Origin of the sequence: Pseudomonas sp. 21LCFQ010 (assembly GCF_024129905.1) — a bacterium.
Lineage (GTDB): Bacteria > Pseudomonadota > Gammaproteobacteria > Pseudomonadales > Pseudomonadaceae > Aquipseudomonas.
The window spans coordinates 1-55,910 of the sequence record NZ_JAMYDZ010000027.1 but is presented as its reverse complement, the minus strand read 5'-3'; the positions used below and the strand labels follow the sequence as shown (position 1 = coordinate 55,910).

General features: G+C 59.3%; 54 protein-coding genes and 1 pseudogene (1 of these 55 running past the window's edge). 33 read left to right on the top strand and 22 right to left on the bottom strand.

Translation table 11 applies throughout. From position 1 onward, the window contains the following. The 3 genes in view from NJC38_RS24015 to NJC38_RS24005 are tightly spaced (at most 50 nt apart) and all read left to right on the top strand, a layout consistent with a single transcriptional unit that may run on beyond the window. Positions 1 to 695, top strand: the 3' portion of a protein-coding gene (locus NJC38_RS24015; protein WP_253117369.1) for a Gfo/Idh/MocA family oxidoreductase. The gene continues 478 nt to the left of window position 1, outside the view; the window shows 695 of its 1,173 coding nt (coding positions 479-1,173); the start codon falls outside the window, past its left edge; it ends in the stop codon at positions 693 to 695. After that, complete coding sequence (locus NJC38_RS24010; RefSeq protein ID WP_253117368.1) at positions 692 to 1,774, top strand: sugar phosphate isomerase/epimerase; 1,083 nt, start codon at positions 692 to 694, stop codon at positions 1,772 to 1,774. The genes NJC38_RS24015 and NJC38_RS24010 overlap by 4 nt, the downstream gene beginning before the upstream one ends. A gap of 50 nt (positions 1,775 to 1,824) precedes the next feature. Beyond that, entirely contained in the window at positions 1,825 to 3,075 is a 1,251-nt protein-coding gene (locus tag NJC38_RS24005; protein ID WP_253117367.1) for an MFS transporter, read from the top strand. A 4-nt stretch (positions 3,076 to 3,079) separates the two neighbouring features. Here the strand turns inward: NJC38_RS24005 and NJC38_RS24000 are convergent, their stop codons facing one another. Beyond that, positions 3,080 to 4,822: a sigma-54-dependent Fis family transcriptional regulator gene (locus tag NJC38_RS24000; protein ID WP_253117366.1), complete on the bottom strand. Its 1,743-nt coding sequence runs from the start codon at positions 4,820 to 4,822 to the stop codon at positions 3,080 to 3,082. A 259-nt stretch (positions 4,823 to 5,081) separates the two neighbouring features. Between NJC38_RS24000 and NJC38_RS23995 the strand changes: the two genes are divergently transcribed. The 3 genes from NJC38_RS23995 (at position 5,082) to NJC38_RS23985 (ending at position 8,391) form a co-directional block, all read left to right on the top strand. Further along, on the top strand, positions 5,082 to 6,557 hold the full coding sequence (locus NJC38_RS23995; RefSeq protein ID WP_253117365.1) for a benzaldehyde dehydrogenase: 1,476 nt from the start codon (positions 5,082 to 5,084) through the stop codon (positions 6,555 to 6,557). A gap of 49 nt (positions 6,558 to 6,606) precedes the next feature. After that, on the top strand, positions 6,607 to 7,374 hold the full coding sequence (locus NJC38_RS23990; RefSeq protein ID WP_253117364.1) for a coniferyl-alcohol dehydrogenase: 768 nt from the start codon (positions 6,607 to 6,609) through the stop codon (positions 7,372 to 7,374). A 69-nt stretch (positions 7,375 to 7,443) separates the two neighbouring features. Further along, positions 7,444 to 8,391, top strand: a complete 948-nt coding sequence (locus NJC38_RS23985; RefSeq protein WP_253117363.1) for a transporter — start codon at positions 7,444 to 7,446, stop codon at positions 8,389 to 8,391. Positions 8,392 to 8,414: 23 nt separating this feature from the next. Here NJC38_RS23985 and NJC38_RS23980 read toward each other — a convergent pair whose 3' ends face one another. The 3 genes from NJC38_RS23980 to NJC38_RS23970 form a co-directional block, all read right to left on the bottom strand. After that, positions 8,415 to 10,817, bottom strand: a complete 2,403-nt coding sequence (locus NJC38_RS23980) for a TonB-dependent siderophore receptor (RefSeq protein WP_253117362.1) — start codon at positions 10,815 to 10,817, stop codon at positions 8,415 to 8,417. 86 nt (positions 10,818 to 10,903) lie between these two features. Further along, on the bottom strand, positions 10,904 to 11,842 hold the full coding sequence (locus tag NJC38_RS23975; RefSeq protein ID WP_045491599.1) for a FecR family protein: 939 nt from the start codon (positions 11,840 to 11,842) through the stop codon (positions 10,904 to 10,906). After that, positions 11,839 to 12,369: a sigma-70 family RNA polymerase sigma factor gene (locus NJC38_RS23970; protein ID WP_045491596.1), complete on the bottom strand. Its 531-nt coding sequence runs from the start codon at positions 12,367 to 12,369 to the stop codon at positions 11,839 to 11,841. Before NJC38_RS23970 ends, NJC38_RS23975 begins: the two co-directional genes overlap by 4 nt. Before the next feature lie 243 nt (positions 12,370 to 12,612). On the opposite strand from NJC38_RS23970, the gene NJC38_RS23965 reads away from it, so the two are divergent. The 3 genes from NJC38_RS23965 to NJC38_RS23955 are packed head-to-tail and all read left to right on the top strand — an operon-like array spanning position 12,613 to position 14,341. Then, positions 12,613 to 13,293, top strand: a complete 681-nt coding sequence (locus NJC38_RS23965) for a hypothetical protein (protein WP_253117361.1) — start codon at positions 12,613 to 12,615, stop codon at positions 13,291 to 13,293. Next, on the top strand, positions 13,290 to 13,814 hold the full coding sequence (locus tag NJC38_RS23960) for a hypothetical protein (RefSeq protein ID WP_253117360.1): 525 nt from the start codon (positions 13,290 to 13,292) through the stop codon (positions 13,812 to 13,814). Before NJC38_RS23965 ends, NJC38_RS23960 begins: the two co-directional genes overlap by 4 nt. Further along, positions 13,811 to 14,341 (top strand): hypothetical protein, encoded by a 531-nt coding sequence (locus NJC38_RS23955; protein WP_253117359.1) that lies wholly within the window; start codon positions 13,811 to 13,813, stop codon positions 14,339 to 14,341. The genes NJC38_RS23960 and NJC38_RS23955 overlap by 4 nt, the downstream gene beginning before the upstream one ends. Positions 14,342 to 14,468: 127 nt before the next feature. On the opposite strand, the gene NJC38_RS23950 is transcribed toward NJC38_RS23955, so the two are convergent. After that, positions 14,469 to 16,322: an ABC transporter ATP-binding protein gene (locus tag NJC38_RS23950; protein ID WP_253117358.1), complete on the bottom strand. Its 1,854-nt coding sequence runs from the start codon at positions 16,320 to 16,322 to the stop codon at positions 14,469 to 14,471. A gap of 262 nt (positions 16,323 to 16,584) precedes the next feature. Between NJC38_RS23950 and NJC38_RS23945 the strand changes: the two genes are divergently transcribed. After that, positions 16,585 to 17,799, top strand: coding sequence for an aldose 1-epimerase family protein (locus NJC38_RS23945; protein WP_045491585.1), 1,215 nt, complete (start codon positions 16,585 to 16,587; stop codon positions 17,797 to 17,799). Between the two features lie 375 nt (positions 17,800 to 18,174). On the opposite strand, the gene NJC38_RS23940 is transcribed toward NJC38_RS23945, so the two are convergent. Further along, positions 18,175 to 19,173: an NAD(P)-dependent alcohol dehydrogenase gene (locus tag NJC38_RS23940; protein ID WP_253117357.1), complete on the bottom strand. Its 999-nt coding sequence runs from the start codon at positions 19,171 to 19,173 to the stop codon at positions 18,175 to 18,177. Between the two features lie 44 nt (positions 19,174 to 19,217). Here NJC38_RS23940 and NJC38_RS23935 point away from each other — a divergent pair, with 44 nt between their 5' ends. Continuing rightward, positions 19,218 to 20,231: an AraC family transcriptional regulator gene (locus NJC38_RS23935; RefSeq protein ID WP_197540959.1), complete on the top strand. Its 1,014-nt coding sequence runs from the start codon at positions 19,218 to 19,220 to the stop codon at positions 20,229 to 20,231. On the opposite strand, the gene NJC38_RS23930 is transcribed toward NJC38_RS23935, so the two are convergent. Continuing rightward, on the bottom strand, positions 20,223 to 20,663 hold the full coding sequence (locus NJC38_RS23930) for a hotdog fold domain-containing protein (RefSeq protein ID WP_045491581.1): 441 nt from the start codon (positions 20,661 to 20,663) through the stop codon (positions 20,223 to 20,225). The two genes, NJC38_RS23935 and NJC38_RS23930, sit on opposite strands and share 9 nt — an antisense overlap. Before the next feature lie 134 nt (positions 20,664 to 20,797). Between NJC38_RS23930 and NJC38_RS23925 the strand changes: the two genes are divergently transcribed. Further along, on the top strand, positions 20,798 to 21,424 hold the full coding sequence (locus NJC38_RS23925) for a TetR/AcrR family transcriptional regulator (protein ID WP_253117356.1): 627 nt from the start codon (positions 20,798 to 20,800) through the stop codon (positions 21,422 to 21,424). 104 nt (positions 21,425 to 21,528) lie between these two features. Here the strand turns inward: NJC38_RS23925 and NJC38_RS23920 are convergent, their stop codons facing one another. Further along, positions 21,529 to 23,154 carry a methyl-accepting chemotaxis protein gene (locus NJC38_RS23920; RefSeq protein ID WP_253117355.1) on the bottom strand — a complete coding sequence of 542 codons (1,626 nt, stop codon included), beginning with the start codon at positions 23,152 to 23,154 and terminating at the stop codon, positions 21,529 to 21,531. 385 nt (positions 23,155 to 23,539) lie between these two features. Then, entirely contained in the window at positions 23,540 to 24,544 is a 1,005-nt protein-coding gene (locus NJC38_RS23915; RefSeq protein WP_253117377.1) for an AraC family transcriptional regulator, read from the bottom strand. 102 nt (positions 24,545 to 24,646) lie between these two features. On the opposite strand from NJC38_RS23915, the gene NJC38_RS23910 reads away from it, so the two are divergent. The 5 genes from NJC38_RS23910 to ggt all read left to right on the top strand — a co-directional run bounded on the left by NJC38_RS23910 (position 24,647) and on the right by ggt (position 30,631). Further along, a complete protein-coding gene (locus tag NJC38_RS23910; RefSeq protein WP_253117354.1) occupies positions 24,647 to 25,897 on the top strand; it encodes an MFS transporter in 1,251 nt (416 codons plus the stop codon). A 649-nt stretch (positions 25,898 to 26,546) separates the two neighbouring features. Then, positions 26,547 to 26,756 (top strand): hypothetical protein, encoded by a 210-nt coding sequence (locus tag NJC38_RS23905; RefSeq protein WP_029612650.1) that lies wholly within the window; start codon positions 26,547 to 26,549, stop codon positions 26,754 to 26,756. Positions 26,757 to 26,919: 163 nt separating this feature from the next. Then, positions 26,920 to 27,345 carry a VOC family protein gene (locus NJC38_RS23900; protein ID WP_010656575.1) on the top strand — a complete coding sequence of 142 codons (426 nt, stop codon included), beginning with the start codon at positions 26,920 to 26,922 and terminating at the stop codon, positions 27,343 to 27,345. A 112-nt stretch (positions 27,346 to 27,457) separates the two neighbouring features. Next, positions 27,458 to 28,717: a cation:dicarboxylase symporter family transporter gene (locus NJC38_RS23895; RefSeq protein WP_253117353.1), complete on the top strand. Its 1,260-nt coding sequence runs from the start codon at positions 27,458 to 27,460 to the stop codon at positions 28,715 to 28,717. Positions 28,718 to 28,966: 249 nt separating this feature from the next. Then, the gene (gene ggt, locus NJC38_RS23890; RefSeq protein ID WP_253117376.1) at positions 28,967 to 30,631 is read left to right on the top strand and encodes a gamma-glutamyltransferase; all 1,665 of its coding nucleotides are present in this window, start codon (positions 28,967 to 28,969) and stop codon (positions 30,629 to 30,631) included. 155 nt (positions 30,632 to 30,786) lie between these two features. Here the strand turns inward: ggt and NJC38_RS23885 are convergent, their stop codons facing one another. After that, positions 30,787 to 31,176: a helix-turn-helix domain-containing protein gene (locus tag NJC38_RS23885; protein WP_046036265.1), complete on the bottom strand. Its 390-nt coding sequence runs from the start codon at positions 31,174 to 31,176 to the stop codon at positions 30,787 to 30,789. A 112-nt stretch (positions 31,177 to 31,288) separates the two neighbouring features. On the opposite strand from NJC38_RS23885, the gene namA reads away from it, so the two are divergent. From namA to NJC38_RS23865, 4 genes are all read left to right on the top strand, one after another. After that, on the top strand, positions 31,289 to 32,329 hold the full coding sequence (gene namA, locus NJC38_RS23880; protein ID WP_046036266.1) for an NADPH dehydrogenase NamA: 1,041 nt from the start codon (positions 31,289 to 31,291) through the stop codon (positions 32,327 to 32,329). 68 nt (positions 32,330 to 32,397) lie between these two features. Then, on the top strand, positions 32,398 to 32,781 hold the full coding sequence (locus tag NJC38_RS23875; protein WP_010656571.1) for a nuclear transport factor 2 family protein: 384 nt from the start codon (positions 32,398 to 32,400) through the stop codon (positions 32,779 to 32,781). 69 nt (positions 32,782 to 32,850) lie between these two features. Next, a complete protein-coding gene (locus NJC38_RS23870; RefSeq protein WP_102060561.1) occupies positions 32,851 to 33,870 on the top strand; it encodes an alpha/beta hydrolase in 1,020 nt (339 codons plus the stop codon). 231 nt (positions 33,871 to 34,101) lie between these two features. Next, on the top strand, positions 34,102 to 34,539 hold the full coding sequence (locus tag NJC38_RS23865) for a nuclear transport factor 2 family protein (RefSeq protein ID WP_046036384.1): 438 nt from the start codon (positions 34,102 to 34,104) through the stop codon (positions 34,537 to 34,539). Between the two features lie 72 nt (positions 34,540 to 34,611). Here NJC38_RS23865 and NJC38_RS23860 read toward each other — a convergent pair whose 3' ends face one another. Further along, a complete protein-coding gene (locus NJC38_RS23860; RefSeq protein WP_046036268.1) occupies positions 34,612 to 35,487 on the bottom strand; it encodes a LysR family transcriptional regulator in 876 nt (291 codons plus the stop codon). 153 nt (positions 35,488 to 35,640) lie between these two features. Between NJC38_RS23860 and NJC38_RS23855 the strand changes: the two genes are divergently transcribed. Beyond that, entirely contained in the window at positions 35,641 to 36,222 is a 582-nt protein-coding gene (locus NJC38_RS23855; protein WP_253117352.1) for a TetR/AcrR family transcriptional regulator, read from the top strand. On the opposite strand, the gene NJC38_RS23850 is transcribed toward NJC38_RS23855, so the two are convergent. Next, positions 36,219 to 36,884 carry an NAD-dependent epimerase/dehydratase family protein gene (locus tag NJC38_RS23850; RefSeq protein ID WP_253117351.1) on the bottom strand — a complete coding sequence of 222 codons (666 nt, stop codon included), beginning with the start codon at positions 36,882 to 36,884 and terminating at the stop codon, positions 36,219 to 36,221. The two genes, NJC38_RS23855 and NJC38_RS23850, sit on opposite strands and share 4 nt — an antisense overlap. After that, on the bottom strand, positions 36,881 to 37,552 hold the full coding sequence (locus NJC38_RS23845) for an NAD(P)-binding oxidoreductase (protein WP_010656565.1): 672 nt from the start codon (positions 37,550 to 37,552) through the stop codon (positions 36,881 to 36,883). The genes NJC38_RS23850 and NJC38_RS23845 overlap by 4 nt, the downstream gene beginning before the upstream one ends. A gap of 295 nt (positions 37,553 to 37,847) precedes the next feature. On the opposite strand from NJC38_RS23845, the gene NJC38_RS23840 reads away from it, so the two are divergent. Continuing rightward, a complete protein-coding gene (locus tag NJC38_RS23840) occupies positions 37,848 to 39,050 on the top strand; it encodes a pyridoxal phosphate-dependent aminotransferase (protein ID WP_012724343.1) in 1,203 nt (400 codons plus the stop codon). Positions 39,051 to 39,083: 33 nt separating this feature from the next. Here NJC38_RS23840 and NJC38_RS23835 read toward each other — a convergent pair whose 3' ends face one another. Then, a complete protein-coding gene (locus tag NJC38_RS23835; protein WP_010656563.1) occupies positions 39,084 to 39,716 on the bottom strand; it encodes a TetR/AcrR family transcriptional regulator in 633 nt (210 codons plus the stop codon). A gap of 109 nt (positions 39,717 to 39,825) precedes the next feature. After that, on the bottom strand, positions 39,826 to 40,161 hold the full coding sequence (locus NJC38_RS23830; protein ID WP_099491999.1) for a LysR family transcriptional regulator: 336 nt from the start codon (positions 40,159 to 40,161) through the stop codon (positions 39,826 to 39,828). Between the two features lie 106 nt (positions 40,162 to 40,267). Between NJC38_RS23830 and NJC38_RS23825 the strand changes: the two genes are divergently transcribed. The 4 genes and pseudogenes from NJC38_RS23825 to NJC38_RS23810 form a co-directional block, all read left to right on the top strand. Then, complete coding sequence (locus tag NJC38_RS23825; RefSeq protein WP_253117350.1) at positions 40,268 to 40,849, top strand: TetR/AcrR family transcriptional regulator; 582 nt, start codon at positions 40,268 to 40,270, stop codon at positions 40,847 to 40,849. 51 nt (positions 40,850 to 40,900) lie between these two features. Continuing rightward, positions 40,901 to 42,004, top strand: a complete 1,104-nt coding sequence (locus tag NJC38_RS23820) for an alkene reductase (protein ID WP_253117349.1) — start codon at positions 40,901 to 40,903, stop codon at positions 42,002 to 42,004. 68 nt (positions 42,005 to 42,072) lie between these two features. Continuing rightward, positions 42,073 to 42,816, top strand: coding sequence for an SDR family oxidoreductase (locus tag NJC38_RS23815; RefSeq protein WP_010656559.1), 744 nt, complete (start codon positions 42,073 to 42,075; stop codon positions 42,814 to 42,816). Positions 42,817 to 42,978: 162 nt separating this feature from the next. Continuing rightward, positions 42,979 to 43,128, top strand: a pseudogene (locus tag NJC38_RS23810) (FAD-dependent oxidoreductase); the annotation flags it as partial. Here the strand turns inward: NJC38_RS23810 and NJC38_RS23805 are convergent. From NJC38_RS23805 to NJC38_RS23785, 5 genes are read right to left on the bottom strand one after another with little or no spacing between them, the layout of a single operon-like run. Continuing rightward, entirely contained in the window at positions 43,125 to 43,703 is a 579-nt protein-coding gene (locus tag NJC38_RS23805; protein WP_046036273.1) for a flavin reductase family protein, read from the bottom strand. The pseudogene NJC38_RS23810 and the gene NJC38_RS23805 overlap by 4 nt on opposite strands. Positions 43,704 to 43,759: 56 nt before the next feature. Continuing rightward, complete coding sequence (locus NJC38_RS23800) at positions 43,760 to 44,209, bottom strand: SRPBCC family protein (protein WP_010656557.1); 450 nt, start codon at positions 44,207 to 44,209, stop codon at positions 43,760 to 43,762. Positions 44,210 to 44,253: 44 nt separating this feature from the next. After that, positions 44,254 to 44,640 (bottom strand): nuclear transport factor 2 family protein, encoded by a 387-nt coding sequence (locus NJC38_RS23795; RefSeq protein WP_032885487.1) that lies wholly within the window; start codon positions 44,638 to 44,640, stop codon positions 44,254 to 44,256. Positions 44,641 to 44,696: 56 nt separating this feature from the next. Next, positions 44,697 to 45,080, bottom strand: a complete 384-nt coding sequence (locus NJC38_RS23790) for a nuclear transport factor 2 family protein (protein ID WP_010656555.1) — start codon at positions 45,078 to 45,080, stop codon at positions 44,697 to 44,699. Between the two features lie 10 nt (positions 45,081 to 45,090). Further along, positions 45,091 to 45,729, bottom strand: coding sequence for a VTT domain-containing protein (locus tag NJC38_RS23785; protein WP_099492270.1), 639 nt, complete (start codon positions 45,727 to 45,729; stop codon positions 45,091 to 45,093). A 566-nt stretch (positions 45,730 to 46,295) separates the two neighbouring features. On the opposite strand from NJC38_RS23785, the gene NJC38_RS23780 reads away from it, so the two are divergent. Together NJC38_RS23780 and NJC38_RS23775 are read left to right on the top strand one after the other, a co-directional pair. Continuing rightward, complete coding sequence (locus NJC38_RS23780; protein ID WP_253117348.1) at positions 46,296 to 46,442, top strand: hypothetical protein; 147 nt, start codon at positions 46,296 to 46,298, stop codon at positions 46,440 to 46,442. 207 nt (positions 46,443 to 46,649) lie between these two features. Then, entirely contained in the window at positions 46,650 to 46,766 is a 117-nt protein-coding gene (locus NJC38_RS23775) for a hypothetical protein (RefSeq protein ID WP_366856411.1), read from the top strand. Between the two features lie 343 nt (positions 46,767 to 47,109). Here the strand turns inward: NJC38_RS23775 and NJC38_RS23770 are convergent, their stop codons facing one another. After that, entirely contained in the window at positions 47,110 to 48,024 is a 915-nt protein-coding gene (locus NJC38_RS23770) for a LysR family transcriptional regulator (protein ID WP_253117347.1), read from the bottom strand. Between the two features lie 316 nt (positions 48,025 to 48,340). On the opposite strand from NJC38_RS23770, the gene NJC38_RS23765 reads away from it, so the two are divergent. The 3 genes from NJC38_RS23765 (at position 48,341) to NJC38_RS23755 (ending at position 52,724) form a co-directional block, all read left to right on the top strand. Then, the gene (locus NJC38_RS23765) at positions 48,341 to 49,363 is read left to right on the top strand and encodes a zinc-dependent alcohol dehydrogenase family protein (RefSeq protein WP_045491558.1); all 1,023 of its coding nucleotides are present in this window, start codon (positions 48,341 to 48,343) and stop codon (positions 49,361 to 49,363) included. A 493-nt stretch (positions 49,364 to 49,856) separates the two neighbouring features. Further along, positions 49,857 to 51,302 carry a hypothetical protein gene (locus tag NJC38_RS23760; RefSeq protein ID WP_253117346.1) on the top strand — a complete coding sequence of 482 codons (1,446 nt, stop codon included), beginning with the start codon at positions 49,857 to 49,859 and terminating at the stop codon, positions 51,300 to 51,302. 27 nt (positions 51,303 to 51,329) lie between these two features. Beyond that, on the top strand, positions 51,330 to 52,724 hold the full coding sequence (locus tag NJC38_RS23755; protein ID WP_253117345.1) for a PLP-dependent aminotransferase family protein: 1,395 nt from the start codon (positions 51,330 to 51,332) through the stop codon (positions 52,722 to 52,724). Positions 52,725 to 52,742: 18 nt separating this feature from the next. On the opposite strand, the gene NJC38_RS23750 is transcribed toward NJC38_RS23755, so the two are convergent. Next, a complete protein-coding gene (locus tag NJC38_RS23750) occupies positions 52,743 to 53,522 on the bottom strand; it encodes a helix-turn-helix transcriptional regulator (RefSeq protein ID WP_253117344.1) in 780 nt (259 codons plus the stop codon). Positions 53,523 to 53,961: 439 nt separating this feature from the next. Between NJC38_RS23750 and NJC38_RS23745 the strand changes: the two genes are divergently transcribed. Further along, on the top strand, positions 53,962 to 55,910 hold a 1,949-nt coding region (locus tag NJC38_RS23745; protein WP_253117343.1), incomplete at its 3' end, for a condensation domain-containing protein.

Here is a 55,910-nt window from a genome sequence, read left to right as displayed (position 1 = left end):
TCGGTAAAGTCCGCAAGGTGCTGGTCGAGTACCCGCAAGGCTGGCTCAGTCAGGATGTGGCCGGGCAGGGTAACAAGCAGGCGGCCTGGCGCGACCAGCCGGAGCACTCCGGGCTGGGCGGCTGCATTGGCGACATCGGCACCCACGCTTTTGCGCTGGCCGAGTTTGTTGCTGACCAGCCAATCCGTCAGTTGAGCGCGATGCTCGGCACCCACATTGAAGGCCGGCAACTGGACGATGACGCCGCGATGCTGTTTCGCATGGCCGATGGCGCCAGCGGCGTGTTGATCGCCAGCCAAGTCTGCGCCGGCGAAGAGAACCCGCTGAAAATCCGCGTCTACGGCGAGCTGGGCGGTCTGGAGTGGCAGCAGGAAAACCCGGCCAGCCTGATTCACCGCTCGCTGGACCAACCCATGCGCATTCTGCGCGCCGGCCTTGGCCAGCCATGGTTGTGCGCCGCGGCGCTACAGCGCATGCGCCTGCCGGCCGGGCACCCGGAAGGTTATCTGGAAGCCATGGCCAATTTGTACGGCGCCTTCGCCACTGCCATTCGTGGCCAACTGGGCGGCCATCAGGTGCCCGGTGTGCCGGGTATCGAGGTCGGCCTGCGCGGCATGGCCTTTATCGAGACCGCTATCGCCAACCATCACGGCACGGCCAAGTGGAGCGAGCTGCCGCAACGGAGCACACCATGACTGATTCACTCAAAACCTCTGACGGCCTGCGTGGGCCAGGAATTTTTCTTGCGCAGTTCATCGCCGATCAAGCGCCGTTCGACAACCTGGCCAATATCGCGCAGTGGGCGGCTTCACTGGGCTACAAGGCGATTCAGTTGCCGACCCTGGATGCGCGTTTCATCGACCTGCAGCGCGCTGCCGAAAGCCAGGCCTATTGCGATGAACTCAAGGCGGTGTGTGCCGAGGCTGGTGTCGAGATCAGCGAGTTGTCGACTCACTTGCAGGGCCAACTGGTGGCGGTGCATCCGGCCTTCGATGAGTTGTTTGATGACTTTGCCCCGGCCCATTTGCGCGGCAAACCGGCCGAGCGCACGGCCTGGGCCATTGACCAACTGAAACTGGCCGCCCGCGCCAGCCAGCGCCTGGGCCTGACCGCTCACGCGACATTTTCCGGGGCATTGGTCTGGCCGTTTGTTTACCCCTGGCCGCAACGCCCGGCCGGGCTGGTCGAGCTGGGCTTTGCCGAACTGGCCAAACGCTGGCTGCCGATCCTCGACTGTTTCGAGCAGGCCGGGGTCGATTTGTGCTACGAGATTCACCCCGGCGAAGACCTGCACGACGGCGCGTCATTTGAGCGCTTTCTGGAGGCGGTCAATCACCACCCGCGGGCGGCGATCCTCTATGACCCCAGCCACTTGCTGCTGCAGCAGATGGACTACCTGGGCTTTATCGACCGTTACCACCCGCGGATTCGCATGTTCCACGTCAAGGATGCCGAGTTCCGCCCCGATGCCTGCTCCGGGGTGTATGGCGGCTATCAGGACTGGGTGCAGCGGCCGGGGCGGTTTCGGTCACTGGGCGATGGGCAGATCGACTTCAAATCGATCTTCAGCAAACTGACTCAGTACGGCTACAACGGCTGGGCGGTGCTGGAGTGGGAGTGCTGCCTGAAGGACGCCCGCCAGGGCGCTGCCGAGGGGGTGGCCTTCATCGAGCGGCACATGATTGAAAAGACCCGCAAGGCATTCGACGACTTTGCCGGCGTGTCGGCTGATGCGGCGTCCAATCGGCGCCTGCTGGGCTTGCCCGAGGCCTGAGGCCGGCACGCTGGTTGGCAAACCTACAACAACAATAAGGCGGTACTGTCATGACCAGAATGAATGCGCGACTGAGCGCAATGATGTTCTTGCAGTTCTTTATCTGGGGCGCCTGGTTCGTCACCCTGGGCACCTTTTTGGGCAGCAGCCTCGGCGCCTCGGGCGGGCAGATCGGCATGGCGTTTGCCACCCAGTCCTGGGGCGCGATCATCGCGCCCTTTGTGATCGGCCTGATCGCCGACCGGTTGTTCAATGCCGAACGGATCCTTGCAGTGCTGCATCTGCTTGGCGCGGTGCTGCTGTTGCAGCTCTACCGGGCCGAGGACTTCAGCGGCTTCTACCCGTATGTGCTGGCCTACATGATGGTCTATATGCCGACCCTGACGCTGGTCAACTCGGTTGCCTTGCGCCAGATGCGCGACCCGGCGCTGGAGTTCTCGCGCATTCGGGTATGGGGCACGGTCGGCTGGATCGTGGCCGGTCTGCTGATCAGCTTTGTGTTCGCCTGGGACGCGCAGAGCGCGATTGCGTCCGGCGCGCTGCGCAACACCTTCCTGATGTCGGCACTCGCCTCGCTGTTGCTGGGCCTGTACAGCCTGAGTTTGCCGAGCACGCCGCCGATGCAGGCCACGGCAGGCAATGCCGGCGTGCGGCAGAACCTGGGGCTGGATGCCTTGAGCCTGCTCAAGGACCGCAATTACCTGGTGTTCTTCATCGCCTCGATTCTGATCTGCATTCCGCTGGCGTTCTATTACCAGAACGCCAACCCGTTCCTGGCCCAGACCGGCATGGCCAACCCGACCGCGAAGATGGCGATCGGGCAGGTCTCGGAAGTGCTGTTCATGCTGTTGCTGCCGTTGTTCATCCAGCGCTTCGGGATCAAGCTCGCGCTACTGGTGGGCATGCTGGCCTGGTCGTTGCGCTACTTATTATTCGCTTATGGCAATAACGGTGAGCTGGCCTTCATGCTGTTCATCGGCATCGCCTTGCACGGCATCTGCTACGACTTCTTCTTTGTTTGCGGGCAGATCTACACCGACGCCAAAGCACCGCAGCGGTTCAGAAGCTCCGCCCAAGGACTGATTACGATGGCCACCTATGGATTCGGCATGCTGATCGGCTTCTGGGTCGCCGGGCGAGTGACCGATCACTACGCCACCGGCGCTGGCAGCCATGACTGGCAGGGCATCTGGCTGTTCCCGGCGGCCTTTGCGACGCTGGTGCTGGTGTGCTTTTTGCTGGTATTCAAGGGCCGTGAGCCTGGCAGCCCTGAAGCCAACAGCGCGCGAGCAACACGCTGAGCGCTCAATCAGCCGCTGGCTGATGCTTTTTCAAGCGATAGGCAAACTGCGCCCGGCTCAGGCCCAATTGCCTGGCCGCTGCCGCCAGATTGCCTGCACTGCGCTGCAAGGCCTCGTTGATCAGCCGTGATTCGAGGCCGTGCAGGGTAAAAGCCGGGTCCAGTTGGCCAAGGGTTTCCAGCAGCGGCGGGGCAGCTGCTGCTGTTGGGGCAGGTGGCATGCTGTTGGACAGGCTGCCGTGATCATCCACCCCATACGGGTCGCCGGGCAGCGGCTCATTGCGAAACAGATGCACCAGATCAATGGGCTGCCCCTCATCGCTGGCAATCAGGCCGCGCTCGATGAGGTTTTGCAGCTCTCGCACATTGCCGGGAAAGTCGTAGCGCAGCAGGACCTTGAGGGCACGCATGGTCAGCCCCGCCGGGGTGCGCTCATAGTCCCGGCAGAAGCGGGTCAGGAAGGCGTCGATCAGCAGCGCAATGTCATCGCGGCGCTCGCGTAATGGCGGCAACGCGATCGGGTAGACGTTCAATCGGTAGAACAGGTCTTCACGAAAGCTGCCGTCAGCCACAGCCTGACGCAGATCGATATTGGTCGCGGCAACGACGCGCACATCGACCCGGATGCCGTGCACGCCACCGACTCGTTCGATCTCCCGCTCTTGCAGGGCGCGCAGCAGCTTGCTCTGGCCGGCCAGGCTCAGGCAGGTGATTTCATCGAGAAACAACGTGCCGCCGGCGGCCCGTTCAAAGCGTCCGGGTCTTGAATGGGTGGCGCCGGTGTAGGCGCCGCGTTCGACACCAAACAGCTCGGCTTCGATCAGGTTATCCGGAATCGCTGCGCAGTTCAGCGCCACGAACGGGCCGTTGCGACGCTGGCTGAGTTGGTGCAACTGACGGGCGAACAACTCCTTGCCCACCCCCGACTCACCGCTGATCAGCACACTGGCCGGGGTTTTGGCGACCCGCTGCAGAGCCTGGGTGGCAGCATTGAAGGCCGCGCTGGCGCCGATCAGCGGCGGGTGCGGGCCGACCGCGGCGTGTGGCACAGGCGCGGGGGCCGGATCAGGATGGCTCAAGCTCGACGAGACATTCAGGTAGCTGAGGTCTTGCCCGGCATCGTTCCACTGCGCAGCGGTCTTGCCGACCACCCGGCAGCTGGCGTGGCCCATGCCGCGGCACTGCACCTCGCGGAAAATCACCATTTGCCCGAACAAGCCACTGACAAAACCCATGGCGTAGCCGGTTTCAGTCCAGCACACCGGATCCTGGGCGACACCGTGCACAGCCAGGTGTTCATCGGCTTCGCAGCAGTGGTGCCAAAGAAACTCGCCTTCGTAGAAACCCGATTCGGCGTCGAATTTGAAATACAGCGGTTCGACCTTGGTCATGCCTTCCAGGGTGTGCAGGTGGGTGCCGGCACGGAACACCGCAGCGGCATCGGCCTGTGGCCAGCGCTCGCGGATCAACCGGGCATCGCGCAGGCCCGAGGCATAGCCGGTGCGGGTGAACAGCCCACGCGCCTGCTCCAGCCCCAACCGGGCGATCACCTCGCTGCGCAGCGCGCCGAACGAGGAACTGTGCAGCAACAGCATGCGCTGGTCATTGAGCCAGATCCGTCCGTCTTCAGGGCAGAAAAACAAACAATCGGTCAGCTCCGCTGGAGTGGGCGAACTGCTGTCGCTTAACTGGCGGCTGTCACCACGCGGTGGAGCAGTGACGGGTTGGGCGCTGCGGGGATTAGTCATTGTTATGCCCCTGGATGGCTGAGTGCTTGATATGAGCAACTACGCAGATAGTTATTAAACATAACTTTATCAAATGAACAAGTCCGCGCGCTGATGCCCCGGCAGCCGCTTTGCACTGTGCAGCAGGGCCGCTGCATGCAAAGCCTTGGTGCAGAGCCTTTGGGCATTTATACGTGAAGGTGCTGAGCAACACGGCACAGCCCTTGCTCTGACCCTGGTGCGGCGCAGCCGAACACAATCATAAGAATCAGGAGTTGCCATGTCAGAGTCACACACCCCCTCTTTGCTGCAACCGGCGCTGGTGCCCGGATGCCTGTTCAACGGTGACTGGATTCGCGGGTCCGGTCTGGTTGATCCGGTTGTCGAGCCGGCCACTGGCGAGCCGCTGATGTACTGCGCCATGGCCGATGCCGATGATGTTGCCGCTGCCTGTCGCAGCGCTGCCTTGGCGCAGCCGGCCTGGGCGGCACTCGGGCCTCGCGAGCGGGCGCAGATCTTTCGCAAGGCTGCGGAGGTGGCCGAAGGCAATTTCGCTGAACTGGCGCTGTATGTGGCGCGGGAGACTGGCGGGGCGTTGTTCAAAGGCGAGCATGAAGTACGTGAGGCGATTGTCCTGTTGCATCAGGCGGCAGGCCTGTTGTCGCAACCCCACGGTCTGGTGCTGCCCAGCGCGGCCGGGCGGCTGTCGTATGCGCGGCGCCAGCCCCATGGGGTGGTGGGGGTGATTTCGCCGTTCAATTTTCCGTTGATTCTGTCGCTGCGCTCGGTGGCTCCGGCGCTGGCGGTGGGTAATGCGGTGGTGCTCAAGCCCGACCCGCAGACCCCGGTCAGCGGCGGCTTTCTCATCGCCCGGCTGCTCGAAGAGGCCGGCCTGCCCAAAGGCTTGCTGCATGTGCTGCCGGGGCGCGCTGACGCGGGCGAGGCGCTGTGTCGGCACCCGGATGTACGAATGATCGCCTTCACCGGCTCTACCGGCGCCGGGCGCAAGGTCGCCGCCGTGGCCGGTGAGCACCTGAAAAAGGTCGCTCTGGAACTGGGCGGCAAGAACCCGTTGATCATCCTCGAAGACGCTGATCTGGACCTGGCCGCGAGTAACGCCGCCTGGGGCGCCTGGTTGCATCAGGGGCAGATCTGCATGGCCAGCGGGTTGATTCTGGCGCACGAATCCATCGCCGCCAGCCTGACCCGCAAGCTGGCCGACAAGGCTAGGGCGCTGAGCGTCGGCAATGCGGCGCGTGGTGAAGCGGTGTTGGGGCCGCTGATCAACCCGCGCCAATTGCAGCGCCTGCACGCCATCGTCAGCGACAGCCTGCAGGCCGGGGCACGATTGGAGGCGGGCGGTGAGTATGAACAACTGTTCTACCGCCCCACGGTGCTCAGCGGGGTGCGGCCGGGCATGCGCGTGTTCGAGGAAGAACTGTTCGGCCCGGTGGCGGCCGTGGTGAGTTTTACGACCGATGAGGAGGCAGTCGAGTTGGCCAATCGCACCGAGTACGGCCTGTCGGCGGCGGTGATCTCGGCTTCGGTGGGCCGCGCCATGGCCATCGGCGAGCGGCTGAACTGCGGCCTGCTGCACATCAACGACCAGACCGTGGCAGATGAGTGCAGCAACCCGTTCGGCGGCCGCGGCGCCTCGGGCAACGGCGGCAGCGTCGGCGGCCCGGCGGACTGGGATGAATACAGCCAGTGGCAATGGGTGACGGTGAAAAACACCGCGCCGCAGTACCCGTTTTGAGTGATCGATTTATCGCGGCATGCCTACACAACAATAAGAGGGCTTGAACATGAATCTGTACAACAAAACCCTGCTGGTCACCGGCGTTGCGTCGGGCATCGGTGCCGAGGTGGCAAGGCTGGCGCGCTTTCAAGGCGCCAGGGTTATCGGCGTTGATCGCCACGAGGCGCAACTGAGCCTGGACGGTTTTTTTCAAACCGACCTGGGCGACCCTGCCAGCATTGACGCGCTGGTCGAGCGCCTGCCGGCCCGGGTCGATGCCTTGTGCAACATTGCCGGGGTGCCCGGCACCGCGCCGCTCGACGCGGTGGCGGCGGTCAACTATCTGGGCGTGCGGCAGCTGTCTACCGCGCTGCTGCCGCGCCTGGCCGGTGGCGGCAGCATCGTCAACGTGGCGTCGGTGTTGGGCGCGCAATGGCCGCTGCGCGTGGAGCAGCACAAGGCGCTGGCCGGCACTGAAAGCTACGCGGCAGGCCGCGCCTGGCTGGACGCCAACCCGGTACAGCACAGCGATTGCTATCAATACTTCAAGGAGGCGCTGATTGTCTGGAGCTTTCAGCAATCGCAGGCGTGGTTCCGTGACCATGGCGTGCGCCTCAATTGCGTCGCGCCCGGCCCGGTATTCACGCCGATCCTCAGTGATTTCGTCAGCATGCTCGGCCCGGAGCGGGTGGCCCGCGACAGCCAGCGCATGACCCGCCCGGCATTGGCCGACGAGGTGGCGGCGGTGATTACCTTTCTCTGCTCGGATGCGGCGCGCTGGGTCAATGGCGTAAACCTGCCGGTGGATGGCGGCCTGGCAGCCACTTACGTTTGAGCGCTTGCCCCCCCGCCAGCCCTGAGGCGGCGGGGTTCTGAACAATAAAAACAATACAGGACTTACAAGATGCCCAAGCCATTCTTGCGGCCGGTCGCGGCCATGCTTTGTGTTGCGCTGTGCTCGACTGCCCACGGCTACGACTTGCCCGGACTCAATCTGGGCTCCACCAGTTTCTATGATGGCTCGCCGGCCCCGGCCGGGCCTGGCTGGTACCTGGAAGAGTACCTGACCTACTCACGGGCCAGCCGCTTCAATGATGCCAATGGCGACAAGCTGGGCTTGCCCCGGCAGGATCTGGAGGTATTCGCGCCGACCACGCAAATCATCTACCTCGGCCAGCCATGGGCCAATGGCGCAATGCCGGGCTTTACCCTGATCAACACATCACTGGCCCATGTGGATGTCGATGACGGTCTGAACAACGCGGCGCTCAGCTCGCGTGCCGGGCTGGGCGATCTGGTGCTCGGCGCGTTCTTGCAATTGCCGACCCTGACCCGCGCCGACGGCAGCCCGCTGCTGACCCAGCGCATTGAAGCTGATGTGTCGATCCCGGTGGGCGCCTATGACCGTGAGCGCTCGATCAATCCGGGCAGCAACTTCTGGTCGTTCAACCCGTACTACGCGGCCACCTACTGGTTCACGCCAAAATGGTCGGCCAGCGGCCGTTTCATGTACCTGTGGAACGGCAAGAACAACGACCCGCAGGCCGGCTTCGGTGATGTCTCCGACACCCAGGCCGGTCAGGCGCTGCACGCTAACCTGACCTTGCAATACGCGGTCAGCCAGGCGTTTAGCGTGGGTCTGAACGGCTACTGGCTCAAGCAGTTCACCGACACCAAAGTCGATGGCCACGCGGTCAGCGGCCGCCGCGAAAAGGTCTGGGCAGCGGGGCCGGGGATGCTCTACGCGTTCAGCAAAGAGGACGTGCTGTCGGTCAACCTGTACTTCGAACAGGGCGCCGAGAACCGCACCGAGGGCGACAAGCTGGTGCTGAACTGGCTGCACAAGTTCTAGCTGTGCAGCCATCTGCTTAGCCGTTACCAGTTGTAGCTGACCGAACCCACCAGGCTGCGTTCATCGCCATAGCGGCATGAGTTGGCGCAGTACAGGTAGCGCTGGTTGGTCAGGTTCTGCGCGCGGACGGCCAGTTGCCAATGGTCGTCCAGTGCGTAGCTGAGCCGTGCGTCGAACAGGGTGTAGGCCGGGATCTTGCGGTCGCTGATGCTCGGCAGGGTATGGGTGGTGCCGTTGTAGCGTGCCCCGGCCCCGACGCTGACACCGTGCAGACCCAATGCGGCGAGGCGGTAGTCCAGCCACAGCGAAGCACTGTGGTAGGGCGTGCCCTCGATGCGCGAGCCTTCCAGTTGCGGGTCGTTGTCGGCGATCACATGGGCGTCGGTGTAGGCGTAGCCGGCGCTGAACGCCAGGTTGTCGGTCACTTGCGCCTTGGCTTCGAGCTCCAGGCCCTTGCTGCGTTCCTTGCCGGTCTGCTCGTCGAAATCGGAGCCGGGAATCGAGCTGGTGACGTTGCGCTGGGTCAGTTGATACAGCGCTGCACTGAGCAGCCATTCGCGGTCGGCTGGCTGATAACGCAGGCCGATCTCGTACTGTTCACCTTCGGTGGGTTTGAACGGTTTGCCGTCGGCGCCGCTGCCGCTGGCCGGCAGAAATGACTGGCTGTAGCTGGCGTAGGCGGCCAGGCCGTTGCCTGCGAGGTAGACCACCCCGACCCGGCCGGTAAGCTGGCTGTCGTCGGTAGTGCTGCGTGCGCCTTCGCGGTAGGTGCGGGTCGTGCTGTCGGCCCAGTCCTGACGCAAGCCGAACACGCCGACCCAGTGCTCATCAAACTTAAGCTGTTCTTGCAGGTAAAGACCCAGTTGTCGGGCGTGCAGGTCTGAGCCGCGATCGACTGAGCGGTCAACATTGGGCAGGTTACCGTACACCGGATTGGCCAGGTCCAGCACCGGCGCGTTACCGCTGAAGCGATGGCTGTCGTAGGTCTTGTGGTAATAGTCCACGCCGGCCAGCACGGTGTGTTGCCAGCGCCCGTGTTCCAGGTCCAGTTGCAGGCTGTTGTCGCTGGTCCAGCCGGTGGCGATGTCTTCGCGGCTGTTATAACTGCGCGACAGTTGCGAGAGATTGGCGCCGCTGACCCGGCTGGTGTTGAGGGTAATGTAGTCGTAGTCGGCTCTGGACTCGAAATAGCGCACGGCCTGGCGCAGTTGCAGGTGCTCATTGACGCGATGTTCGAACAGGTAGCCTGCGGTGTGCAGGTTGCCGTCATAACGATCGTAATCCGGCTCGCCGGCAAACAGGTCATACGGCACCTTGTAACCGGGTGTGCGGCTATACACGGTCAGGTCATAACGCATCGGCGGGGTGAGGGTGGTGCGGGTGCGCTGCTGGCTGGCGAGCAGGGTCAGGCGGCTGTCGTCGCTGATCTGCCAGGTCAGCGCCGGGGCAATGTAGTGCTTGTCGTCGTCAATGGCCGAATACTGGGTGCCGCTGTCACGGCTGAGCGCAGTCAGGCGATAGCTCAGGCGACCTTGCTCATCCAGTGCCCCAGCGTGGTCGGTAGACAACTGCATGCGCTGGTGATTGCCATACTCCAGATTCAGCTCATGCAGCGGCGTCAGGGTCGGGCGTTTGCTTACCGTGTTGACCAGCCCGCCCGGCGCCAGTTGCCCGTAAAGCACCGAGGAGGCGCCTTTGAGCACTTCAACGCGCTCCAGGCCGTAAGGCTCCTGGCCGCCTTCGAATTGAGTGCTCTGCATCTTCATGCCGTCGCGCAGCACGCTGCCGGTGCGCGGGCCGATGTCGAAACCGCGCATCCGGTAGTCATCGGCCACCCGGCTGTAGCCGTTGGGTTGGGCGATCACGCCGGGGGTGTAGTTGAGTACATCGGCCAGGCTGGTGTGCTGGCGGGCGGTCATTTCTTCGCGGGTGATGATCGAGACGGACTGTGGCGTTTCCAGCAGCGGGGTGTCGGTCTTGGTGGCACTGGCACTGTGGGTCGCCACGCGGCTGTACGCCGGTCCCCAGGCATTCTGCGCGTGGCTGGCGGCGGCAATGTCGATGGGCGCCAGTTGTACGGCGGCGTCGCTGCGCGGCTCGATGCTCAAGGTGCCGCTGGGGGTGATGCCCAGTTGCAGGGCCAGCCCTTGCAAGGCCTGCTGTACTGCTTGCTCGGCGCTGTAGCGACCGCGCAGCGCGGGGCTGTTCAGGCCACGGGTCAAAGACGCGCTGAAGGCGATATTGCGCCCGCTCTGGCGGGCAATGGCGGTCAGGGTGGCATCCAGCGGGCCGGCTGGCAGGTCGAAGTCGAATGATGCGTGACTGATATCAGCAGGCGCAGCCAGGCTGTCGGCACTGGCCAGGCTGGAGCCAAAAGCCAGCGCCAAGGCCAGGGCGATAGGTGAGAAGGGCGACGGATGATGCATGGCGGCGGGTTCCTGATGAGGTCGATGCCTGCCTTGTGACGTGAGCGGGGTGGTTATTAAGGGGGCGATGAAAAAATAATTCAGGCTCAGCGTAGGCTCACTTGGGTCCACCAGCTCAGCGGGCGCTCGACCCGTACTGGCAACACCTCCTGGAGGATGCGCAGTGCCTGGGGGCTGTCGTCCAGCGGGAAGATGCCGGTCACCCGCAAGGCCGCAGCCTCGGCGCTGATCCGCAGCCAGCCGGGATGATAGGCGCGCAAGGCTTCGATCACCTCGCTCACGGGGCGGTCATGGACCTCCAGGCGACCATCTTCCCAGGCCGCGGCGCGGGACAGTTGAGGATCCAGCGCCTGCACCCGCCGACCGTCGAGCTGCGCGCCCTGGCCTGCGCGCAGTTGCAAGGGCGCCGCGCCAGGCACCGAGACCAGCACGTGCGACTGTTGCACCCAGACCTGCGCCGATTGCTCGTGCAGCGCCACGCTGAAGCGGGTGCCCAGCGCCCGCGCCTCGCCAAACGCGGTACGCACCACCAATGGCCGCTCAGGGTCGCGCGCCACCTCGATATTCAACGCGCCCTGACGCAGCAGCAACGTGCGCTGGCGCCCGTCGAACAGCAGATCGACGCGGCTATCGGCATTGAGCAGCACCCGGCTGCCATCGGCCAGGTCGAAGCGCTGGCGTTGGGCGATTGCAGTTTGCAGATCGGCGCCCAGGCCGGGCAGCAGGCCCTGGCCTTGCAGCCACCAGCCAGCCAACCCCACTCCGCTCAGCCCCAATGCGCCGCGTAACAGGTGGCGACGGCTGTTGCCGGCACGGTCAAGCATTTCTCGCGAGCTTTGCGGTGTGCCGCTGAACACCTGACCGATTCGCTGCTGCAGCTGCTGCCAGGCCAGGCTGTGTTCAGGACTGGCGTGCAGCCAGTGTTCGAAGCGTTGCCGGTCGCCGTCACTCATTGTTCCGGAGCGTTGCAAGGCCAGCCATTCAACGGCTTGGGCTACAGCGGGCGGCAGTTGGCGGGCTTTCATGCCGGCTCCAGCGCCAGATAACAAAGCGCCAGCGCCTTGGCCACGTACTGATGAACCCGTGGCGCAGAAATACCCAGGCGCTGGCCGATTTCGGCGTAGGTCAGGTTGTCCAGCTGGCTGTACAGAAAGGCGCTGCGGCCAATCGGTGACAGGCCTTCGAGCAGCCGATCCAGCGCCACCAAGGCTTGCAGTGCCTGGGCCTGTTCTTCGGCTGACGGGGCGTAAACTTCGGGTTGCTGCGCCAGACTTTCCAGATAGGCGCGTTCCAGATCACGGCGTCGCCAACTGGCAAACACCAGACGCTTGGCGATGGTGGTCAGCAGCGCACGCGGCTCACGAATTGTCAGCGGGCAAGGCGCAGCGACCACCTGAACGAAGGTTTCCGAAGCCATGTCTGCGGCTTCTGCCGGGCAGCCCAGGCGTGCGCGCAGGCGACCGAGCAGCCAGCTGTGGTGATCGCCGAACAACTGATGCAGGACACGATTGCGGACGTTCAATTGCGCGGCGTCAGACCTGGATGGTGGCATGGCTCAAAAGCTAATGGAAATTGTTATCAAATGATGCCGGGAAGGCCGTTTGATTGCAATCCGCCAGACGCCCTCGCCACATGAGCCAGCCTTCTGGGGGAACCTTCGCGGTTTAAAACGATCAGACGCGCAGCCGCCGGGCAGAGACTCCCTGAGGCGGCAATCCTCGTTACACCCCGCAAACCTGCAACAGTTGTCAGCCGCTTGCCACCGATGGAACGCGACTTATCCAAAGGACCTCTCATGTCTGGATTTATCCGTGCATTCGCACGTCTTCTACCTATCGCCCTGATGACCGGCTGCGCCGCCAAGTCTCCGGTGTTCGTCAGCGAGCCGTTGCAACCGGCGGCCGGTAGCCCGGTGGCTTGGCTGGTCGGCAGCATCGGCCCGCAGGGGCGCGACAGCGCCTTTACCAATCAGCGCATCCTGTTGCGCAAGCGCGGTTCGCAAGACGGTGCGGCAGCCTGGTGGGGCCATGCCGAGGTGGCGCATACCCCCAAGGACATCGAAGACTCGCGCAACCCCGATGAAAAGGCGCTGCCTGGCCAGGCCAGTGTGTTCGTCATGCCGCTCAAGCCGGGCGATTACGAACTGTATGACTTCCAGTTTTTCTGGACTGGTGCCAACAGCAGCTTCCGTTCTTTGCAGGCGCGCGAGCAGTTCGTGGTGCCGCTGCGCCTGGAGGCCGGCAAGGCCTATTACCTCGGTGAATTTCGCTCGCGCTGCATCGGTATGTCGGTGTGCATGTTCTTGCATGCCAATCAGCAACCCCGCGATGAGCAAATCGCCCGGCGCTATAGCCCTGGTTTACCGGTATTGCAGCCCATGAATCTGGACCTGAAACCTGCCTATCCCTTCGTCCTGCCAATGCCAGCGCAGGGGCGAACCGACGCGCAATCAACCACCCCAAGGAACACACCATGAACAAACCGATGGTCTTTGCTGCCAGCGTGCTGCTGGGCGGCTGCGCCGGCACCCAGACGCTGCCCGATCCACAGATCGAGGCGGGGCGCGATTATCTGCCGCCGATCACGGTGATGGTTGATTCACTGGAGCATGGCGCCGAGTTGCGCAATTACCTGCGCGAAAGCGGGGTGTTCAGCAAGGTCGAAAATGGCAGCGCCAAGGCCGGGGAAACCCAGGTGATGGTCAACCTGAACGTCAAACGCGAACTGGCGCCCATGCCGCTGGTGTTTCTGAGCGCTGCGACACTGTTCCTGTTGCCGCTGCAAAACGACATGGACTCCAGGGCCGACTTCACCGTGATGCGCGACGGCAAGGTGCTCAAGCGTTATCACTACGAAAACTACATGGGCAAGTATTCCTGGCTGTTTGATCTCGGGGTGCCAGAGCGGCAGGAAAACATCCGGCGTATTGCTCGCGCTTTTGCCCGTGACATGCAGACCGCGAGCCTGGCCGCCCAGCCGCTGGATGCACCACGATGAACCGCTTGGTCAAGATATCAATAGCGGCTGGCGGGCTGCTGTTGCTGGGCGGCTGCAACCCGTCAATCAAGCCGCTGGGCTATCACGCGCAACAGCGCTATGTGCCGATGAGCCTGATGGTGGTGCCGCAAGGTTATACGCGCCATGACATGCAGGAACGCAACGAACTGACCGAGGCGGTCAAGTCATCGGGCGCGTTCTCGTTCGTTGACCACGGTTTCTCACGCAAAGGCTATGGGCTGGTCATCAGCCAGCCGCCGGGCGAGGGCGCAGGCGTGCTGGTGGCGCTCAACGCCCTGACCCTGCTGACCTTGCCGGTGCCTTACAGCTACGTGCATAACCTTGAGGGCAAGGTCTACAAGGACGGCCAGTTACTGCGCACCTTCACTTACAAGCGCGAAGGCATGAGCGTGGCCACCTGGTACGTCCCGCCGCCGATTACCGAAAACCGGCGGCAGATGCTGACCGAACTGATGCAGGATCTGGAGCGCAGTGCACTGATACCGCATGAGCAGGAGCAGCTTTAGCTGCGAGGGATGCGCAAATGGCGCTATATGCTCCCACTGAGGTATGTAGTGCCTAATTGAACTGTAGTGGCTTTAGCTGCGAAGTCTTTCGCGGCTAAAGCCGCTCCTGCAGGTTAATGCTGCGCGGTTATTCCACGGCCTCAACCACCCCCTGATCCTCTCCCAGAAACCCGCCACTCTGGTGCTGCCACAACCTTGCATAAACGCCGTTTTTCGCCAGCAACTCGGTATGCGTGCCCTGTTCGATAATCCGTCCATCGTCCATGACGATCAGCCGGTCCATGGCGGCGATGGTCGACAGTCGATGGGCGATGGCGATGACGGTTTTGCCGACCATCATTTCATCCAGGCTTTCCTGGATCGCCACTTCGACTTCCGAGTCCAGGGCACTGGTGGCTTCGTCGAGCAGCAGGATCGGTGCGTTCTTGAGCATCACCCGAGCGATGGCGATGCGTTGCCGCTGGCCGCCGGACAGCTTGATGCCGCGCTCGCCAACCTGGGTGTCATAGCCACTGCGGCCATGCTTGTCGCTCAACTGACGGATGAAGCCGTCGGCCTGGGCGTTGATGGCGGCGCGCCGGACCTGCTCGTCGCTGGCATCCGGGCGGCCGTAGGCGATGTTGTCGCGGATCGAACGGTGCAGCAGCGAAGTGTCCTGAGTGACCATGCCAATGGCGCTGCGCAGGCTGTCTTGCGTGACCTTGGCGACGTTCTGGCCATCAACCCGAATCTCGCCTTGGTCGACGTCATAAAAGCGCAGCAGTAGGTTGATCAGGGTGGACTTGCCGGCCCCGGAGCGGCCCACCAGGCCGACTTTTTCACCCGCGCGGATGTTCAGCGTCAGGCCGTCGAGTACCTGGCGCTCGCCGTTATAGTTGAAACTCACGTTGTCGAAGGTCACGGCGCCGCCGGTGGTCGCAAGCTCCGTGGCATTCGGCGCGTCCTGGACCTTGGGCCCCTTGGTCAGGGTTTCCATGCCGTCCTGCACGGTGCCAATGCTCTCGAACAGCGAGGTCATCTGCCACATGATCCAGTGCGACATACCGTTGATACGCAAGGCCATGGCGGTGATTGCCGCCACTGCACCGGTGCCGACGTCACCCTGGTGCCACAGCCACAGGGCATAGCCGCCGGCACCGATGATCAGCGCGACCACCAGGGTCTGGTTGACGATCTCGAACTGGCTGACCAGCCGCATCTGGCGAAAGCCGGTCTGCTTGAAGTCTTCCATCGCCGCGCGGGCAAAGTGCGCCTCGCGTTTGGAGTGCGAGAACAGCTTGACCGTGGTGATGTTGGTGTAGGCGTCGGAGATCCGGCCGGTCATCGAGGAGCGCGCATTGGCCTGTTCCTGACCGACCTGACCCAGACGCGGCACGAAATACAGCATCGCTAGGCCGAACAGCACGATCCAGGCAATGAACGGCAGCATCAGCTTGAGGGCGAAGCCGCCGGCCAGGGCAATGATCGCGATGAAGTACACACCGATACCGGGAATGATCTCGATCAGGGTAAACAGCACTTCACGCACGCCCAGCGCGGTCTGCATCACTTTGGTGGTGACCCGCCCGGAAAACTCATCGGAGAAGAACGACAGGCTCTGGCGCAGCATCAGCCGGTGAAAATCCCAGCGCAGCCGCAGCGGCAGGTTGATTGCCAACACCTGATGCTGAACCATGGTGCGCAGCGCCACCAGCCCTATGCTGACCAGTAGCACAATGCCGATGCCCCACAGCACACCGCTTTCTTCGGCGCTCACCGCACCGCCGGCCTGCCAGGTCGACAGCAGGTCCACGACTTGCCCAAGAAACGAAAACAGCCAGGCTTCGTAGATCGAGACGGCGGCGCTGAGCAGCGCAAACATGAGGATGTAGCCACGCGCACCGCGGGTGCAGGCCCACAGAAAACGCGCCAGGCCCATGGGCGGTGGCGGCGTCTCGTCGGGCGGGAAAGGGTCAAGCCAGCGTTCAAAAATGCGAAGCATCGGGGTCTCCGAAGTGTTCAAGTCAGCGCGATTTTGCCACTGTGTGATTGTCTTGAGTGATCTCTGGACGATTTTTCCCAGAGAAGATTCAGTTCGTCAGGCGCGAGCGCGCGCTGGCAAAGTCATGAGTCTCGAGCCGGTCGCAGACAGGTGGCCAGGCCATGGGTGGCTACACCGGCGCTGTAAATGGGACTAGACTGGACCTGTCGCTGAAACGTTTCATCTGTTTAAGCGAATCATAATTCCAAGAAAGGAACCGCCCATGAAAATGCCTCTGATTTCCTGCGCCATTGCCGCTCTTTCTCTTAGCACTCAGGCCCTTGCCTGGGACTTCGTGCTGCTCGACAGCGACAAGCCCGCCAGCAATATGCGGATCACCAGCGAGCAGCTTGGGGTCAAGCTCGACAAGCCTTTTTCCATCAGCATGCGCACCCTGCATGGCGGGCGTCAGGAAGGTGTGAGCCTGATTGATATTGATAACGGCACGATGAAGCTGACGCTGGTGCCGACCCGTGGCATGAACGTACTCAATGCTCAGGTCGGCGAGGCCAGGATGGGCTGGGATTCGCCGGTCAAGGAAGTGGTCAACCCGGCCTTCATTGAGCTTAACGGGCGCGGCGGTCTGGGCTGGCTGGAAGGCTTCAACGAACTGGTCACCCGCTGCGGTTACGAATGGGTCGGTCATCCGGGCATCGACAATGGCGAGTTGCTGACCCTGCATGGCCGCGCAGCGAATATTCCGGCCAGCAAGGTCACCGTGCATATCGACCAAACCCCGCCGTATGCCATTCGGGTGCGTGGTGAGTTGAAAGAGCAGGCGTTCAAGAAAGTCGATTTCAGCGTGCAGACCGAACTGGTGACTGAGCCGGGTACGGCGCGGTTCGTGCTCAATGACACCTTGACCAATAATGGCGACTATCCAAAGGAATACCAGGCGCTGTACCACAGCAACTTCAGTACGCCGTTTTTGGAGGAGGGCGCGCGCTTTGCCGCGCCGGTCAAGCAAGTGTCGCCTTTCAACGATAAAGCCAAAGCCGACCTGAGCGACTGGCAGACCTATCGCGGGCCGACCCCTGACTACGATGAAACCGTGTACAACGTGGTGCCTTACGGCGACGACCAAGGCAACACGCTGACGGTGCTGCACAACAAAGCCGCCAGCCTCGGCGTTGCGGTGGGCTTCAATATCCAGCAGTTGCCAGTGTTCTCGCTATGGAAAAACACTGACACCCGCGGCCAGGGCTACGTCACCGGGTTGGAGCCTGGCACCAGTTTCTCGTACAACCGGCGTTACCAGCGACCGCTGAATCTGGTGCCGACCATTGGTCCTGAACAACAGCGTCAGTTCAGCATCAGCTACGCCTTGCTGGCCGATAAACCGGCGGTGGACCAGGCACTGCAGCAGATCAAAACGATCCAGAACGGTCGAGCGACCGAGGTGCGCCAGGTGCCGTTGGTGGATTTGAGCAAAGAGTAAACAATCATTTTGCCGGTGCCCGGTGCTTGAAGCGCCGATCACCGGCACGGGCGCGCGTTGTCTGCAAGTCGAGCGCCCCATCAATCGGGTTTTGCGTATTGAGCGGGTGCTTCATGATGTCCTTTTGGGAGGGCGGGAGGAGTTGTTCAGTTAGCCGCTGGACGTATTTTTACTTGAAGTTTTTGTGCCGCGATTAAACAACGGCTGCGTGGTAATCCTTGGTTAGGCTCTGTACGTAAAGTAGCTGCGCTCGGTCACGCTGCGTTAAAAACAGGCTTTTGCGCGAGTCCGACCCGATCGTTTCTCGCTTGTTTTGACTTGTTCCAGCAAACCCAGGAATGCACCGATGGCAGGGCCTGGGTACCGGACGTTGGATCACAGGTTTTGGGTGATCACCACCTTGCCAAACAGATTGCGTGCCGCAAAGCGTCGCCACGCACTGGACGCATCATCAAAAGCATAGCGGCTGTCGATCACCGGTTTGAGATCATGCCGGGCCAAGGTGGCGATGAGATCTTCCAGGTCCTGTCTGTTACCGGTGGCAATCGGTTGCAAGCGTGCCTGGCTCAGGAAAATATCCATGAACCCTGGCATTTCGCCGGCCGCCAATATGCCCACCAGTGACACTTGCCCGCCAATGGCGACCGCTTTGACCGATTGCATCAAGGTGCCGGGGCCGCCGACTTCGACCACACGGTCCACGCCACGACCGTTGGTCAGTGCCCGAACGGCCTCGCTCCAGTTCGGGTGCTCAAGGTAATTGATGACGTGGTCGGCACCCAGGTCGCGCAATTGTGCGGCTTTCTGTTCCGAGGACGTGGTAGCGATGACCTGCGCGCCAGCCGCTTTGGCCAGTTGCACGGCGAACAGTGACACGCCGCCGGTGCCTTGGGTCAGTACCCGTTGATGCGGGCCGATGCCTTTGAGTGCTGACCAAGCGGTAACGGCGGCGCAGGGCAGGGTGGCTGCGGCCTCGAAACTGATCGAGTCGGGTAACGCTACCAGCTCTTGTTGGTCAATAGTGCGATATTCGCTGGACCAGCCATCGAGCTGCAGACCGTATTGCGTGGCAAACTCACGAAAAGGCCCCGACACCCAGCCGGGAACGAACGCGTTGACCACTCGATCGCCCACCGCAAACCGGCTCACACCGGTGCCCACTGCCTCGACAATGCCGGATGCGTCCGACAGCGGTACTCGACCGTCCTGCGCGCCGAACGGCAATGAGCCATTGAGAATCGCCAAGTCTCGGTAGTTGAGGGAGGTGGCCACAATGCGCACCAGAACCTCACCTGGCCCTGGTGTCGGGATGGGCTCCTCACATAGCTCCAGGCCTTCGATGGATCCGATTTTCTGTAAACGGTAAACCTTCATGCGTCACCTCGGTCGATCAGGTCCCAATGGCCTGAATAAGGCCTATGGTGGCCTTGCTTGACTGGATGGCCCATTGCCTGGAGTATCGAAGTCTTAACCCATCGTCCAAAGTCGGCGCCATGCACCCCTTCGACTCCGTACTCAATGCCATGCACCTGGAAAGCTCCCTGTTTGTTCGTTTGCGTGGGCAGGCGCCGTGGGCGATTTCGTTTGACAGTGGGGGGCAGGCTCGGCTGTTGGTTGTTGCCAGCGGCCAGTGCTGGTTCACCCGCATAGGGCAGGCGCCTGTCGAGATCAGGGCCGGTGACTGCCTGATCATCAAGCAGGGCGTGGACGGCGTGTTGGGCGACACACCGGACACCGTCGCCATCTCCTGCTGGGAGGTGGCGGATCACGTGACAGGCCATCGGGTCACCTTTGGCGGTGAAGGGCCGGCCTGTGAGTTTTTCTCGACCCTGTTCAGCTTCGACCATGCCGCCGGCGAGCCGCTGTCAGCCTTGCTGCCTGATGTAGTGCACGTTGCCATGAGCGATTCTGATACCGGGCGCATGCTTTCGGTTCTTGAACAGATCGGCCTGGAGGAGGCCCAGGATGGGTTGGGCACGCCCTATATCGTCAGTCGGTTGCTGGACATTCTGTTCATTCAGGCGATTCGGGTGTGGGCGGCATCCGAAGGCAACATGGCCGATGGCTGGCTGGCCGGCCTGAGTCACCAGCAGTTGGCGAAAACCCTGCGGCGTATTCATGCAGACCTCGCCCATCCCTGGACGCTGGAGCAGTTGGCGCGTGATGCGGCCATGTCCCGTTCGGCGTTCGCGGCGTTGTTCAAGTCGGTTATCGGCATACCGCCGTTGGCCTACATTGCGACCTGGCGGATTTATCAGGCCAAGCTACTGCTGGCGGCGGGGCACTCGATTGCGATGGCGGCTGAGCAGACGGGCTACGGCTCGGATGTGGCCCTCAGTCGCGCGTTCAAGGCCGCCACCGGGGTGGCCCCCGGTCAATGGCGCAATGAGCGCCACAGGGTTGCCCGAGGCGCCTCGCTCAGCTCAAGCTGACTTCACATTCATGGTGATTTTGGCCGTAAACACTTTCACATCCGCCTCATCAAAAATATCCACCGAGACGATCTTGTCGCCTGCGCTGTTCCAGTCAACGCCACTGCCATCGGCAATTGCGCGGATGCCGGTTTTGGCTTTTGCCAGGTACTCAACGGTCATGCCCTTCGGAATCCACTTGCCGCCCGCGGGAATGGATACGTCCGTCAGCATGCCGCCCGCCAGTTCAGCGGCGTTGCACAAGGCAATGGCATGCACTGATGCCAAGTGATTGGTGATTTCTTTGCGAAACGGCACTTTAACCAGCGCATAACCGGGCCTCAGCTCAGCCACTTCCGGGGTAATAGTGCTGAAGTAAGGGGCCATCTGGCAGACCATGTTGCTGAATGCAGATGATCCGACGCTGTTGAACATGCTCAGGGCTTGGCTCATGGAACACGACCTTCTTGTTGCTTGCAGAATATTGCTCTGTTACAGAACATAATTCTGTATTTGACAGGTGTCAAGCGCCGCTTCCTGCAGGCCCCGTGGTCGTCGTACCATTCGTCTTTTTCAGGCGCACCCGCATGGAATCTGATCTGCTAGACCGTGTTTTTCCCGGGAGACGCGGCGACCTTAAACGCGCCATCCTGCGCCAGGCTTTGCGCTCCTTTAACGATATGGGTATTGAAGCCACTACCATCGAGGCCATTCGTGCCGAATGCGACACCAGCGTGGGGGCGATTTACCACCACTTTCAAAGCAAGGAAGGGCTGGTGGCGGCGCTGTTTTTTGCAGCGCTTGATGACCAGGAACGGCTGCGCGACGCCTACCTGCAACACGCAGGTGACGCCAAGGCCGGGGTACTGGCGCTGGTGCACAGCTATGTCGACTGGGTGGACGCGCAACCGGACTGGGCACGATTTGTCCTGCAGGGGCGCTTTGCCGTGGCCACCGGTCCGTTCAAGGAAGAACTCGCCGCCCGCAACAAGCAGCGCAACAAGAAGTTGCTGGAATGGATGACCGCGCAAGGCATCGCCGAGCATTTTGCGCACGTGCCTGCCGAGTTATTGCCGTCGCTGATCATTGGTCAGGCAGAAAATTATTCACGGGCCTGGCTATCGAAACGTGTGGTTAATAGCCCCAGGCACTATCGGGACATGCTGGGGCGGGCGGCGTGGCAGTCGATCGAAACGGCGGCCAAAGCGGGTTAGCCTCATGCCGCACGGGTTTGCAGGCTTGATCTACAGTGTGCTGATTGAAGTGCGGACTGCATCAGACTCATGACTGCAGCCGCACTTGTTCAGTCAAGCGCTAATCAAAACACAAAGCGTGCCACCATGCCGTTCAGGGCCACTGCCAATCTCGACAACTCATGACTGGCGGCACTGGTCTGATTGGCCCCGGCTGCCGACTGAGTGGCCAGGTCACGAATGTTCACCAGATTCCGGTCCACTTCGCGAGACACTTGGGCCTGCTCTTCCGAGGCGCTGGCGATCACCAGGTTGCGTTCGTTTATTTTCGAAATGGCTTCGGTGATCTGCTCAAGCGCTTCTCCGGCAGCCCGGGCAAGCTCCAGGGTGGTAAGCGTGCGGCTGGTGTTCAAACTCATCGACTGCACGGCATTGCCGGTTCCGCTTTGAATACCGGCGACCATCTGTTCGATCTCTCGAGTCGATTGCGCCGTACGGTGGGCCAAAGCCCGAACCTCATCGGCCACCACCGCAAAGCCACGACCTGCTTCGCCAGCCCTTGCAGCTTCGATTGCCGCGTTCAATGCCAGCAAGTTGGTTTGCTCGGCAATGGAGCGAATCACATCCAGCACCTTGCCGATGTCCCGGCCCTGTTCTGCCAGGCCTTCAATCAGGTTGGAGGTGGTCTGCACATCCTGGGTCATGGCCTGAATTGCTTGTACGGTCTGCACGACCTTGTCGCGACCCTGACGCGCTGTATCCGTTGACTGCTCTGAAGCTTGGGAGGTGGACACGGCATTGCGCGCAACTTCCTCGACAGCGGCGGTCATTTCGTTCACGGCAGTCGCTGCCTGTTCAATTTCATCGTTTTGCTTTTGCAAACCACGGGACGACTCTTCAGTGACTGCGCTCAACTCTTCTGCGGCAGAGGCCAATTGCGTGGCCGACCCTGAAATCATCTGGATAGTCGTGCGCAGGTTCTGCTGCATGACCACCAACGCTTCAAGCAATCGCGCCGGCTCGTCCTTGCCATCGACTTCAATGTGTTTGGTCAGGTTGCCCGCTGCGATTTCCTGAGCAACGCTCACTGCTCGCGACAAAGGCGCCACAATACTGCGGGTCAGTAACCAGGCGAGCAGGACCGTCATCATTGATGCAATTATCGCCACGGCAATAATGGCAACCGTTGCACCGTCATATTGCTGCCCAGCTATTTGAGAGCCTGCAATAGCAGCGGCTCGGTTGATATCAACCAGATCCTTGAGTTGTTTGGTCATCAAGTCAGAAGTTTGTCGCATACCCGTGTTAATCATGGTCCGGGTTTCTTCGGTCTTGTTCTCACGCGACAGCTGCAATGCCTGATTGAGTAACCCAAGATACTGAGTCAGTGTTGTATCGAACTGTTGATAAGTAGCTCTCTCTTGCGCCTCGGCCGGTAGCGCACTATAAGCGGACTTGGCCGTTTGCAATTGGGTCGTTACTTCAGCAATTCGCTGATCGGTTTCCTGCAGCATTTCAGGTTCGCGATTGACCAATAAGCGTAACGAAAGGACCCTCAGGCGCAGTACGGCTTCGTTAACGTTGCCTATCAGCGTGATGCTCGGCATGGTGTTGGTTTCCATGTCGACCGTGGCCTGGCGGATCAGGCTCATGCGGTTCAGCGCAAAAAGCCCCAGCGCGACGACCAATAGAGCAATGAACGCAAAACCAAGAAACGCCCGTGGAGCGATATTCATGTTTCTTATAGACATAAATTTTTCTCAGTGAAGTAAACAGCAAAAGCGCTTCATGCCCTAACCGTTACGCCGCAACCTGCCCTGTAGGATCCTGCCTTGTTAAACCGACGTTTAGACAAGAGGATCTGCGTTCGTAACACCTTGTTACTTCTATCGGCAGGCGTTAGGGAATTGTTGAGGAGATATTTAATTCTATTTTTTGACGCCAATAAGGTGGCTGGCGAGGACGGCAAAATTTCCGTGGCAACGGTATAGGTTCAATGAGGGCAGTGATATTCGCAAAAACTATCAGTTTGCGATTTTTTCGCAGAAACCCCAATCCGGCCGTCAGTTGATCTCAGGTGTTCTCGTCGTTGATCCATGAGGAGACAATCACTCTGGATTTGGAGTCGTGAATGGGTCATAGGCATGGATCATCAACGACTTGCGCTCGGTTGCGAGTAACAGCGGGCTGCCTCACCTTACGGCTTAATCCGGGGGTTTTGCCGGTAATGCGCTTGAAGGCACGACTGAAAGCGGCCTGCGATGTGTAGCCCAGACGCTGCGCTACCTCTTCAATCGGCAGCCTTTCCAGGGTCAGCCACTGGCTCGCAAGCCGCATTCGCAGTTCGGTGACATAGCGCAGCGGGGCCATGCCAATCGTCACCTGGAAGCGCTCCGCGAACACCGAACGTGAGGTATTACAGTGCGCTGCCAACTGCGCAACAGTCCAGTCGCGGCCCGGTTGCTGATGGAGCGCAAGCAGTGCGCCAGCCAGGCGTGGATCGCGCAAGGCGGCGACCAGGCCTGAAGCATTGCCGCAGGCGCATTCCACCCAGCCGCGAACGACCATGGCAGCCACCACGTCGGCCAAACGCGCAAGGATACCGGCGAAGCCGACCCGTGCGCTGCTAACCTCGCGTTCCATGGTTGTCAGGATCGGTACCAGACCGGGGTAACGCTGACCGCCGGCATCAATCAGCATCACGCCCGGCATCAGCCGGCCAAGGCCATGGATGCTGCCCAGTTCAAACTCCATACAACCACTGAACAACGTAGTGCTTGGCGTGGGCCTGGCATCGGCTCCGGTATCCACTGCGCTGACGGTGTCACCGAGCGGGGCGCCGTCCAGGCGGTTAATGTCTAGAACCGGCGCGCCAGGGTGCGAAAGCAGTTGATGGGCTGCGCCATGGGAGATGAACACGGCGTTGCCGGCAGACAGCGCGTAGTGGGTGCCATCCTCCATTTGCAGCACCGCATTGCCGACGGCTATGAAGTGGAACCAGGCGTGCCCAGGTTTTTCCGTGAACCCCAAGCCGAAGGTAGGGCCTGCCTGAATACGCCGGTATTCGACGCCGCGCAGGCGCATGCCGCGCAACAGTTCGTTAATGAGGTCCGAGGAAAGAGCAAACTGGTCTGCAGGCATCATTCAGGTGTTTTGGTCAAAAAACAGAGATTTTCAATCATAGATCATCCGGATTCGGACGCCTAGACTTCGGTTCGTAATGAAGATTGGGAGATCCGTACGATGAATGACTGTGCATGTAAGGCCGTACCCGACCGCCATACTGGCGTCGGGTTGGATGTAGAGCCTGCGACCCCCGCGTGGCTGGCGGTCTTTTCGTTGGCAATGGGGGTATTCGGGTTACTGACCGCTGAGTACCTTCCGGCCAGTTTGTTGACGCTGATGGCCACTGACCTTGGCGTGTCCGAAGCGCTGGCTGGCCAGGCGGTAACGGTGACAGCAGTCGTCGCGCTGTTCGCCGGCCTGTTGGTGCCAGGCCTGACCCGTGGTATCGACCGGCGTTGGGTGTTGCTGGGCTTTTCCACGTTGATGGTCGCCTCCAATCTGTTGGTCGCCGTTTCCTCCAGCTTCGCGGTGCTGTTGTTGATGCGTATCTTGCTGGGTATTGCCCTTGGCGGGTTCTGGAGCATGGCGGCGGCGGTCGCGATGCGCTTGGTGCCGAGCGCTTTGTTGCCACGGGCGCTGTCGATCATTTTTAGCGGCATTGCCATCGGGACAGTCGTTGCCGTGCCGCTGGGCAGCTATCTGGGCGGGTTGTATGGCTGGCGCAGCGCGTTCTTTGCAGCGGCGGCGGTTGGCGTGGTGACCTTGGCGTTCCAGTCGTTCACTCTGCCACCCCTTGCGCCGCGCCGGCCGGCAGGTCTGCGCACCGTGCTCGAGGTGTTGCAGCGTCCGGGCATTGCCATGGGCATGTTTGGTTGCGTGCTGGTGCACAGCGGCCACTTTGCGATGTTCACCTATGTTCGGCCATTGCTTGAAGGGACTACCGGCATCGGCCCGCAAGGGCTGTCACTGATGCTGCTGGGCTTCGGCGTGGCAAACTTCGCCGGCACGCTGCTGGCCGGGAAACTGCTGGAGCACCACCCGCTGGCCACGCTCGTATTGATGCCCGCGCTGGTCGGTATTGCAGCACTGGCGTTGGTGCTATTGCCGGCCTCGGTGCCGGGGCAGGCGATACTCCTGGCGGTCTGGGGCCTGGCCTTTGGTGGTGTGCCGGTGGCGTGGTCGAACTGGGTTGCCAGTGCGGTCCCCGATCAGGCGGAAAGCGCCGGGGGCATGGTGGTGGCATCTGTGCAGTCCGCCATCGCAACAGGCGCCGCCGCTGGCGGTGCAATGTTCAGCCTCGGTGGCAGCGCAGGCGTATTCGTCGCAGCGGCCGTGTTGATGCTGCTGGCCGCGCTGCTGATTGCGCTGCGGGTCCGGGTCCCATCTGGCCATGGCGTTGGCCAGCCCAAGCCTGCGTTGCATCTTTGATTCGGTTTGCCAAATCGTCTTGATCCCGTCCGTGATCAGGAGTTAACCCGGCAACGATACGACGTCTCACCAAGTACGCCTCACGTCTTTGCCAGGTTGAGTTACACAGCACGGACACCTGTTCGATGCGATAGCCGGAAGGGTACGGTGTGTTCGTGATCCAGGTGGGCAACGTTTGATGGCAGGGAGGTGTAGGTCAGAGACTATCTGGATCCCCAAAAAACATTTTTACTGGGCTCTAGGGCGGTAGTTACAGCCTGAAAAAAACGAATTATGCCCCCAGTTATGCCCCCATTCACACCGGGCGTACGAGCGATCGCGAACGGCGTTTGCCGACACGGACCTGGGTGGCCGTGGCTGGTATTCAGTGCGCCTCCATATACTAGATGAGCAACCCGAATGGGGCAAATCCGTGGTCGCTCGGAAGAGGGTTCTGAGTTGATATCCCTAAGCGGACTTTTCGGGTCTGTCTCTCTGCATCTATCCAGAAATTGGCTCGCGAGATGCTCATGCTCTGCGCGATGTTGCAATACGCGGTTGCCAGGGGGATCGATCCGCGTGTCCATCGCCACCAGGCGCCTAGACACGGAATCAGCATTGAGACGGTGCCGCTGATCTCCGATATTCGGAGGCGCTTTTACAGGCTGCTGTGGAGGGCGCAGGGACCATTCTGACGCCTGATTGGCAGGCCGGGGCGGCGGTGCGCGATGGCACGCTTGTACAAATATTGAGGCAATGGGAAGGCCCGGCACCGGGTGGGATCTATGCCGTGATGCCCCCGGGGCGATTGGTTCCGACGAAGACAAGGGTGTTTGTCGATCAAATTACCCATGCGATTCAGGCGGCCTGGGAGCAGTAAAAAGAGATCCCCAATTAACAAAATAAAATTGTGTTTGTGAAAAATTTATATTGATTTTTTTTAGGTTGGTTCGGCTTTAGCATAAATCCACCTTCAAAAAACGTCGGGCAGCGACCACGGTGTCCGGCACCACAAACCAATAAAAATTGTTATCGGAGTCCTGATGAGTCTTTCTCCTTTCCACCTCGCAATCCCTGTGTATGACCTGGCAGCTACGCGCACCTTTTACGGTGAGGTATTCGGCCTTGCCGAAGGCCGCTCAAGCGAGCAGTGGGTAGATTTCGATTTCTACGGCCACCAGTTGGTCATCCATGAACACCCGAAAACTGCTTCTCAGGAAAGCGTGCACAGCAACCCGGTAGACGGCCACGACGTACCGGTTCCGCACTTCGGCATCATTCTGGAATGGGCTCAATGGGAAGCACTGGCCGAGCGTTTGAAATCCTTCGGTACCAAGTTTGTTATCGAACCTTACATTCGCTTTAAAGGCCAAGTCGGCGAGCAAGCCACCATGTTCCTGTTCGACCCGTGCGGCAACGCGCTTGAGTTCAAAGCGTTCAAGGATATGAGCCAGCTCTTCGCAAAATAATAAAAATCTGGAGCACGTTAAAGCGTGCTCCAGAAAACATAAATGAGCTGGAAGCTCATGAATCTAGCTACTGCCGTCACGCAGTCCTTTCATTCCAACAAAAAGGCTAGACATGAAACGTATCCCCTTAGTTTGGCAAATCGTTGCCGGGCTGTTGCTTGGCGTGCTCGTGGGTTGGTATTTCAATACCCACCCGGAAAATCAAGTGTGGGTCAGTACCGAGATCCTTAAACCGCTCGGTGATATCTTCATCAAGATGATGAAGATGGTCGTCGTGCCGATTGTTTTCTGCTGCATGATCCTCGGCATTGCCGGGGGCGGTGATAACAAATCGTTCGGGCGCATGGGCGCAAAGTCGTTGATCTACTTCTTTGCAATCACCAGCCTCGCCATCGTGCTCGGCTTGTGTTTCGCCAACCTGTTCGAGCCGGGTAAAGGCACCGAAATCGCGGGCATCGCGCACAACGCAGCAGCCGTGCATATGGAGCCGTCGAAAGGCGCGCTGATCATCCTGCAGAACATCGTGCCCGATAACGTGATTGTCGCGATGTCGGAAGGGAAGTTGCTGTCGGTGCTGTTCTTTGCGGTGCTGCTGGGCATGGCGTTGAACACGTTGCCCAAAGCCAAAAGTGCGCCGGTTGTAGCGGTTGTGCAGGGCTTCTCCGACGCCATGTTCAAGGTGGTGTCGTTTGTCATGGCCTACGCACCGATCGGTGTATTCGGCATGATCGGCGCCACTGTAGCGACCTTCGGATTTGCCTCGTTGCTGCCGTTGCTCAAGTTGATCGGTGTGGTGTACCTGGCGCTGATTACCTTTGCCCTGGTGATGCTCGGCGGTATCTGCTACCTGATCGGCGAAAACGTCTTCAAGTTGATCAAGTACTTCCGCGATGAGCTGATTCTGGCCTTCTCCAGTGCAGCTTCTGCGGCTGTCATGCCGCAGTTGATGACCAAGCTGGAAGCCTACGGCGTGCCTCGGCGAATCGTCAGCTTCGTGGTGCCGGTGGGTTATGCGTTTAACCTGGACGGTGCTTCGATCTTCCTCGGGGTGGCGACGATCTTCATTGCCCAGCTCTATGGCATCGACCTGTCACTGACTCAGCAGATTTTGCTGGTGGTCACGATGGTGCTGACGTCCAAGGGCGCTGCGGGTGTACCTGGGTTTGCCATCATCATTCTGTCGGCCACCTTGGCATCTGCCGGGCTGCCGCTGGAAGGGGTCGCGTTGATTGCCGGGATCTTCCGGATCATCGACAGCGGCACTACCACCTTGAACGTGCTGGGTAATGCAATTGCACCCCTGGTTATCGCCAAGTGGGAGAAAGCACCCTTGGAGCGAAAAAGCGCTGTAGGGGGCGAACAGAACGCTTAATCAGTGACACACAAGAGCCTTCCACGTTAACCGCGTCGAGGGCTCTTTTTTTGGCTGATAAACCAATAAGAAATTGTTGCGTGTTCATTCTTTTCAGGCGCCGGGGTGCCCAGTTCCGATAACGAATCGCGCCCTGTTAGTTGCCACTGTGCTGCCATTATTTATAAAAAAAACAGGTGGTCTATGTGCAAGAAATCAGAGTTCTATCGGACGCGTCGCTGCGTCGCACTGTGGATGATGTTGCTATTTATGGGTATCTATCAACCGGCAATCGCCAGCCCACGCACTGCGTTGACGCACTCTGCGGTGGCCGTACCTGACCAAATCGCTGCGAACACCGCCAACGCAATCTTTGCCAAAGGCGGGAATGCCGTGGATGCGGCCGTCGCTGTTGCCTTTTCCCTGGCCGTGACCTACCCCGAAGCCGGGAATATCGGCGGCGGCGGTTTCATGACCGTTTATTACAAGGGCAAACCCTACTTTCTCGATTACCGCGAGCGTGCGCCGCTGAAAGCGACGCGAGACATGTTCGTCGACAGCTCGGGTAAAAAAGTGATTGCTGCCGACCAACCGCAAGGCAGTGTGATCGGCCACCGGTCGGTGGGCGTGCCGGGCACGGTCGCCGGCATGTGGGAGGCGCACAAGCGCTTTGGCAAGCTCAAATGGGCGCAGCTTATCGAGCCGGCCATTGGCTATGCGCACCACGGCTTCGTCGTCGATGACGCACTGGCCAGTATTGCTGCAAGCGAAAACGCTAAACGCTTCGCCGGTAAAACCAACTTCGCTGAACATTTCGGCAAGCTGCAGGCAGGAACCACCTTCAAGCAGCCTGAACTTGAGGCGGTTCTCAAGCGCATCGCCGCGCAGGGACCGAAAGGTTTTTACGCTGGTAAAACCGCTGCGCTGATCGTGACCGATATGAGTGCCAATGGCGGCCTGATCAGCGCGCAGGACCTGGCCGACTACAAAGCCGTGTGGCGTACGCCGATACAAGCCAACTGGAATGGCTTTCAGATTGTCACCGCTCCACCGCCCAGCTCCGGCGGGGTCGCGCTGGTGCAACTGTTGAAGATGAAAGAGATGCGCCGCGAGGATTTCCAGGGCGTGCCGCTCAATTCCGCGCGCTATATGCACCTGGTGGCGGAGATCGAGAAGCGTGTGTTTGCCGATCGGGCGCAGTACCTGGGCGATCCGGATTTTTATACGGTGCCGGTGCATGAATTGATCGACGAACACTACCTGGCGGGCCGGGCGTCGCAGGTCAATTTGTCGGTCCCTTCGGACACCAATAAGGTCGTCGCCGGTTTGAATATCGAATCGCCGGAGAAACCCCAGACCACGCACTTCTCAATCGTCGATAAATGGGGCAATGCCGTTTCCAACACCTACACGCTCAATGGCTTTTTCGGCTCCGGTGTAGTCGCGGAAAAAACCGGCATTTTGCTAAATGATGAGATGGATGACTTTTCGGCACTGGCGGGGGTGCCCAATCAGATGGGCGTCGTGGGTACTGATACCAATGCTATCGAACCCGGAAAGCGGCCATTGTCTTCGATGACTCCGACGATTTTCCTGAAGGACGGCAAGGTCGCCCTGGTCATTGGTACACCGGGTGGCTCGCGGATTTTCACGTCGATCTTTCAGGTTGTCAGTAACGTGTATGACTTCCACCTAGGGCTAAAAGACGCGGTGGGTGCGATGCGCTTTCACCACCAGTTGCTGCCTGCCAATACGATCTTCTGGGAGCCCTACGCGCCGATTTCCGGGCAACTGGCGGCGGACCTTGACGTCGCTGGCTACTACCTGGCTAACCAAGGCTTCAACGGTGATATTCAGGCAATCCGCGTTGAGCACGGCGTGCCTGAACCCGTATCTGATCCCAGGGGGAGGGGCGTCACGTCCATCGCCAAGTAGCGGGCCAATCCGCTCGTCTGGCATACGAGCATTTGGGCAGAAGCACTCGGTAAGGGGTGGTCATCCAGGTGGATCGAGATCCACCAGAGCCCACGCCCCAGTGCTAGTTCTTTATCCTGCGCTGAGGCGTTCGCTTGCCTGAGAAGAATCTAAAGTTAGGCGAGCGATTCAAATGAATTTGCATCAATCTCAGCGCGCCTGAATGCCAGGATTGCACGCTCATGCACCGCTCCCCACTCCCGCATCGCGCTGATCAGTGGGGCAAGCGTGTTGCCTAATTCTGTGAGGGAATACTCGACCTTGGGCGGGACCTCTCGATAGATTTCGCGATGGATAACCTTATCTGTCTCCAGCTCTCTGAGTTGTAGTGTGAGCATTCTCTGGGTCACATCTGGCATCAGCCGGCGCAATTCGTTGAACCGCTTCGTTCCTGACATCAGATGGAACAGTATGAGCGATTTCCATTTGCCGCCGATGACATCCACTGTGAAGGCGACAGGACAGGCAAACGCTTCAACTTCACTCTGTGGGGCGCATTTCTTCAAAGGGATCTCCTAGGTATAAAAAATGTACCTACAGCACAAAAATGTGCGTACTTACGCAAATCGGCTATGCACATTATCATTATTCCATATCGATCACTATGGAATTAGTTAGATGAGTTTGCTGCTGTCCCCTCATGAAATTAAAGGCCTTAAACTGAAAAACCGCGTGGTCATGTCGCCCATGTGCATGCACATGGCTGCCGATGATGGCTTTGTCACTGACTGGCATCGGGTGCATTACGGTGCTCGCGCCTTGGGCCAGGCGGGGCTGATTTTCCCGGAAACGTTGGCAGTCCACGCCGACGGTCGTATCGGGGCCGGTGACCTCGGTATCTGGAGCGACGCACACATCGTCGGCTTGAAAGCGCTGACCGAACTGCTTCACAGCTTTGGTGCAAAAGCCGGTGCTCAGATCGGCCATGCGGGGCGCAACGCTGACCTGCCCAATCTCATTCACATCGCGCCATCGGCTATCCCGTTCACGGAAACCAGCCCCGTGCCTCGCGCACTCGCGGCTGAGGAAATTCCGGGGTTGGTAAAGCTCTACGGCGATGCCGCACGACGTGCCAGTGAAGCGGGCTTTGATGTGCTTGAGATCCATGCCGCACATGGTTATTTGCTGAGTGAGTTCCTCTCACCACTCGCCAATACCCGCGACGACGAATATGGCGGTGATGCCAAGCGTCGCTATCGCTTCCTGCGCGAAGTGCTGGAGGAAGTCAAAACCCATTGGGGCGATCGCCCTCTGTTTGTTCGTATCTCCAGCTCTGATTACGCCGAAGGCGGGAATACCCCCGAGTCGTTCCTTGAATACGGTCGCTGGATGAAAGAGCAGGGCGTCGATCTGATCGACTGCAGCTCCGGCGGGATCAAGATGATCAAGGTGCAGACCTATCCTGGTTACCAAGTCCCGGCCGCTGAGTTGCTGCGCAAAGAATTGCATATTGCGACGGGTGCGGTGGGTGTCATCCAGAGTGGTCGTCAGGCCGAAGACATCCTGCAAAACGGCCGAGCTGACTTGGTGTTTGTCGGCCGACAAATGCTGCGTGATCCGTTCTGGGTGCGCACGGCAGCAGATGATTTGAAAGAAATCATTGAGATTCCTGCTGCCTACACGCGTTACGGGTCTGTATGGCTTGATACCAAAGCCTGAACTTGTCCACGTCGAACGCGCGCCGCTGGGGCGCGCTAATCCTCAATCCTATGAAGCAGGAGTCAACCATGAGCAAACCTACTTACGTACACGAATATCAAGCCGTCACCGAGGTGCTGAACCAGTACATCGAGGGCTGCAAGCAAGCAAAAAGCAGCCTCATGAAGCCAGCTTTCAATGAACAAGCGACCATGTTTAGCGTCGATGGCGACGGTAAGCTGGCCGGTGGCGCAATTCCAATCCTGTTCAAGGGGATTGATGAGGGTTTTCGCCCCTCTCCAGATGCACCGGCAGCTATCGTCCGCATTGAGATTGTCGGTACGGCGGCCAGCGCGCGCATCGACGCCAACGACATGTCAGGCATTTCTTTCACCGACTTTTTCCATCTGCTGAAAGTCGATGGCAAGTGGACGGTCGTCAGCAAGATCTTTCACACCCACGTCGCGCCTTGAACCTCTGTCGTCCTTGAGTCTGCTGTAGCTGATTGCTTCCCGGCACTCAGCCATACAAATGGAACCGTCATGAAAACCCTTACCTCCGCTCTCGCTTTTACGGTCGTTACTCTTGCGCCGGGTAGTGCCTCCGCCACCACATACCCGGGAGTTGAGCACAACACGGCGAAACTCTTGCAATCGCTTGAAGGTGTGCCGACGCTCGATTCCATGAAGCCGGTCGATGCCCGTGCCGCGCTTGCGGGCGCCCAGGCTGCCCCTCAAGTGGCCTTGCCAGCAGCTGATGTCAGTGAGAAGACGATCCGCGTCAACGGCAGCGATCTGAAGTTGACCATCGTGCGCCCGGTCGGTAGCCAACAAAAGACGCTGCCCGCGTTCATGTATTTCCATGGCGGCGGCTGGGTGTTGGGCGACTTCCCGACCCACGAACGACTGGTGCGTGACCTGGTGGTAGGCTCGGGTGCGGTGGCGGTCTTCGTCAACTACAGCCTCTCGCCAGAGGCAGCATATGGCGTCGCCACCGAGCAAGCCTATGCCGCGACAAAATGGGTCGCTGAACATGGCGAAGATATCAAGGTAGACGGCACTCGCCTCGCCGTAGCCGGCAATAGTGCTGGGGGGAACATTGCCGCCGTAGTTGCCCTGATGGCGAACGAGAAGGGTGGACCTGCACTGCGCTCGCAAGTGTTGCTGTGCCCAGTGACAGATTCCAATTTTGACACGCCGTCGTACAAGGAGTTTGCCAACGGCTATTTCCTGACGAAGGACATGATGGCCTGGTTCTGGGACAATTACGCACCCGACGCCGAGACACGCAAACAGATTTACGCTTCTCCACTGCAGGCCACGACCGAACAGTTGAAGGGCTTGCCCCCGACGCTGATCCAGACAGCCGAATTCGATGTCCTACGCGATGAAGCTGAAGCTTACGGCCGCAAGCTCGACGCTGCGGGTGTGCCTGTGAAGACGGTTCGCTACAACGGCATGATTCACGATTTCGGTCTGTCGAACGGCTTCAGCCATCTGCCGACGCCGCGCAGCGCGATTGCGCAGGCTTCTCAGGAACTTAAGATCAACCTGAGCAAGTAATTTCAAAAACAAAGAACCCGCAGGTCACGGTGAAACTGCGGGCTTCGTCATTGAAAACACCTCGTCATCTCATTGCGAAGCTGCTTGCGCACAGTCGAATTCCGGAGTTTCTGCTGCGTTTGTGCGGTTGAGCATGTTTCAATAATTGCACTCATTATGAAGAGCGACTAAATGAAAGTTATATCTATTAAGCAGTTGTTTTTTTTGGCCTTGATTTCAACCTTTGGTGCGATGGCTCAAGCGGAAAACGCACCAGGTGGCCCACAAGTTCTCAGCAGTAAAACAGTCAGCAAAGCTACGTATGTAGAAGACTATCAAGCTATTACAGAGGTGCTTAACAAGTATATTGAGGGTTGCAAGCAGGCCAAGAGCAGTATTATGAAACCCGCTTTCAATGAACACGCGACGATGTACAGCGTCGGTGCCGATGGCAAGTTGGACGGCGGCGCGATTCCAATCCTGTTCGAGGGAATTGACAAGAATTTCCGTCCATCTCCCGACGCGCAGGCCGCGATTACTCGTATTGAAATCGTCGGTAATGCCGCGAGTGCTCGTATCGACGCCAACGGCATGTCAGGCCTCTCTTTCACCGACTTCTTCCAGTTGCTGAAAGTAGAAGGCAAGTGGACGGTCGTTAGCAAAATTTTCCAAACCCATGAAGCACCTTAACTAGTTAGGGTAGCGCTGAAAATTGAGTTCGAAATCGAAGGTGAGTTTCACGAAGTACTCGTCAGCACTTATCTAATGCTTCTTCACTGCATGCTCGGTAATCAGTTGAGCCAGTAGTTTTACTGGCTCAGTTAGACTGCGGCGTGCACGGTGCACTAAACCAATATCACGATGGAATGTACGTTGTTTCAGGTCGATTGCACGTACCTCGGCAGGCCATTCTTCACGGGTGGCCGTTTCTGGCACCAAGGCGACTCCAACGCCGTTTGCAACCAGTTTGACGATTGCATCCAGTTCATCGAGCTCGCAGACTTCGTGTAATGAAAAATGGGTTTGTCGCAGAAACCTATCAACTTGGCGTCCGCCGAAGGATGATCGGTCATAGCGTATAAAGGGTTGGCTCGATACCAATTCAGCCCAATCGTCTCCCGGCATATCGGCGGGGACGATCAGCCGGTAAGGTTCACGCGCCAAGGTTGTCCAGCGCAGATCACTGTGAAGCGAGAAGGGCGGGCGGATTATCGCGGCCATATCGATTTCGCCTGAATCGACTTGGTTCACCAACTCCATCGACAAGCCGGGGAGCACTCGCGTCCTGCATTGCGCAGATCGTTGATGAAATTCAGCCAGGGCATCTGGCAAGAAGGAGCGCTGAACCGAGGCAATCGCTCCAATGGTGACCAAAACGTTCGCAGGAAGACCCACCGATGTCGAGCCCAGATCTTTAAATTGGCGTACCAGTTCCTGACCCTGCGCCAAAACCTGGTGACCCATTCGATTTAGCTGAGCCGAGCGTCCCTTACGGTCGAATAGCTGTACCCCTAGCTCCGCCTCAAGGCGTTGCATCTGGGCGCTGACGGCGGCTTGGGTGAGGCCGATTTTGCTGCCGGCAGCCGCAAATGTGCCTTCTCTCGCCACAGCGATAAGTGTTTTCAGTTCTTTGATCATGCTCAAATAATAATTATGTTTTGCTTCGAAATATATTTATATTTTTGTCGCTGAAGCGCTACGTAAAATTGCTTCCGATACAGGTGAACAAACGTCAGGCACTCTAGCGGGCGCCTGACGCTAGATCATTTTTTTGCTAGCATGCGCGGCATTATGAAGAAACCCGCCCATGACATGCGCCAGCACATCATCGATGTCGCCAGGTCGCTGATGACCCAGAAAGGTTACACCGCCGTCGGCCTTACCGAGCTGCTCGCGGCAGCGGGTGTACCTAAAGGGTCGTTCTATCACTACTTTCGATCAAAGGACGAGTTCGGCCAAGCGCTGCTCGAAGAGTACTTTGACGAGTACCTCACGCGTGTCGATGTGCAGTTGGCCAGTGAGGGCTCCGCCGCCGAACGTCTGCTGAGCTATCTACGCTATTGGGCCGAGACACAGGCGTTTGATCACACCGATCAAAAATGCCTGGTAGTCAAATTGGGTGCGGAAGTGTGTGACCTGTCAGAAAACATGCGCGGTGTGCTTGAGAAGGGTACCGCCCTGATCATCGAGCGGATGAGTCGTTGTGTTGAGCAGGGTAAAGCGGATGGCTCCATAAGAGCATCCGTTGATTCAGCAATACTGGCTGAAGCGCTTTACCAGATGTGGTTGGGCGCGTCGTTGCTGGTCAAAGTCAACAAAACACGTGAGCCTTTTGACGCTGCGCTTGATATGAGCCGACGCTTGTTGGCTTAGTGTCGATCGGCCGGCTTGGTCATGCTGCCCGATGGCACCACATGAATGCCAGGGGCCTGACTGATCGCGGCGTCAAGCAATGCCCGCGCAATCAGCGCCGGGGGATTGAGACGCCAGCGTTCAGGTAATAGCGGCGATGCAAGTTTGAGCATCCGGATCAGTGCACGCTCTGCATGGCGTACCTCCTCACGCTTGCCTCCGATGACACCCGGCCGCACGTACGTCAGCGATTCAAACCCCACCTTCGCCAGATCCTGTTCCAGGCGGCCTTTGACCTGGTTATAGAAAAACGAAGATCCCACATCTGCGCCGATAGCCGAATTGAGCACGTAGGTCGGCGTTCCATGCGCGCGTGCGAGCCTGGCCACTGCCAATGGATAGGTGTGGTCGACTCGCTCGAAGGCTGCCCTGGAGCCAGCTGTTTTAAGCGTGGTACCCAGCGTGCAGATCACAGCATCTGCTTGCCAGCGATCAGCCTGTTCGTCCAAGTGATCAAAATCGATGGGCGTGGCGATGAGTTTAGGGTGCGCCGCCAAAGTCTTGCGTGTTGGCGCGTAGACCTTGCCGACGCGCGGATCCGACAGGGCCAGATCCAGTACATGGCTGCCAACCAGCCCGCTTGCGCCGACCAGTAGCAGCTTGAATGTTGTGGGTTCGTTCATGCTTGAGTGCTATTCGGCACAAAACTCTGGATAGCCTCGTTGACCGGTGTGCTGCCTTGGGTCAGTTCGATAATGACGCGACTGACGCCGGGCTGTTCGATGATCTGCAACAAGGCTGCGGCGACATCGTCGCGCGGCACGTCGCCATAGGGGATAGCCAGGCCAGCGTGGACCTTGCCACTGCCGGGTGAGTCCAGCAAGGTGCCGGGGCGCAGAATGACCCAATCTAGATCGCTTGCGGCCAAGTGCACATCGGCGCGTTTTTTCACGGCCATGTAGTTTTCGAAGGTCTCGGAAACTGATTTTCCACGCGATGCCTCTGGAAACGCCGACACAAGAATAAAGCGCTGAATGCCCGCCAACTCAGCCGCGGCTACGGACAGCTCAAGGCCGTGACCGTCGATGGCATCCGTCATCTGCTCGCCGCCTTTGCCGCCGGCACCCGCCGCGAATACCACGGTATCACTGCCCGCCATCAGCTTGGCCAGAGCCTCTGTGTCGAGGTCAAGCAAGTTACCCGCCACGGGGATGGCGCCGAGTGCTTCGAGTCCCTCGGCCTGTTCCGCATGACGGTATAACGAATGTGGTTGATGGCCTCGGTCTGCCAGTTGTCGAGCAAGGCTTCTGGCCACTTTACCCGAACCACCGACGATAAAAACTGAGTGCATAGTTCCTCCAGATCAGGCGATGTTTCAAAAATGTCCCCCTCAAGCGAACCTCCAAACGCGCTCGGCGAATGCACGCTGAGGGTTATTCTATATTGGTCACTACAGAAACTGTCAAGCGCCTGGGAGATTTGGCCCCATGCACCTGCCTTGTGTGCAATCGGCGCAAGAGGCCAAAAAAATCAGTCCGGAATAAACAAATAAAATTGATATATTGCATCCATATATATTGTTTTAATTGTCTGCTGGAGGCCGCTAGCATTGATGCACCATCAACAAAAGCTCAAAGAGTGGCCCCATGCAATTGCTCGGAAATTTGCTGAAAGCGGTTAAACCCTCGCCAACGCTGGTAATCACGCGCAAGGCGGCAGAGTTACGCCGCAATGGGGCCGATATCATCAGCCTGTCAACCGGCGAGCCGGACTTTCCAACCCCCGATCACATCAATGCGGCTGCCAAGGCGGCGATTGATGCAGGCCAGACCCGCTACACCGATGTAGACGGCACTCCAGAACTCAAAGCGGCGATCGTTCGAAAATTTCAGCGTGAAAACGGCATCACCTACGCGAAAGACGAAATCAGCGTCGGCACCGGCGGTAAGCAAGTGCTGATCAATGCGCTGCAGGCCACCCTTAACCCCGGGGATGAAGTCATCATTCCTGCGCCTTACTGGGTGTCCTATCCGGACATGGTGCGCCTGGCGGGGGGCACGCCCGTGGAAATCCGCTGCGCGGCCCATCAGCATTTCAAGATCACCGCTGAGCAACTCCAGCAAGCCATCACGCCGCGTACCAAGTGGCTGATTTTGAATTCGCCAAGCAACCCGACGGGTGCGGGTTATAGCGCGGCAGAGCTTGATCGGTTGGGCGCCGTATTGTTGGAGCATCCGCAGGTCTACGTGCTGACGGATGATATGTACGAGCACCTGAGTTACGACGGTTGGGTGTTTTCCACGCTGGCTTCGCAGGTGCCGGCGTTACATGGTCGCGTGCTGACCGTGAATGGCGTTTCAAAGGCCTATTCTATGACGGGCTGGCGCATTGGTTATGCGGGCGGTCCTAAACCTTTAATTGCTGCCATGGCCACCATTCAATCGCAGACCACGAGCAACCCCTGCGCAATATCCCAGGCGGCTGCCGTGGCAGCGCTGGACGGGCCTATCGATTTTCTGGCTGAGCGCAATGAAGTGTTTCGTCAGCGCAGGGATCTTTGTCTGGACGCTTTTAACACCACTCCCGGCCTGGTATGTCGCCGTCCGGAGGGCGCTTTTTATCTCTTCCCTTCATGCTCGGGGCTGTACGGGCGCAAAACGCCTGCAGGAGCGGTGCTGACTAATGACGTGGATGTCTGCCAGTACCTGCTCGAAGCCGCACAGGTGGCGGTGGTACCGGGGAGTGCGTTTGGGTTGGAGGGTTATTTCCGCATCTCCTTTGCGACCTCCACGGTGCTGCTGGAGCAGGCATGCGCGCGCATCAAGGCTGCGTGTAAACAGCTTGCTTGAATGCAGCGCGTGGTTTGGCGGAGTTGGTTCCAGTCAAGCTGACAGGGAAGGGCTCAGCATCGCTACGGCTGTTGCGCCGATGCCTTGCAGATCTTCCCTGCTGGCAGCGTCATGTGCCTGCAGGGACATGCCTTCGAGCAATGTATTCAAGGCAGCGGCGAGCAGGCGAGTGTTGGTTTCCGGTTTGAGCTGACCTTGTTCCACTGCGCGATCCAAGCGCTGCTGTAAGTAGTCACGGCCTTCCTGGCGCAAGGCCTTTAGGGTCGCGGTGACTTCACCGGCATCGTCGGAGACATTGACTGCCGCGAGGACGACCATACAGCCGCAGGGCGCCTCGGGTTCGGTCAAGATCGACGCGGAGGTGTGGAAGAACTCGCTGATGGCAAGCACTATGTCGGGCTCGGTGTCCATGCGCTCCCACGTGGCATCCCAGAACGTCGCTTCGTAGTAGGCAACCGCTTCGAGAAACAACTTGGCTTTGTTGCCGAACGCCGCATACAGGCTGGGAGGGCTGACGCCCATGGCTGAACACAATTCCGCCACAGAGGCCGGCTCGTAGCCACGCCTCCAAAACACTGCCAGCGCCTGCAGCAGAGCCTGGTCTCGATCAAACGCGCGCGGGCGTCCTTTTGCGCGTGGAACAGAGATTGGGGTGGAGTTGGTCATTGAGTGCAGCACCTTGGGGGCGTATCGCCAGACGAGCATGCCTGGAAGAAAGTTCTGCCCAATGATACACAAAATGAAATTTTCGGTTGCGTAGCGTAATTATGAGCTTTCAGTTCGGCCGTGACGGGTGCCCAAGGGCCGGTACGTTGTATCGCTCAAGCACGTGGCCAATACCGCTCAATAGCGGTATCACATGCTTCGCAATATCATCGGCGACTGCGGTGGGCACCATCTCTGCGTTTCGGCGAAAAAACAGTGGGTCCTGAAAAACCAGCCTGAGTTTGGACAGGCTGTTGCTGACCGCAGGTTGCCCAATGTTCAACCGCTCGGACGCCCTGGTGACACTTTTTTCCTGATACAGCGCAGCGAAGATCACCAGGCAATTGAGGTTGAATTGCGCAAGGCACTCGGTGTTGAACGTTGACGTGGGGGGAGGGGTGTTCATGAGCTTTACCCTGTCATTTGTCTTCGTTCGCCGTTGGTCGTAGAACGTGAGCCTATTCTAAAATTTACTAGACGACCGGTCTATTTTTAATTAGGGTGGCTGCATTATGAAAAAGCATCATTCTGAAACACGCCAACACATCCTGGATGTCGCCAGGACGTTGATGACTCACAAAGGCTACACCAGCGTAGGGTTAGCTGAGGTAGTAGCGGCTGCGAGCGTGCCTAAAGGTTCGTTCTACCACTACTTCAAATCCAAGGAAGAATTTGGTCAGGCATTGCTTGAGCAGTATTTTTCCGACTACCTCGCAACAGTCGACACGCTGTTGATGGGTTCTGCACCCGCCGCGCAAAGGCTGCTGAGTTACTTCCAGTATTGGGCGCAAACCCAGTGCTCTGATTTGCCTACCGACAAGTGCCTGGTGGTCAAGTTAGGCGCCGAGGTCTGTGACCTCTCGGAGGGCATGCGCCTGGTGCTCGACCGAGGCACGCAGGCTATCCACGCAAAGCTTGAGCGCTGTATTGGGCAGGGGTTTGTCGATGGCTCGATCACGTCCACGGCGCCAAGCTCGACGCTTGCGCAATCGCTTTATCAGGTTTGGCTCGGCGCTTCGTTGATGATGAAGATCGGCAAGCGCGACGACGCCTTTGAAACATCCCTGACTCTGGCAAAGCGACTTTTGTCGTAGTTATTTTTTACCAACTTACTAGACGACCGGTCTATTTAATTGAGGTCTTTCATGACAGACAACGCCACTCGTACCGACTTATTCACCCCCATCAACCTGGGCGCGATGAAACTCGCCAACCGTATTTTGATGGCGCCTGTCACCCGTAGCCGCTATGCCGAAGATGGCATCCCCAACGAGCTGCACGCTGAGTATTACGCTCAACGCGCCACCGCGGGCTTGATCGTCGCCGAGGCCACCAATATTTCCGCGCAAGGCCGCGGTTACGCGGCCACCCCCGGCATCTGGAGCGAGGAGCAGGTTGCGGGCTGGAAGAAAGTCACGGACGCCGTACATGCCGCCGGCGGGAAGATCGTCAGCCAACTATGGCATGTGGGACGGTTCTCCAGTGTCGAGCTGCAACCTGACGGTGCCGCACCGGTCGCACCTTCCGCGATCAAGGCTGAAGGCGACACCTATACCACCAACGGCTTCGTCCCGGTGTCGATGCCACGGGCGCTTGAAACCGATGAGATCCCGGGGATCATCGAGCAGTACAAACGTGCTGCCGAGAATGCCAAGCGTGCTGGTTTTGACGGGGTAGAGGTTCACTCGGCCAACAGCTACCTGCTGGACCAGTTTCTACGGGACTCGACCAACCATCGCACCGACCAGTACGGCGGCTCCATCGAGAACCGTGCGCGCCTGACCCTGGAAGTGACCGAAGCAATCGTCAAGATCTGGGGCAACGACCGTGTTGGCATTCGTTTGTCGCCGGTGACGCCTGACGCCGGCAACACGCCGCCTGACAGCAACGTGATGGCGATGTACGGCTACCTGATCCAGCAGTTGAACGCCTTCGCCCTGGCGTACCTGCACTTCGTTGAAGGCGCTACCGCCACCTCGCGTGATGTACCGGAAGGCGTGGACATGGACGCATTGAGCGCGCAGTTCAACGGGCCCTTCATCGGCAACAACAACTACGACCTGGACATGGCTATTGAGCGCCGCGCCCAAGGCAAGATCGACGCCGTAGCGTTTGGCCGCCTGTTTATCTCCAACCCGGACTTGGTTGAGCGCTTGCGTCGTGGGGCCGAACTGACCATCGCACCGCGCGAGTCGTATTACGGCGGCGGCGCGAAGGGCTACACCGACTGGCCTGTCGGCAACTACTGATCCCCTTATATCCGCGATAACCCAAAAACTGCCCGCACAGACGGGCAGTCACCAACGAGAGGAACGCCATGAACTATCTGCAGAATAAAACCGCGATCATCACTGGCGCATCGTCCGGCCTGGGTGCTGCATCGGCACGTGCCTTGTCCGAGAAAGGCGTTCGAATTGTCGCAGCAGCCCTGGACCAGCAAGGCCTGGACGCCATCGTCAGCGAACTGAAAGGCAAGGGCGGTGAAGCGGTAGGTCGCGTCAGCGACGTTACCAACCCTGAGGATATGAAAGCGCTCGCGCAATTCGCCCAAGACTCTTTCGGTTCGGTGGATATCCTGATCAACAACGCAGGCTTGATGCTGTTTTCCAACTGGGTCGACCTGGCCACCGATGATTGGGAAAAGATGATCAACGTGAACATCAAAGGCTACCTGCATGGTATCGCGGCGGTGTTGCCGTTCATGCTGAAACAGAAGTCGGGCCAGATCCTGAATATGGATTCGGTCGCCGGTCACCAGGTTGGGCCTGCTGCGGGTATCTACAGCGCCACCAAATTCTTCGTGCAGGCCATGACTGAGTCGATGCGCAAAGAGCTGGGTGTGCAGCACGGCATCCGTGTCAACACGGTCAGCCCGGGTGTGATCAACACCGGTTGGGCCGATAAAGTCACCGACCCGGCAGGCCGTAAAGCGGCTCAAGAGCTGAATAAAATTGCTATCTCGCCGGACGATATTGGTCGCGCAGTGGTGTATGCACTGAATCAGCCTGAAAACGTCACCGTCAACGACCTGATCATTTCGCCGACCCGTCAGGATTGGTAGGTCATAAGCGTTGAAATCACCCAGCCCAGGCACCGGTGCAACGCCGTGTGCCTGGGCGCTATAGGATCCGTCCTGTGCTCCCGAGTAAAAGCACTGAGACCCTTCAATGTTCAATGACATTCGTATTTTGATTGTCGACGGTGGCGCTGGCGAAGAGCCTGCGTGACGCTGGAAGGATGGTTGGCGCGGGCGTTCTATGCATCGCTGTACCGCATACCGCAAGTCGCGCGCTATGGCCTGGTACCCTATGCATTACTGATGTCGGGTAACCATCTGGGGCCAGGCACCGAGCCTCGGTTGACACTGCATTAGATCACTGATGGAGTTAGCGCTTCTCCGATCGCATAAAAGTGGCCGCCTGCGATGTAGTGCAGGCTACGAAAGTCCGGGTGCGCACGCTCAAAGTGCCAATGGCCGTCGCTGAATACCCGTGTGTCGGCCCAGGCAGCGACGACTTCACCGATAAACAGGTCGTAGGTCGACTGGTTGTGAGGTTCGGGCAATAGTTTGCACGCAAGCCAGGCCGAGCAGCCGGCCACGAATGGCACGTCATGGCCGCTGATACTGAATAGCTCGACGCCGCTATGAGCCAGCTTCTGTGGATCTTCCTGCAGGCTGACGCTGCCGACATCGCGGGTCAATTGCAGCTGTGCCACGGTGGGAACCTGAATCACAAAGAGGCCGCTACGCTCTACCAGTTCGCGGGTTTTGGCGATCTTGTCCAGCACCACAGTGACTTTGGGCGGTGAGAAATCCAATGCACAGGCCCATGCCGCGGCCATCACATTTCGAGTCTCCTCGTGTTGAGCAGAAACCAGCACGGTGGGACCGTGGTTGATCAGCCGATAAGCTTTTTCAAGCGGCACTTCGGCAATGTGGTCGTGCATCGTAACTCCAGAAAAATTGAACCCCGCATCCATTGCTGGAGCGGGGTAGGGCACATTCACGCGGTGGCGGTTTGGTTCAGGTAAACCTGGAGGCTTTCATGCCCGCCGACAATGAGCGACTCGATGGTCGAGGTCCATTGCCCCGCTGGGTCAGGCTCGCGCGTATCGAAGGTCGCAGACCACAGAATCACGGTTTCGTCCTTGCCAGTCAACGGGATCAGGCGCACGGTCAACACGTAGTTGTCGACGGGCAATGGCGCTTCAACGAAACGGTAGGAGAACTGCAGATTTACCGCGTCTATCGACAACAACTGCTCGCGCAGAATGGCGCCATCCTGCAACGTCAGCCTACGGATGCAACCGACCAGACCGTCCGGCTGACCGTCTTCGATGACGCTCTGCGGGATCGCGGGGTGCCACTGGCTGATTTTCCCGAAGCGCTTGAGTACATCCCAAACGCGCTCGGCGCCGCCGTCTACAACGGCGCTGTATTCAACTTTTGCCATGATTTATCACCTTAAGAAACAGCATTACGTTCAGGCTGCTCGGGTCAGCCTTCAAACTGGTGATAAACCTTAGCGATCACCTTCCAGGTGCCGTCGATTTTGATCAGTGTCAGGTAATCGTTGTAGTCGGCACCGATCGCGTCCTTTTCCATATCCACCCGTACCACGGCGGTGGTTGGGGTGATCGCCAGCACGTCCAGGCGGGTACTGATATCCGGGGCCGTGCCATTGGTACGGACGAAGTCGAACAGGTTGCTGATCGGGCCGCCCAACAGTTTGCCGTTGGTGAAGCCGTACATCACTGCTTCCTTGTGGAAGGCCTGCTCCAGCACTTCCGGGCTGCCGGCACGCAGGCCGTCAGCGTATTGCTGGGCCACGGCGACAACGGCGTTGTAGTCCTGGGTGGGTACAGCTTTGATGTTTTTGCTCATGGTCAAACCCCTTTGCATGGTTTTGGCGCCAACAGGGCGCGGTTCAAACGGCTGGGTTAAGGAGCAACGTGGGTGTGGTAGATCTTGCTGATGACGGTCCACTTTCCGTCAACCTTCAGCAAGTTGAAGAAATCGGTGAAGCAGAAGCCGGAGATGTCGTTGGTATCGATACGTGCGCTGGCAGCGGTGCCTACGATATCGACGTTGACGATGGCGCCTTTGGCTTCCGGTGAGGGACGGAAGGCGCTGTCGATGATGTCGAACAGACCCTGGATCGGGCCTCCGGTCAGCTTGCCTTCGCCATCTACACCAAAGATGGTGGCCTGCTCGCTGAAGGCAGGTTTCATGAGGCTGCTTTTGGCTTGCTTGCCACCTTCGTTGTAGTGGTTCAGCACCGTGACGATGGCGTTGTAGTCTTCGACGTAAGTTGGGTTGCTCATGGTGTAACTCCTAGTTTGAAGAGGGTTGAAGAAGGGCTTGGTTGATCGCTTTGCGTGCATATCTGGCGACGGTCAGTAAGGCGATCAATGCAACGACCAGACCCGTCCAAGTCATCATTTGAGTCGATCGATTGGTCGTTACCTCGCCACTGATTATCTGTGCGACATCAGCCGCCAGAGAGCCCAAGTACGCATACAGAAATGTTCCAGGAAGCAGGCCGATCCAAGTCGCCAGGAGGAAATCTCGACGGGCGATTCGGCTGGCTCCGAGTCCATAGCTCAGCGGAGCGAACGGCACGATGGACGCTAGGCGTAAGAGAAAAACAATTCGAAAACCTCCTGACTCGATTGCGTGGTCGACCGCCGCTGATGTGGGGCTGTTCGCCAGGCGTCGTTTGACCCAAGGGCGCAGAAGCGATCTGCCCAAGGCAAACGCGACCGCTGCAGACAGCAAGCCAGCGGGCGAGATGAGCAGCGTTCCCCCCATCGGGCCGTACAAAAAACCGGCGAGCGCCGTGAGCATCGAGGCGGGTACGAAGGCGACAGTGCCCACCACAAATATCGCGGCATACAGCGCAATCCCGACGACTGCGAGCGAGCGAATAATCTCGGTCCACTGGGCGACGCTGTGTACGGCCAGGTCTATCACGTTGCCTACCCGATTCATTCAGTTTGTGGGAATGCTTCCCGCCCAGCGCATCACTGAAAGCCACTTAATTAGCGATCGCTACATATTGCGTGTATTTTATAGTGATCACTACAGTTAGTGTCAAGACATTTGCTTTCGGTGTTGGTGGGGGCGAAGTGGGCGTTCGACGGTGCTTTGCAACCAATGCCTGATGCCCTGCGGGAGAACACCATGACGCCAAGGTTTTACGCACAGGACACCTGTTTCTGCAGCTCCATGGGCACCTACAGTTTTGAGGACAGGTGCGAGATGACTAAGGCGGTGGATTATGACGCCACCTATCTTTCAATCTGCGATGGACGCAACTGGGCAACTGCCCAGCAATTGAACAGCGTCAAGGACGCGTTACGACATTGAGGTAGCGGGCATCTATGTGGTGCTCAACCTGCGCCTTGGCGCAGAGGCGGAGCAGAACGCGGGCATTTATCAGATGCTGAAAGTGGCAGCCGCCACGCTCCACCGTCGAATTGGTGATTAAAACCGCGGGGGATTTCGCGCGTTCGGACCCAGTGGGCGATGAGCCTGTGGTGCGTTTGTTGGCCGAAGCCTTGTCTATCGCACAGCAGAGCAATATAGGCATCCTGATCTACTCGCATTTGTTGCACTGGAGCGAAAAGCACGACGACGCCCTGCGCATTTGTGAGCGACTCAATCACCCCAACCAGGGCCGCTGATTCACGCCAGTGTCAATATGATCACCTTCGGCCACGCGGAGTCTGCCCAGCTAATCCTGGAGGTGTTTACCCTTTTGCAAGACCGGGCTTTGCTGCGGGGCTTCAACCGCAAGAAACTCATCGTGTACTTCGTCTCTGGGCTGATGCTTAAAGGGCGTCAACGCGCGCAGCGCCGGGATAATCATCTCACTGGAGCCGGTCTACGCCATGGCCTACGCGTGGTGGTGGTTCCATGGAGCGCCGTCATATCGGATGTTGACAGGAGCGGTGTTGATTGTGCTGGCGATTGTGTTGTCGGCACAGAGTGCGGGGGGAATCGCGTAGGACCAATAGCGGAGCGGCTACTTGACTCACCTATGGTGATCTCGCCACGTCTTGTGATAATCAGGGTAGGGCAGATCACAGGCGCTTCCTGTTTTTCAAAAAACTCTCAGGATTCCCACAGATATGTTGAAAGCCTCAGGCCGGTCTATCGATTTGCAGAGACTCCGATCGGAACTGCCCTTATCAATAGCCTGTTTGGCCTTAGGCTGGGGGCATCCTTTTCGAAGCATCCAATGCATGCCCTCAAATATGCCCCCAATGTAGCAATCCACTGGAAGTGAATGGAGCTCCATGGTTTGTGGAAAGGCAGAAATGATCAGCCGAACAGCCTATCCGGCGGCGCCTAGAGACTCTCAGGGTCCCCAAAAAACATCTGAATCCGCGACCTCAACCATCTTTCCGCCGGGTCATTATCCTGCGCGCCGCGCCAGGCCATGTGCAGTTCAAAGGTCTGGCACTCCAGCGGCAGATCCTCGGCCCGGACCCCGCCACTGGCCGTCAGCACTTCGGCCGCATAATCCGGCACGGTGGCAATGATGTCGGTCCCGGCCAGCAGGGTAGACAGTCCGTTGAACTGTGGCACGGCCAGTACCACATGGCGTTTGCGGCCCAATTTTTCCAGGTGCTCGTCAATAAAACCGGTCAGGTCGCCGGCGATCGATACCAGAGCGTGCGGTCGGGCGCAGAAGTCGTCCAGGCTTAGCGGGCCAGGCACGGAGTCGGCGCGCAGCAGTTGCGGGCGGCTTTTGCGCAGGATTTTGCGTTTGGCGTTGGCCGGCAGGTCGCTGGTGTAGCTGACCCCGACAGATATTTCCCCGGAAGCCAGCAATGCCGGCATCAACAAGTAGTTGACCCGCCGGATCACCAGCACGATGCCGGGCGCCTCGGAGCGCAGGCGCTTGAGCAGTGACGGCAGCAGGGCGAACTCCACTTCATCGGACAAGCCGATCCGGAACACCGCGTTGCTGGTGGCCGGGTCGAATTCCGAAGCGCGGCTGACCGCGGTTGAGATGGAGTCCAGGGCCGGTGACAGCAGGGCGAAGATTTCCGAGGCCCTGGCGGTGGGCTCCATGCTGCGCCCGGTGCGGACGAACAGCGGATCGTCGAACAGCCCGCGCAGACGCGACAAGGCGGCGCTGATCGCCGGTTGACCGAGAAACAGTTTTTCCGCGGCGCGGGTCACGCTGCGTTCGTGCATCAGGGTTTCGAAGACAATCAGCAGGTTGAGGTCGACGCGGCGCAGGTCGTTGCGGTTCATACGTGGGGGCTCGGAACGGTGGTCGATGTACCCGGTGCGGGGCGTCGGGCAAACATGCTGTGGTGCGCATAGTAAGGGTAAAAGCCATCATCAGGTAAGCCTTGGATTATTGTCGGTGTAGCAAGAATCAACTGTGCAGGCGGTTGCAATGTGGCATTTGGATGCCACAATGACCGCCTTTGAGTCATCCGCTGCATCATGCGGTCCAATGACGAATCAATGACAGGCATGTCGACTATTAATAGCCACTGACTGGTCCTGCCGGAAAAGCCCGGATAAAGTGCTGGGCATTCAGGTTCATAAGGCGAGGTTCTCAATGTCCCGCACGATCCGTTTCAACCAGTTCGGCCCGGCCGAGGTGCTCAAGATCGAAGAGCACCCGGACCCGTTGCCTGCGCCCGGTGAAGTGCAGGTGCGTGTCCAGGCCATCGGCATCAGCTGGTACGACGTTCTCTGGCGGCAGAATCTGGCGTGTACTCCGGCGCGGCTACCGGCCGGGATCGGCCAGGAAATGGCCGGTGTGGTCACTGCCCTCGGTGAAGGGGTTGAAGACCTCGCGCTGGGCGATGCGGTGGCAAGCTTTCCATCCGCCGACCCTAATCAGCATCCAGTGTATGGCGAGGTGATTGTTTTACCGCGCTCGGCCTTGGTCCGGTATCCCGATGTGCTGACCCCGGTGCAGGCCAGCGTGCACTACACGCCTTTGCTGATTGCCTATTTTGCCTATGTTGATCTGGCGCGTATCAAGCCGGGGCAGACCGTGCTGGTCACCGATGCCAGCCACTGTGCCGGTCCGTGCTTCGTGCAATTGGGCAAAGCCCTCGGTGCCAGGGTGATTGCCGCGACCAAGACCGAAGATGCTCGCGAGTATCTGCTGGCGCTGGGTGCCGACAAGGTGGTGGTCACCGAAGAGCAGGACTTGCTCATGGCGGTCAACAAGTACACCGACAATAAAGGTGTCAATGTGGTGTTCGACGGCATGGGCGGCCCGCAGATGTCGATCATGGGCGATGTCCTCGCGCCACGCGGCAGCCTGATTCTTTATGGGCTGCAGGGCGGCAACCAGACGCCATTCCCCGCGTGTGCGGCGTTCCAGAAGAACATCCAGTTCTATCTGCATTGCCTGGGCAACTTCACTGGCAAGCCGGCACTGGGCATCGATCCGGATAATGAGGCGCTGCAGCGTGCGCTGCGTGATATCAACCAGTTGACGGCCGATGGTGTGCTGACACCGCTGGCGGTCCGTCCATTCCCATTCGAGCAGGTGGCCCAGGCGCACCGTTATATGGATGGCTGTCCGATTGGTGGCCGTGCGGTACTGGAGTTGGCTGACGCTTGAATCTTTCCCCTCTCTTGTTTGTAGGAGCAGCTTCAGCTGCGAAGATATCGTTGAGAATCTTTCGCTGCTAAAGCAGCTCCTACGGTTACATGTCTTGTTGTAGGAAAGTTCGCTACGCAATCAGGCAGGTTTCTGTCATTGTCTGTCGCGTTTAAACCTCTGCGCCGCTCAGGCGATCATTGATAATCCACTGCAACGGCTTCGCCAACCTGTCGCGCCTGCCTTCAACGACTTGAGCGGCGCGGCGTGTGGCAGCTGCAGGTGAGCATGTTTAAACCCATAACGAGCAACTGTTAATAAGTGCGTATTGTTTAATTTGCCGTTTAATTATGGGTAATTGTCCATCTTTGGATAAAACAGTGTTGCTTGTAATCGTGCAGACGATCCCGATAATGAGTTGAGAATTATTACTCAGGGAACGAGCCATGTTTGATAACAAGACCAACAGTCAGCAGCTTCGTGTTTCAATCTCCTGGAGCGCGGGACAATGATGATGAGCGACATTCACGAGCAAGCGATGAATTATGTCTACCAGCAGGTGTTGCAGCGCCTGCTCGGTTACATGACCCGCGCCGAGCGCACAGCCCTGCAGTTGCTGATCCAGCGCCTGATTGTTGCCGCGGGCGGGCTGGAGCAGATCAGCCAGTTCAGGATTATGCTGCCGTTCAGTGGCGGCAAAGACAGCGCCTACAGCCTGGCACTGTTGCGCGCCGCGCAATTGAGTATCTGCACCCGGGCGCCGGGCACGTTCAATCTGCGCGTGGCGACCATGCGCCACAGCGGTTTGAGCAGCGATGTGCTGGGCAATATTCACCGTACCTATTCGGCGCTGTTTCTCTACGATGATCCGCGCGTCGAGATGCTGGTGTTTGATAACCAGTATGTGCACGCCTTTGAGCCGGACCTGCCGTTCTCCAGCGCCGGTCGCGAGCAAAACCGTACCGATATGCTGCTGGCCGGGCATTTGTCGGCGGGCGAGGGGCGCAGCACCTTCTGCGACAGTTGCCACCTGAACCTGGCTGACTCGCTGTCGCGCGCCCTGACCTGGGGGGAGGGCGTGGGCGCGGTGGCCAGCGGCGATCCACGCAAAGAGCAGAAGCAGTACATCACCTGGCTGATGCGTCTGGCGCAAGGTCGCGGCGAACACACCGGGCATTGGCGCAACCAGACTTTTCAGAGTGTCATGCGCAGCCTGCACGGTCTTGGTCAGGACTGGCGCGAAGCGTTGCATGGCGAGCCACACGCAATTGAGCCGCTGACACCACCAGACAAGCCATTGGCGCCGGTGCTGGTGCCGCTCAACGACCTGTTTCCCGGCAGGGCCGATGAGCACTGGAACTTGCTTACCGAGTTTCTAGAGTTTCGCTTCGATGACCTGGCGTTCAGTTTCAGTGAGTCGGACTGCGCCAACCCCTTGCTGATGGCGCATATGCAGGGCCTACGTGCGCAGTTTGTCGATCATCGTGACTATGCCGATGGTATTGCAGGCTACTTACAGCACGCGCAACGCCAGATGCGCAACAAACAGGTGCCGGCACGTCTGATCGATCAGGCGCTCAGTGCCTATCACGGCGAATCACGTATCGAGGCGCGGCGTGTGCTGGCCGCTGAGTTTGCCCAACAGGCGTACGGGCTAAACGAGGCGCAACTGGTGTGCATGCTGTTCTCGCCGTTCACTGACAAAGGCCTGGGCCTGGAAGCGTTTCTGCGCACTTGCCATCCCGGCATGCTGGTGGCGGTGGCTGACCTGCATCGAGCACTGTCCGGTCAGCCTGCTGCCGATCAGGTGGTGCAGTGGTTGTTGGATATCAGCGGCCTGACCCTGGCGCAACTGCAAAGCCTGTACGGCAAGTCGCGGGTCAATTTCGCTGCCGCCGACTCGATCATCGCCCGCGTACGCGCGGCCGATCCTGAACGGCGACGCGTTCGCTCAGCCTGATTCAATCCCTTTGCCGGAAGGCCTGTCATGAAAGAAAAAGACGATTTCGCCTATCAGGCGGTGTATCGCTATCTCGTACGCCTGATTAATGAGGTACAAACCGACTCGACGCTCAAATTGCCGTCGCTGCGCCAGTTGGCCCGGCGCCTGCGGGTGTCGATTTCGACCATCCAGAGTGCCTATGCGCTGCTGGAGCAGGAAGGGCGCATTTGCTCGGTGCCCAAGTCAGGCTATTACGCGGTGCCGGGCAGTTTTGAAGATGAACTGGCCGGCGAAGGCCATAGCGTGCTTGAACGCCTGTACCGTAATGTGCGGCGGCCCGGCTGCACCATGCTTTCGGGTGATGAGCCGCATCTGTTGTTGTCGCTGGAAAGCGCGCTGCAAACCATGGAGCGCGAGTTGGTGCGTCAGTACCCGCGCCCCCTGGACAGCGGTTTTCAACCGTTTGGTGATCTGGAACTGCGCAGCGCCCTGGCGGCCCGCTACACCCGGGACACTCGGGATTGCTGGCACGCCGAGCAGGTTTATATCGGCCCGGACTTGCTCGGCATGCTCAAGGCGGTCGTCCAGGTGCTGCAACTGGGCGGCAGTACGGTGCTGGTTGAGTCACCCTGCACCTGGACGCTGTTGCGGCTGTTGCAGTCGCTGAACGTCCAGGTACTGGAAATGCCGCTGGCCGAAGACGGCCGGGTGAATCTGACCGATCTGGATCACCTGTTGCTGGAGCATCCGGTCAGCCTGGCGATTTTGCCGTCGACGATCAATCCGGTCAGGGGCACGCTGCAACCTGCCGACAACCGCCGGGCCATGGCGCAATTGCTCAATCGCTATCGGATATGGGTGCTGGAGAACGACAGCCATGGCGAACTGGCCTTTGGGCGCAATGGCCCGCCGCTGCGCGAGTTGATCGACCCGCAGCGGTTGTTGATCCTTGGCAGTTTCGACAAAGCGCTGGGCCCTGAAGCGCCCTATGGTTATCTGCTGTGCAAGCAGTTTGACCAGCGCTGGCAGGAGTACTTTTTGCTGCGCGCCTTTGACTTGCCGCCGATTCGCCAGAAGGCCGTTGCCCGGCTGTGTAACACCGGCCGCCTGGACCAGCACCTGGCGGACTTGCGTCACCTGCTTGAGCAGCGCATGCAAGGCATGGGGGAGTTGCTCGACAAGCACCTGGGTTGCTGGTTGCGCTATGAATTACCTGCTGGCGGCAGTGGTATCTGGACGCAGACCCAACAGGGTGTGGACCTGCGCCAGGTATTCGACACTCTGCTGAGTCAGCGCTTGGTGATTGCCCCTGGCGAGCTGTTCAGCCTCAGCGGCTTGCACCGCCAGCAGCTACGCATCAGCTATGCGCTGGACTGGACCCAGGATGTGCCGGCGGCCCTTGAGCAACTCGCCGGGGTGTTGCGTCAGGCGCGGGGCTAAGCGCTGGCCGGCCGTTGTTCAGGTGCCGGCCATCCATCTGGCCAGGCCGTGGCGGCCGCTGACCCCGAGCTTGGCGGCCGCCCGTTTCAGGTAGGTTTCCACTGAACTGTTCTTGACCTTGAGTCGCTCGGCCAGTTGCGGAACGGTGCCACCGGTCAACAGGCCGAGGCAGACCTCCTGCTCGCGGGCCGACAGGGTGATCTCGCCCAGCGCCAGCCGCTCACTGAATGCTTGGCGCAAGGGCCGTACCGGCTGCTCGCCGGCGTTTGGTTCCGGGCGGCGCAGCAGGCAGAGCCTGCTGGCCTGCGCGTGTCGTTCGACCAACGGCAACAAGGTGTCGGACAGGCTTTTAAGAAACGACAGTTCGGCCAGGGAAAACAAGCGTTGCCCAGGCTGACGCAGCAGGGTGATGACCCAACGGCGGTTGCCCGCGTGTGAAACCAGGCTGCAGTGGTGCGCGGCGTTTGGCCCCAGGCGCCGCCTCAGGGGCGCACGCGGCTGGATCAGCAGGGCATCAGTCATGACCCGCATATGCTGCAGCAGTGTCTGCTGGTGCTCGGGCTGGGCGGTTACGGGTGCCTGACCCTGGCTGCCGAGCGGCCTGATCTGCACCGCGTCAGTCTGGGGCTGGTCCAGGGTCCATTCGCTCAGTTGCAGGCCGTCGAGGGGCACCAGCGGTTCGATGAGCCGGAACATCATGGCCGCGAAGTCATCATCGCCGGTACTGGAAATCAGTTCGCCCAGATGAAAGTACAGGTGTGGGCTGTGGCTAGTTTGCATACTGTCGGTGATGTTCATCTTTTTTGCCTTCCTGGAACCAAGTCGGGTGGCATCCTCTGCACGTGCTCGGTTGAGAGCTGACTCGCTCTGGATTTAAGCCCATGTAACGGTCAGCGTCTGTAGTGGGAACCGGGGACAACTCCTGTCAATTAACCAGACGATTTGAGTTGCAGTTTCTTAAGGGGATATCTGTTTGACGAGTGTCTGCGGGTAGTTTTCAGCGTTCTGCAAGCGATTGATTACATGAGAAATCTTGCGTTACGATAAGCTTGATGCGGCAATCACGTGCAGCATCTATATCTTATTTCCTACACGAATTTAGGCGCTGCGGCGGTGAACTAACCGCCGGCTCAAGTGTGGCTTTGGCGCGCATCAACTAGTTGTCCGGGTTTAAGGGGGCAGGCAGCCCAACAGGGCAGTGCTTGAATACCGCGCAGAATCAGTTGAGACGGATCTTATGAACTCCACCTGCGCCGCTGCCCAAGCCCTTGGGCCTGCCTGTACCGAAACCTTCGCCTTGACCTGTGCCCAGCGTGATATCTGGCTCGATCAACTGAGCCGGGGTGATTCACCGCTGTATAACATCGGCGGGTATGTCGAGCTTGAGGGCAGCCTGGCGCCGGAACTGCTGCAGCGCGCGATTGAACAACTGGTGGCCCGACACGATGCGTTGCGTACCGTGCTGTTGCCCGGTGCCGGTGCCGACGGCTTGCCGATGCAGCACTTTGCCGGCCACGCAGCCGTGCACCTGCCGCAGTATGACTGTTCGCAGTTCGATGACCCCGACAGTGCGGCCCAGGCGCTGATCCAGGAACAGATGCGCCGCAGCTATGCACTTGATGGCGGGCCGCTGTTTCGCTTCTTTCTTATCCGGCTCAACGAGCAGCGACACTTTCTGGCGACCCAGGCGCATCACCTGATTCTTGACGGCTGGGGCTTTGGCCAGATGCTCAAGTCGCTGGGGGAAATCTACAGTGCATTGCTCGCCGGGCAGCCAACCCCGCAAGCCGCGCCAACCTATGCTGCGTTCGTTGAAGACGATGCCGTGTATCAAGGTTCGCCACGTCATGCCCGTGACCTTGACTGGTGGCTGGATAAATATCGCAGTATCCCGGCACCGCTGCTGACCCCGCGTTATCGCGAAGCACCGACATTGCCGGGACAAAGCCTGGTGCAGCCCTTCAGCGTGGGGTTGCACGAACGTATGAAACAATTGGCCGGCGAGTCTCAGGCATCGGCTTTTCATGTGCTGCTGGCGATGTTGCATGTGTATTTCACCCGCACCGAACAACGCGACGAGTGGGTGGTGGGCATGCCGATCCTCAATCGGGCCGGGGCGCGCTTCAAGTCGACTGTGGGCCTGTTTGCCCAGGTCAGCCCGATTCTCATGCCGTTTGGCCGCGAGCTGAGTTTTGTTGAGCTGCTCAAGGGCATACGTGACGAGTTACGCCAGGATTTCCGCCACCAGCGCCTGCCACTGAGTGAGCTCAATCGTGCCTTGGGTCTGCTGCGTGAGGACCGTGCGCAGTTGTTCGAGGTCACGGTGTCTTATGAGCAGGACGACCACGACTACCGTTATGGCGACGCATTGGCCCATACCGTCAAGGTCTCCAACCGCCATGAGCCGACGCCGCTGGCCATCCACCTGCGCAGCAACCGCTATAACGACCGGGTGTGGATTCATTACGTGTACAACGAGGCGTATTTCCAGGCCGCCGACATCGAGGCATTGGCTGAGCGGTTGATGCATGTGCTGGAACAGGCCCTGGACAACCCAGCCGCGAAAGTGGCCGAACTGAGCATAACCACCCCGGCCGAGCAGGCTCAACTGGATGCCTGGAATCGCAGCGAGGCCTGTTACCCACTGGGCCTGACCATTGACCAGCGCGTGGCCGCGCAGGCTGCCGAACGGCCCGACGCCGTAGCTGCCGTGTATCAGGGCCAGAGCCTGAGCTACGGGCAACTGGAGCAACGCGCCAACGGCCTGGCGGCCCAACTGCTGGCGCAGGGCGTGCAGCCCGATGAGCGGGTGGCCGTGGTGGCCCGCCGTGGCCTCGACACCCTGGTGGGGTTGCTGGCGGTGCTCAAGGCCGGCGGCGCATACGTGCCGGTCGACCCGGCGCACCCGGCCGAGCGGCTGGCTTACCTGCTCAGTGACAGCCAGCCCAAGGTGGTGCTGACCTTGAGCGAGCTGGTTGGCCGGCTACCGGTGTTGTCAGTGCCGGTGATCGAACTGGACCGTCTGCCGGCAGCCCAGCTAAACGTCGAGCTGACTCAACGGGCCACGGTCAATAACCTGGCCTACGTGATCTACACCTCCGGCTCCACCGGTTTGCCCAAAGGTGTAATGGTCGAGCACCAGACCCTTAACAACCTGGTGGACTGGCACTGCCAAGCCTTCGAGCT

Coding starts and splice junctions, on each gene's coding strand:
- NJC38_RS24010 (WP_253117368.1), top strand. CDS start 692: ATGACTGATTCACTCAAAACCTCTGACGGCCTGCGTGGGCCAGGAATT.
- NJC38_RS24005 (WP_253117367.1), top strand. CDS start 1,825: ATGACCAGAATGAATGCGCGACTGAGCGCAATGATGTTCTTGCAGTTC.
- NJC38_RS24000 (WP_253117366.1), bottom strand. CDS start 4,822: ATGACTAATCCCCGCAGCGCCCAACCCGTCACTGCTCCACCGCGTGGT.
- NJC38_RS23995 (WP_253117365.1), top strand. CDS start 5,082: ATGTCAGAGTCACACACCCCCTCTTTGCTGCAACCGGCGCTGGTGCCC.
- NJC38_RS23990 (WP_253117364.1), top strand. CDS start 6,607: ATGAATCTGTACAACAAAACCCTGCTGGTCACCGGCGTTGCGTCGGGC.
- NJC38_RS23985 (WP_253117363.1), top strand. CDS start 7,444: ATGCCCAAGCCATTCTTGCGGCCGGTCGCGGCCATGCTTTGTGTTGCG.
- NJC38_RS23980 (WP_253117362.1), bottom strand. CDS start 10,817: ATGCATCATCCGTCGCCCTTCTCACCTATCGCCCTGGCCTTGGCGCTG.
- NJC38_RS23975 (WP_045491599.1), bottom strand. CDS start 11,842: ATGAAAGCCCGCCAACTGCCGCCCGCTGTAGCCCAAGCCGTTGAATGG.
- NJC38_RS23970 (WP_045491596.1), bottom strand. CDS start 12,369: ATGCCACCATCCAGGTCTGACGCCGCGCAATTGAACGTCCGCAATCGT.
- NJC38_RS23965 (WP_253117361.1), top strand. CDS start 12,613: ATGTCTGGATTTATCCGTGCATTCGCACGTCTTCTACCTATCGCCCTG.
- NJC38_RS23960 (WP_253117360.1), top strand. CDS start 13,290: ATGAACAAACCGATGGTCTTTGCTGCCAGCGTGCTGCTGGGCGGCTGC.
- NJC38_RS23955 (WP_253117359.1), top strand. CDS start 13,811: ATGAACCGCTTGGTCAAGATATCAATAGCGGCTGGCGGGCTGCTGTTG.
- NJC38_RS23950 (WP_253117358.1), bottom strand. CDS start 16,322: ATGCTTCGCATTTTTGAACGCTGGCTTGACCCTTTCCCGCCCGACGAG.
- NJC38_RS23945 (WP_045491585.1), top strand. CDS start 16,585: ATGAAAATGCCTCTGATTTCCTGCGCCATTGCCGCTCTTTCTCTTAGC.
- NJC38_RS23940 (WP_253117357.1), bottom strand. CDS start 19,173: ATGAAGGTTTACCGTTTACAGAAAATCGGATCCATCGAAGGCCTGGAG.
- NJC38_RS23935 (WP_197540959.1), top strand. CDS start 19,218: ATGGTGGCCTTGCTTGACTGGATGGCCCATTGCCTGGAGTATCGAAGT.
- NJC38_RS23930 (WP_045491581.1), bottom strand. CDS start 20,663: ATGAGCCAAGCCCTGAGCATGTTCAACAGCGTCGGATCATCTGCATTC.
- NJC38_RS23925 (WP_253117356.1), top strand. CDS start 20,798: ATGGAATCTGATCTGCTAGACCGTGTTTTTCCCGGGAGACGCGGCGAC.
- NJC38_RS23920 (WP_253117355.1), bottom strand. CDS start 23,154: ATGTCTATAAGAAACATGAATATCGCTCCACGGGCGTTTCTTGGTTTT.
- NJC38_RS23915 (WP_253117377.1), bottom strand. CDS start 24,544: ATGCCTGCAGACCAGTTTGCTCTTTCCTCGGACCTCATTAACGAACTG.
- NJC38_RS23910 (WP_253117354.1), top strand. CDS start 24,647: ATGAATGACTGTGCATGTAAGGCCGTACCCGACCGCCATACTGGCGTC.
- NJC38_RS23900 (WP_010656575.1), top strand. CDS start 26,920: ATGAGTCTTTCTCCTTTCCACCTCGCAATCCCTGTGTATGACCTGGCA.
- NJC38_RS23895 (WP_253117353.1), top strand. CDS start 27,458: ATGAAACGTATCCCCTTAGTTTGGCAAATCGTTGCCGGGCTGTTGCTT.
- ggt (WP_253117376.1), top strand. CDS start 28,967: ATGGGTATCTATCAACCGGCAATCGCCAGCCCACGCACTGCGTTGACG.
- namA (WP_046036266.1), top strand. CDS start 31,289: ATGAGTTTGCTGCTGTCCCCTCATGAAATTAAAGGCCTTAAACTGAAA.
- NJC38_RS23875 (WP_010656571.1), top strand. CDS start 32,398: ATGAGCAAACCTACTTACGTACACGAATATCAAGCCGTCACCGAGGTG.
- NJC38_RS23870 (WP_102060561.1), top strand. CDS start 32,851: ATGAAAACCCTTACCTCCGCTCTCGCTTTTACGGTCGTTACTCTTGCG.
- NJC38_RS23865 (WP_046036384.1), top strand. CDS start 34,102: ATGGCTCAAGCGGAAAACGCACCAGGTGGCCCACAAGTTCTCAGCAGT.
- NJC38_RS23860 (WP_046036268.1), bottom strand. CDS start 35,487: ATGATCAAAGAACTGAAAACACTTATCGCTGTGGCGAGAGAAGGCACA.
- NJC38_RS23855 (WP_253117352.1), top strand. CDS start 35,641: ATGAAGAAACCCGCCCATGACATGCGCCAGCACATCATCGATGTCGCC.
- NJC38_RS23850 (WP_253117351.1), bottom strand. CDS start 36,884: ATGAACGAACCCACAACATTCAAGCTGCTACTGGTCGGCGCAAGCGGG.
- NJC38_RS23845 (WP_010656565.1), bottom strand. CDS start 37,552: ATGCACTCAGTTTTTATCGTCGGTGGTTCGGGTAAAGTGGCCAGAAGC.
- NJC38_RS23840 (WP_012724343.1), top strand. CDS start 37,848: ATGCAATTGCTCGGAAATTTGCTGAAAGCGGTTAAACCCTCGCCAACG.
- NJC38_RS23835 (WP_010656563.1), bottom strand. CDS start 39,716: ATGACCAACTCCACCCCAATCTCTGTTCCACGCGCAAAAGGACGCCCG.
- NJC38_RS23830 (WP_099491999.1), bottom strand. CDS start 40,161: ATGAACACCCCTCCCCCCACGTCAACGTTCAACACCGAGTGCCTTGCG.
- NJC38_RS23825 (WP_253117350.1), top strand. CDS start 40,268: ATGAAAAAGCATCATTCTGAAACACGCCAACACATCCTGGATGTCGCC.
- NJC38_RS23820 (WP_253117349.1), top strand. CDS start 40,901: ATGACAGACAACGCCACTCGTACCGACTTATTCACCCCCATCAACCTG.
- NJC38_RS23815 (WP_010656559.1), top strand. CDS start 42,073: ATGAACTATCTGCAGAATAAAACCGCGATCATCACTGGCGCATCGTCC.
- NJC38_RS23805 (WP_046036273.1), bottom strand. CDS start 43,703: ATGCACGACCACATTGCCGAAGTGCCGCTTGAAAAAGCTTATCGGCTG.
- NJC38_RS23800 (WP_010656557.1), bottom strand. CDS start 44,209: ATGGCAAAAGTTGAATACAGCGCCGTTGTAGACGGCGGCGCCGAGCGC.
- NJC38_RS23795 (WP_032885487.1), bottom strand. CDS start 44,640: ATGAGCAAAAACATCAAAGCTGTACCCACCCAGGACTACAACGCCGTT.
- NJC38_RS23790 (WP_010656555.1), bottom strand. CDS start 45,080: ATGAGCAACCCAACTTACGTCGAAGACTACAACGCCATCGTCACGGTG.
- NJC38_RS23775 (WP_366856411.1), top strand. CDS start 46,650: ATGGCCTACGCGTGGTGGTGGTTCCATGGAGCGCCGTCATATCGGATG.
- NJC38_RS23770 (WP_253117347.1), bottom strand. CDS start 48,024: ATGAACCGCAACGACCTGCGCCGCGTCGACCTCAACCTGCTGATTGTC.
- NJC38_RS23765 (WP_045491558.1), top strand. CDS start 48,341: ATGTCCCGCACGATCCGTTTCAACCAGTTCGGCCCGGCCGAGGTGCTC.
- NJC38_RS23760 (WP_253117346.1), top strand. CDS start 49,857: ATGAGCGACATTCACGAGCAAGCGATGAATTATGTCTACCAGCAGGTG.
- NJC38_RS23755 (WP_253117345.1), top strand. CDS start 51,330: ATGAAAGAAAAAGACGATTTCGCCTATCAGGCGGTGTATCGCTATCTC.
- NJC38_RS23750 (WP_253117344.1), bottom strand. CDS start 53,522: ATGAACATCACCGACAGTATGCAAACTAGCCACAGCCCACACCTGTAC.